The organism is Serratia sp. S4 (assembly GCF_000347995.1).
Lineage (GTDB): Bacteria > Pseudomonadota > Gammaproteobacteria > Enterobacterales > Enterobacteriaceae > Serratia > Serratia quinivorans.
In genome coordinates this window covers 1,842,550-1,900,220 of record NZ_KB661120.1, presented here as the reverse complement: position 1 = coordinate 1,900,220, position 57,671 = coordinate 1,842,550, and the positions used below count along the sequence as shown (strand labels likewise).

50 protein-coding genes (1 of these 50 running past the window's edge) are annotated in these 57,671 nt (G+C 53.3%); 20 read left to right on the top strand and 30 right to left on the bottom strand.

Annotation, left to right across the window (positions count from 1 at the left end; all coding sequences use genetic code 11):
• Positions 1–621, top strand: partial view of a YccS family putative transporter gene (yccS, locus tag SERS4_RS0109575; protein WP_017892312.1) — the end only. Its footprint begins 1,515 nt before the window's first position; 621 of the gene's 2,136 nt are visible here — the last part of the coding sequence; its start codon lies beyond the left edge, outside the window; its stop codon occupies positions 619–621.
• Here yccS and SERS4_RS0109570 read toward each other — a convergent pair whose 3' ends face one another.
• Entirely contained in the window at positions 622–1,281 is a 660-nt protein-coding gene (locus tag SERS4_RS0109570) for a TfoX/Sxy family DNA transformation protein (RefSeq protein WP_012006183.1), read from the bottom strand.
• A gap of 232 nt (positions 1,282–1,513) precedes the next feature.
• Between SERS4_RS0109570 and sulA the strand changes: the two genes are divergently transcribed.
• Together sulA and ompA are read left to right on the top strand one after the other, a co-directional pair.
• The gene (gene sulA / locus SERS4_RS0109565; protein ID WP_017892311.1) at positions 1,514–2,020 is read left to right on the top strand and encodes an SOS-induced cell division inhibitor SulA; all 507 of its coding nucleotides are present in this window, start codon (positions 1,514–1,516) and stop codon (positions 2,018–2,020) included.
• A gap of 358 nt (positions 2,021–2,378) precedes the next feature.
• The gene (ompA, locus tag SERS4_RS0109560) at positions 2,379–3,455 is read left to right on the top strand and encodes a porin OmpA (protein WP_012006181.1); all 1,077 of its coding nucleotides are present in this window, start codon (positions 2,379–2,381) and stop codon (positions 3,453–3,455) included.
• Positions 3,456–3,567: 112 nt separating this feature from the next.
• Here the strand turns inward: ompA and matP are convergent, their stop codons facing one another.
• Entirely contained in the window at positions 3,568–4,026 is a 459-nt protein-coding gene (gene matP / locus SERS4_RS0109555) for a macrodomain Ter protein MatP (protein ID WP_012006180.1), read from the bottom strand.
• A gap of 209 nt (positions 4,027–4,235) precedes the next feature.
• Here matP and SERS4_RS0109550 point away from each other — a divergent pair, with 209 nt between their 5' ends.
• Positions 4,236–5,987 carry a Lon protease family protein gene (locus SERS4_RS0109550; protein ID WP_026142298.1) on the top strand — a complete coding sequence of 584 codons (1,752 nt, stop codon included), beginning with the start codon at positions 4,236–4,238 and terminating at the stop codon, positions 5,985–5,987.
• Positions 5,988–6,383: 396 nt separating this feature from the next.
• Here the strand turns inward: SERS4_RS0109550 and SERS4_RS0109545 are convergent, their stop codons facing one another.
• From SERS4_RS0109545 to SERS4_RS25950, 6 genes are all read right to left on the bottom strand, one after another.
• Positions 6,384–7,550, bottom strand: coding sequence for a hypothetical protein (locus tag SERS4_RS0109545; RefSeq protein ID WP_017892309.1), 1,167 nt, complete (start codon positions 7,548–7,550; stop codon positions 6,384–6,386).
• Between the two features lie 101 nt (positions 7,551–7,651).
• Positions 7,652–8,062, bottom strand: a complete 411-nt coding sequence (locus SERS4_RS0109540) for a hypothetical protein (protein ID WP_017892308.1) — start codon at positions 8,060–8,062, stop codon at positions 7,652–7,654.
• A gap of 133 nt (positions 8,063–8,195) precedes the next feature.
• On the bottom strand, positions 8,196–8,438 hold the full coding sequence (locus SERS4_RS0109535) for a hypothetical protein (protein WP_017892307.1): 243 nt from the start codon (positions 8,436–8,438) through the stop codon (positions 8,196–8,198).
• A complete protein-coding gene (locus SERS4_RS0109530; RefSeq protein ID WP_017892306.1) occupies positions 8,426–9,013 on the bottom strand; it encodes a hypothetical protein in 588 nt (195 codons plus the stop codon). Before SERS4_RS0109530 ends, SERS4_RS0109535 begins: the two co-directional genes overlap by 13 nt.
• A gap of 1,332 nt (positions 9,014–10,345) precedes the next feature.
• On the bottom strand, positions 10,346–10,984 hold the full coding sequence (locus tag SERS4_RS0109525; RefSeq protein ID WP_017892305.1) for a DUF4145 domain-containing protein: 639 nt from the start codon (positions 10,982–10,984) through the stop codon (positions 10,346–10,348).
• A gap of 41 nt (positions 10,985–11,025) precedes the next feature.
• A complete protein-coding gene (locus SERS4_RS25950; protein WP_017892304.1) occupies positions 11,026–12,327 on the bottom strand; it encodes a tyrosine-type recombinase/integrase in 1,302 nt (433 codons plus the stop codon).
• A gap of 343 nt (positions 12,328–12,670) precedes the next feature.
• Here SERS4_RS25950 and fabA point away from each other — a divergent pair, with 343 nt between their 5' ends.
• The 3 genes from fabA to fabF all read left to right on the top strand — a co-directional run bounded on the left by fabA (position 12,671) and on the right by fabF (position 15,104).
• Positions 12,671–13,189 carry a bifunctional 3-hydroxydecanoyl-ACP dehydratase/trans-2-decenoyl-ACP isomerase gene (gene fabA, locus SERS4_RS0109515; protein ID WP_012006178.1) on the top strand — a complete coding sequence of 173 codons (519 nt, stop codon included), beginning with the start codon at positions 12,671–12,673 and terminating at the stop codon, positions 13,187–13,189.
• Between the two features lie 116 nt (positions 13,190–13,305).
• Complete coding sequence (locus SERS4_RS0109510; protein WP_017892303.1) at positions 13,306–13,833, top strand: helix-turn-helix domain-containing protein; 528 nt, start codon at positions 13,306–13,308, stop codon at positions 13,831–13,833.
• Positions 13,830–15,104, top strand: a complete 1,275-nt coding sequence (fabF, locus tag SERS4_RS0109505; protein WP_012006176.1) for a beta-ketoacyl-ACP synthase II — start codon at positions 13,830–13,832, stop codon at positions 15,102–15,104. The genes SERS4_RS0109510 and fabF overlap by 4 nt, the downstream gene beginning before the upstream one ends.
• A gap of 64 nt (positions 15,105–15,168) precedes the next feature.
• Here fabF and rmf read toward each other — a convergent pair whose 3' ends face one another.
• From rmf to rlmKL, 6 genes are all read right to left on the bottom strand, one after another.
• Complete coding sequence (gene rmf / locus SERS4_RS26220) at positions 15,169–15,339, bottom strand: ribosome modulation factor (RefSeq protein ID WP_012006175.1); 171 nt, start codon at positions 15,337–15,339, stop codon at positions 15,169–15,171.
• Positions 15,340–15,610: 271 nt separating this feature from the next.
• Positions 15,611–16,168, bottom strand: a complete 558-nt coding sequence (gene pqiC, locus SERS4_RS0109500) for a membrane integrity-associated transporter subunit PqiC (protein ID WP_012006174.1) — start codon at positions 16,166–16,168, stop codon at positions 15,611–15,613.
• Positions 16,165–17,811: an intermembrane transport protein PqiB gene (pqiB, locus tag SERS4_RS0109495; protein WP_017892302.1), complete on the bottom strand. Its 1,647-nt coding sequence runs from the start codon at positions 17,809–17,811 to the stop codon at positions 16,165–16,167. Before pqiB ends, pqiC begins: the two co-directional genes overlap by 4 nt.
• Positions 17,798–19,111, bottom strand: coding sequence for a membrane integrity-associated transporter subunit PqiA (pqiA, locus tag SERS4_RS0109490; RefSeq protein ID WP_371257923.1), 1,314 nt, complete (start codon positions 19,109–19,111; stop codon positions 17,798–17,800). The genes pqiB and pqiA overlap by 14 nt, the downstream gene beginning before the upstream one ends.
• 77 nt (positions 19,112–19,188) lie before the next feature.
• Positions 19,189–21,093: an ABC transporter ATP-binding protein gene (locus SERS4_RS0109485; protein ID WP_012006171.1), complete on the bottom strand. Its 1,905-nt coding sequence runs from the start codon at positions 21,091–21,093 to the stop codon at positions 19,189–19,191.
• Positions 21,094–21,098: 5 nt separating this feature from the next.
• Positions 21,099–23,219 carry a bifunctional 23S rRNA (guanine(2069)-N(7))-methyltransferase RlmK/23S rRNA (guanine(2445)-N(2))-methyltransferase RlmL gene (rlmKL, locus tag SERS4_RS0109480; RefSeq protein WP_026142297.1) on the bottom strand — a complete coding sequence of 707 codons (2,121 nt, stop codon included), beginning with the start codon at positions 23,217–23,219 and terminating at the stop codon, positions 21,099–21,101.
• A gap of 103 nt (positions 23,220–23,322) precedes the next feature.
• On the opposite strand from rlmKL, the gene SERS4_RS0109475 reads away from it, so the two are divergent.
• Positions 23,323–24,426, top strand: a complete 1,104-nt coding sequence (locus tag SERS4_RS0109475) for a YcbX family protein (protein WP_012006169.1) — start codon at positions 23,323–23,325, stop codon at positions 24,424–24,426.
• Between the two features lie 6 nt (positions 24,427–24,432).
• Here the strand turns inward: SERS4_RS0109475 and SERS4_RS0109470 are convergent, their stop codons facing one another.
• Positions 24,433–24,981, bottom strand: coding sequence for a cell division protein ZapC (locus tag SERS4_RS0109470; protein WP_012006168.1), 549 nt, complete (start codon positions 24,979–24,981; stop codon positions 24,433–24,435).
• A gap of 175 nt (positions 24,982–25,156) precedes the next feature.
• Positions 25,157–26,167, bottom strand: a complete 1,011-nt coding sequence (gene pyrD, locus SERS4_RS0109465) for a quinone-dependent dihydroorotate dehydrogenase (RefSeq protein WP_012006167.1) — start codon at positions 26,165–26,167, stop codon at positions 25,157–25,159.
• Between the two features lie 260 nt (positions 26,168–26,427).
• On the opposite strand from pyrD, the gene ssuE reads away from it, so the two are divergent.
• From ssuE to ssuB, 5 genes are read left to right on the top strand one after another with little or no spacing between them, the layout of a single operon-like run.
• Entirely contained in the window at positions 26,428–27,006 is a 579-nt protein-coding gene (gene ssuE, locus SERS4_RS0109460; protein WP_017892298.1) for an NADPH-dependent FMN reductase, read from the top strand.
• Positions 27,007–27,031: 25 nt separating this feature from the next.
• Entirely contained in the window at positions 27,032–27,997 is a 966-nt protein-coding gene (locus SERS4_RS0109455) for a sulfonate ABC transporter substrate-binding protein (protein WP_017892297.1), read from the top strand.
• Positions 27,998–28,013: 16 nt separating this feature from the next.
• Positions 28,014–29,162: an FMNH2-dependent alkanesulfonate monooxygenase gene (gene ssuD / locus SERS4_RS0109450; protein ID WP_017892296.1), complete on the top strand. Its 1,149-nt coding sequence runs from the start codon at positions 28,014–28,016 to the stop codon at positions 29,160–29,162.
• Positions 29,163–29,173: 11 nt separating this feature from the next.
• Positions 29,174–29,968 carry an aliphatic sulfonate ABC transporter permease SsuC gene (gene ssuC, locus SERS4_RS0109445; protein WP_017892295.1) on the top strand — a complete coding sequence of 265 codons (795 nt, stop codon included), beginning with the start codon at positions 29,174–29,176 and terminating at the stop codon, positions 29,966–29,968.
• Complete coding sequence (ssuB, locus tag SERS4_RS0109440) at positions 29,965–30,738, top strand: aliphatic sulfonates ABC transporter ATP-binding protein (protein ID WP_017892294.1); 774 nt, start codon at positions 29,965–29,967, stop codon at positions 30,736–30,738. The genes ssuC and ssuB overlap by 4 nt, the downstream gene beginning before the upstream one ends.
• A gap of 31 nt (positions 30,739–30,769) precedes the next feature.
• Here ssuB and pepN read toward each other — a convergent pair whose 3' ends face one another.
• Complete coding sequence (gene pepN, locus SERS4_RS0109435; protein WP_017892293.1) at positions 30,770–33,385, bottom strand: aminopeptidase N; 2,616 nt, start codon at positions 33,383–33,385, stop codon at positions 30,770–30,772.
• 221 nt (positions 33,386–33,606) lie between these two features.
• On the opposite strand from pepN, the gene SERS4_RS0109430 reads away from it, so the two are divergent.
• From SERS4_RS0109430 to SERS4_RS0109400, 6 genes are all read left to right on the top strand, one after another.
• Entirely contained in the window at positions 33,607–33,795 is a 189-nt protein-coding gene (locus SERS4_RS0109430) for a hypothetical protein (RefSeq protein ID WP_017892292.1), read from the top strand.
• Between the two features lie 38 nt (positions 33,796–33,833).
• A complete protein-coding gene (locus SERS4_RS0109425; RefSeq protein WP_017892291.1) occupies positions 33,834–35,534 on the top strand; it encodes a GGDEF domain-containing protein in 1,701 nt (566 codons plus the stop codon).
• A 254-nt stretch (positions 35,535–35,788) separates the two neighbouring features.
• On the top strand, positions 35,789–36,994 hold the full coding sequence (gene pncB, locus SERS4_RS0109420; protein WP_017892290.1) for a nicotinate phosphoribosyltransferase: 1,206 nt from the start codon (positions 35,789–35,791) through the stop codon (positions 36,992–36,994).
• A 225-nt stretch (positions 36,995–37,219) separates the two neighbouring features.
• Entirely contained in the window at positions 37,220–38,620 is a 1,401-nt protein-coding gene (gene asnS / locus SERS4_RS0109410; RefSeq protein ID WP_012006158.1) for an asparagine--tRNA ligase, read from the top strand.
• Between the two features lie 303 nt (positions 38,621–38,923).
• Positions 38,924–40,033 (top strand): porin OmpC, encoded by a 1,110-nt coding sequence (gene ompC / locus SERS4_RS0109405; RefSeq protein ID WP_017892288.1) that lies wholly within the window; start codon positions 38,924–38,926, stop codon positions 40,031–40,033.
• A gap of 244 nt (positions 40,034–40,277) precedes the next feature.
• Positions 40,278–41,468 carry an amino acid aminotransferase gene (locus tag SERS4_RS0109400; protein WP_017892287.1) on the top strand — a complete coding sequence of 397 codons (1,191 nt, stop codon included), beginning with the start codon at positions 40,278–40,280 and terminating at the stop codon, positions 41,466–41,468.
• Between the two features lie 67 nt (positions 41,469–41,535).
• Here the strand turns inward: SERS4_RS0109400 and SERS4_RS0109395 are convergent, their stop codons facing one another.
• The 7 genes from SERS4_RS0109395 to cmoM all read right to left on the bottom strand — a co-directional run bounded on the left by SERS4_RS0109395 (position 41,536) and on the right by cmoM (position 52,304).
• Complete coding sequence (locus SERS4_RS0109395; protein ID WP_012006155.1) at positions 41,536–42,183, bottom strand: MBL fold metallo-hydrolase; 648 nt, start codon at positions 42,181–42,183, stop codon at positions 41,536–41,538.
• 66 nt (positions 42,184–42,249) lie between these two features.
• Positions 42,250–42,798, bottom strand: a complete 549-nt coding sequence (locus tag SERS4_RS0109390) for a YcbK family protein (protein ID WP_012006154.1) — start codon at positions 42,796–42,798, stop codon at positions 42,250–42,252.
• Between the two features lie 181 nt (positions 42,799–42,979).
• The gene (gene ldtD, locus SERS4_RS0109385) at positions 42,980–44,821 is read right to left on the bottom strand and encodes a L,D-transpeptidase (protein ID WP_012006153.1); all 1,842 of its coding nucleotides are present in this window, start codon (positions 44,819–44,821) and stop codon (positions 42,980–42,982) included.
• Between the two features lie 224 nt (positions 44,822–45,045).
• Positions 45,046–49,494, bottom strand: a complete 4,449-nt coding sequence (gene mukB / locus SERS4_RS0109380) for a chromosome partition protein MukB (RefSeq protein WP_017892285.1) — start codon at positions 49,492–49,494, stop codon at positions 45,046–45,048.
• The gene (mukE, locus tag SERS4_RS0109375; RefSeq protein ID WP_012006151.1) at positions 49,491–50,219 is read right to left on the bottom strand and encodes a chromosome partition protein MukE; all 729 of its coding nucleotides are present in this window, start codon (positions 50,217–50,219) and stop codon (positions 49,491–49,493) included. The genes mukB and mukE overlap by 4 nt, the downstream gene beginning before the upstream one ends.
• Complete coding sequence (mukF, locus tag SERS4_RS0109370) at positions 50,200–51,522, bottom strand: chromosome partition protein MukF (protein ID WP_012006150.1); 1,323 nt, start codon at positions 51,520–51,522, stop codon at positions 50,200–50,202. Before mukF ends, mukE begins: the two co-directional genes overlap by 20 nt.
• Positions 51,519–52,304 carry a tRNA uridine 5-oxyacetic acid(34) methyltransferase CmoM gene (gene cmoM / locus SERS4_RS0109365; protein ID WP_012006149.1) on the bottom strand — a complete coding sequence of 262 codons (786 nt, stop codon included), beginning with the start codon at positions 52,302–52,304 and terminating at the stop codon, positions 51,519–51,521. The genes mukF and cmoM overlap by 4 nt, the downstream gene beginning before the upstream one ends.
• Positions 52,305–52,455: 151 nt before the next feature.
• On the opposite strand from cmoM, the gene elyC reads away from it, so the two are divergent.
• Positions 52,456–53,229: an envelope biogenesis factor ElyC gene (gene elyC / locus SERS4_RS0109360; protein ID WP_017892283.1), complete on the top strand. Its 774-nt coding sequence runs from the start codon at positions 52,456–52,458 to the stop codon at positions 53,227–53,229.
• A 6-nt stretch (positions 53,230–53,235) separates the two neighbouring features.
• Here the strand turns inward: elyC and SERS4_RS0109355 are convergent, their stop codons facing one another.
• The 6 genes from SERS4_RS0109355 to SERS4_RS0109325 form a co-directional block, all read right to left on the bottom strand.
• Entirely contained in the window at positions 53,236–54,132 is an 897-nt protein-coding gene (locus SERS4_RS0109355) for a YcbJ family phosphotransferase (RefSeq protein ID WP_017892282.1), read from the bottom strand.
• 148 nt (positions 54,133–54,280) lie between these two features.
• Entirely contained in the window at positions 54,281–55,030 is a 750-nt protein-coding gene (kdsB, locus tag SERS4_RS0109350; protein WP_012006146.1) for a 3-deoxy-manno-octulosonate cytidylyltransferase, read from the bottom strand.
• Complete coding sequence (locus SERS4_RS0109345) at positions 55,027–55,209, bottom strand: Trm112 family protein (RefSeq protein WP_012006145.1); 183 nt, start codon at positions 55,207–55,209, stop codon at positions 55,027–55,029. Before SERS4_RS0109345 ends, kdsB begins: the two co-directional genes overlap by 4 nt.
• A gap of 289 nt (positions 55,210–55,498) precedes the next feature.
• Positions 55,499–56,725 carry a winged helix-turn-helix domain-containing protein gene (locus SERS4_RS0109335; RefSeq protein ID WP_026142296.1) on the bottom strand — a complete coding sequence of 409 codons (1,227 nt, stop codon included), beginning with the start codon at positions 56,723–56,725 and terminating at the stop codon, positions 55,499–55,501.
• A gap of 110 nt (positions 56,726–56,835) precedes the next feature.
• Complete coding sequence (locus SERS4_RS0109330) at positions 56,836–57,057, bottom strand: cold-shock protein (RefSeq protein WP_006320799.1); 222 nt, start codon at positions 57,055–57,057, stop codon at positions 56,836–56,838.
• Positions 57,058–57,278: 221 nt separating this feature from the next.
• Complete coding sequence (locus SERS4_RS0109325; protein ID WP_004717375.1) at positions 57,279–57,488, bottom strand: cold-shock protein; 210 nt, start codon at positions 57,486–57,488, stop codon at positions 57,279–57,281.
• Positions 57,489–57,671: the final 183 nt, after the last annotated feature.

Genomic DNA, 57,671 nt, shown 5'->3' with positions numbered 1-57,671 from the left:
GGTTTTGAAGTGGCCGCGCCTCGGGTTTATGACACGATTCTGGGATGTGCCATCGCCTGGGCGGCAGTCAGTTTTATCTGGCCAGACTGGAAATTCCGCCAATTACCGGCAGTTGTCAGTAAAACGCTGAACGCCAACTGCCGTTATCTGGATGCCATTCTGGTGCAATATCATCAGGGTAAAGACAACGGCCTCCCTTATCGTATCGCTCGCCGGGATGCACACAACAGTGATGCGGAGCTGGCTTCGGTGATATCAAATATGTCTGCCGATCCAAAAGCAAATAAAGAAGTTCAGGAAGCCGCCTTCCGCCTGTTGTGTTTAAACCACACCTTGTTGAGTTATATCTCTGCGTTGGGTGCACATCGTGAGCGTCTGAATAACCCCGCTACGCTGGACCTGTTAAATGATGCAGTTTGTTATGTCGATGGTGCCCTGCACCAGGAAGAACTCGACGACCGGCGCATCACTCAGGCGTTGGAAAGCCTGGCTGAACGAATTGTGCACGCTGCGCCGGAGCCGGAAAGCAAAGATCAATTGGTGTTGCAGCAAATTGGGTTGGTCATCGAGTTGCTGCCGGAGCTTACTATGCTGAATGCGCAAATCGGAAAATCGGTTTGATCACCCGGGGCCTTTTATCAGGCCCCGGACTCCCGGATTATGTCCGTGACTAAGTAACGACATGGTACGTTCAAACCAATTCGTCAGCTCACTGCGCATTTCCGAGGGTAAAGCGGCATGATGATAGCCGGCGATAGCCCCTCCCAGAGAAAGCAGTACCCGCAATCCTAAATTGCGTTGCTGTTGCAACATTCGAAGATAACTGCGTTTGGCACCGTTCAGGCGCAAATCATAAACATTATGAATGCCCGCCCGCCAAAGTAACCGTTCCATATTGATGTCGATGTTCGGCAAGGTTTTCAGCCGTCCCTGGTTATCCGTTTTAACCTTGAGTTCCCGGCGCGCTTCCCGAATAGCCTGCCAGGCTAACCCCACAAGTTCCCTCCTGTCGCGCCACAGCGTTTCATCAACCCAGTAATAACGCATGGTAATAGGTACCCCTCGTTTGGAGTACACCATATTAACCATTCCGCGAGACCGAAAAGTAGGCTCCAGGCTATCCGTCGCACGAAGATACAGCTCCCCTTCTGCAATCACAGCGAACATGACGCCATCGGCCAGCAGCCCATAACCGCCAAATTGCGAGCGTGTAGTAATGCCGCCTAATGCGTAAAAATACGCTTTGGCCTGCACGATCCTTCCACTTGATGTCCCTTTCATAGCGTTCTCCTTGTGTAGATTAGTGTTCTATCATTCCCCACATCAATGAAATAAAAGTAACGTGAACAAGTAATTAGAAAAATACGCACTATCTGCAGTCATGCCAATCACAAACGTCCGGTGTATGAAAAATGATCGCAATTATGCGAGGTACTACGAAGATTTGAGTTGATCTTAATCACAACTGGATGTACTGTATAAACATACAGTGACACTACGGGCGGGATACTTTATGCGTACTCAATCACTCTACAATACCCATTTCAGCCACACCTCTTTTGCGGTGAGTAATGCTGCAGAGAGCACGAATGCCGGCAAAGAGAATGGCCTTATCAGTGAACTTGTTTACAACGAGCATCAGCCCGCAGTGGTACAATTATTGTTGCCTCTGCTGCAGCAGTTGGGTATGCAGTCACGCTGGTTGTTATGGCTGACGCCTCAGCAAAAACTGAGTAAGTTATGGCTACAACAATCCGGCTTGCCGGTTGGAAAAGTGGTGCAGCTGAGCCAAATTAACTCGCTGGACACGGTTGAAGCGATGGAAAAAGCGCTGCTGACGGGTAACTACAGTGTAGTACTTGGATGGCTGCCCGATCTTACAGAAGAAGATCGTCTAAAATTAAGGCGTGCGGCAGAATTAGGTAACGCTTATGGGTTCATTATGCGTCCTCAACGTGACATAAACCCGGTTCACGGACACTGTTCCACCCTAAAAATTCACTCTTCTTTGTATCATTAAGTAAATTTAGGATTTTTCCCATCATTTTCATCTCCCTGCAAGGGAACCTTTATGGGATCAGGGACAAAGCTAGTGTGGCTGCGGTTCCGCGGCCCAAAATCAGGGTTAAAATGTTCGTTTTTTTCCCGGTTAATGTTAGTAAATATGTATATTTCTGCGTTTTTTTTTAGAGCTTTATCACATCACACTTGTAACTTTCGCGCCACGTTGTAGACTTTACATCGCCAAGGTTGCTCTATAACGCCAGATAAACTGGCAGAGTAACAAACGAGGGCTCAAACCTTGGCGAAGGAATTTAACCAAGGGCTTAAAACAGCTTTAAAGCTCATTGCCTATTTGGATGATAACGAGGCGCAAAATGAAAAAGACAGCTATCGCATTAGCAGTGGCACTGGCTGGTTTCGCTACCGTAGCGCAAGCCGCCCCAAAAGATAATACCTGGTACACTGGTGCTAAACTGGGCTGGTCCCAGTACCATGACACTGGTTTCTACGGCAACGGTTACCAGAATGGTATCGGCAATGGTCCGACCCATAAAGATCAACTGGGTGCTGGCGCGTTCCTGGGTTACCAGGCGAACCAATACCTGGGCTTCGAGCTGGGCTATGACTGGCTTGGCCGTATGCCTTACAAAGGCAGCGTGAACAACGGTGCTTTCAAAGCGCAGGGCGTTCAACTGGCCGCTAAACTGAGCTACCCAATCATGGACGATCTGGACATCTACACTCGTCTGGGCGGCATGGTATGGCGTGCAGATTCCAAAGCTAACTACGGTAACGGCACTCGTCTGAGCGATCACGACACTGGCGTTTCTCCGTTGGCAGCAGTTGGTGTTGAATACGCACTGACCAAAAACTGGGCTACCCGCCTGGACTACCAATTCGTTAGCAACATCGGTGATGCAGGTACTGTCGGCGCACGTCCAGACAACACCATGCTGAGCCTGGGTGTTTCTTACCGTTTCGGTCAGGATGATGTTGTTGCTCCAGCACCAGCTCCAGCTCCGGCTCCAGTTGTTGAAACCAAGCGTTTCACTCTGAAGTCTGACGTGCTGTTCAACTTCAACAAATCTACCCTGAAAGCAGAAGGCCAACAGGCTCTTGACCAGCTGTACACTCAGCTGAGCGCAATGGATCCTAAAGATGGTTCTGCTGTAGTTCTGGGTTACACCGACGCCGTTGGTTCTGACCAGTACAACCAGAAACTGTCTGAAAAACGCGCACAAAGCGTTGTTGATTACCTGGTATCTAAAGGTATCCCTTCAGAAAAAATCTCTGCACGTGGTATGGGCGAAGCTGATTCCGTCACTGGCAACACCTGTGGCTACAAAGCTGGTCGTGCTACTAAAGCACAGATCGCTTGCCTGGCACCAGATCGTCGCGTAGAGATCGAAGTTAAAGGTATCAAAGACGTTGTAACTCAGCCACAAGGCTAAGCTACCACTCTTAGTAAAAAACCCCGCAATGCGGGGTTTTTTTTCGACTAAATCAAATGGTGTAAGCAACAAAGAGCCACTTCCCTTACAGGTAACTGGCTGGCTAGCGGGTTTATTCTTTGTCTTTACCGAGAATAGCTTTTAAATCTTGCTTCAATGATGACATCTGGCTGGCATACTTCTCTTTACGTTCCGCATCTTCGATCAACTGCACCACTGTTTCTGATAGAGTCACCCCACGGCGACGGGCCAGCGCGGCCAAACGCTGCCAAACCAGAAACTCCAGATCGATAGATTTTTTACGCGTATGTTGGTGTTCTGCGTTAAAATGACGTTTACGCCGTGCGCGGATAGTTTGCTTCATCCGGTTATCCAGTTCCGGATTCATATGGTGGCTAATCCACGTCAGCACTTTTACCGGCTCATTTTCCAGCTTCAGCAGCTCGTCAATGGCTTCCTGAGCAACGCTGTTTTCAATGTGGCGGGTAATAGCTTCCCCTTCCCGGTGCTTTTTCACCAGGTACTTCCATTTCCAACCGCTCTCCAGATTTTCCAGTTGCTGATATTTCATCGTGAGCTCTTCAGTGACCGCGTAACTTTATTAAGCATAACAGCTTTACGCCGAATTTCCCCGGCAATTACACCCCGTTTTAGACTGTTTTTTGCACAGTCATCGCTCGATGTCAAACTCCCTGACATCAACTGTAACTCTGCATCTATCAAGCTGCCGTTATTCTTGTATAATCGCCCTTTCCCTTTTTGACGATTGCATCTAACACTTTGACCAATAACCGACTTGAATGGCAATCACTGTTGCCGGACGTTACGCCTTATCAAGCGATATTTGATACCGCCGCGCAGTTGGCCCCCGTGTCCTTTGCCTCTATTCAGCCTCGGCTGGAAAACGCACTGACGCTGTTTTGCCATCCACAGTCACCACCGCGTTTCATGTTGTTGAAAGCGCAAGAAACGCGTGAGTATCTGGCGCTGATCGCCCAGGCAGTTGAACAACTGCAGCCGCAGAACACCGCGTTCAAGGGCAGTCACTATGTGATCCAGGGCAGCAAGGTCAGCGTAGAACCCGCCAGCCAGGGTGATGAACCCTTTGCCGCCGGGGGTGCCTGCGTGTATCAAGAGTGGGTTGAACCTGAACAGCTGTTTGGCTGCGTTCGGATCCACAATGGTGAAATCAACCTGCAGCCCGGCCTGGTGCATCAGGCCAACGGTGGTGTACTGATCCTGTCTGCGCGTTCTCTGCTGGCTCAGCCGCTGCTGTGGCTGCGTTTGAAGCAGATGATCACCCAACGTCAGTTCCACTGGGTTTCCCCGGATGAGACACGCCCATTGCCAATTACCATTCCAGCCATGCCGCTGGAATTGCGGTTGATTGTGGTAGGCGATCGTCACGGCCTTGCCGATTTCCATGATATTGAACCGGAGCTGAGTGAGCAGTCAGTCTACGGTGAATACGAGGAAGATCTGCAACTCACCGAAATCGATGACATGGTGCAATGGTGTGGCTACGTCAATAGCCTCATCGAAGAGCAACAACTGCCACCGCTGGCAGCCGATGCCTGGTACCCGCTGATGATACAGGCAGTACGTCACAGCGGCGATCAGGGCAACCTGCCGCTGTCCCCACTGTGGCTCGGCCAACAACTTTCCGAAGCCGCACTGTACGTCGAAGAAGAAAGCATCACTGCCAAAGCATTTGAAGCCGCGCTGAATGCGCGCGAGTGGCGTGAAAGCTATCTTGCCGAACGGATGCAGGATGAAATTGAGCTGGGCCAAATCCTGATTGAAACCGAAGGCGAAGTCGTCGGTCAGATCAATGGCCTGTCGGTGCTGGAATACCCTGGCCATCCGCGCAGTTTCGGTGAACCCTCCCGTATCAGCTGTGTCGTACATCTTGGCGATGGTGAATTCACCGACGTTGAGCGCAAGGCCGAGCTTGGCGGCAATCTGCATGCCAAGGGCATGATGATTATGCAGGCGTTCCTGATTTCCGAACTGGAACTGGACCAACCGCTGCCCTTCTCTGCTTCGATCGTGTTTGAACAATCTTATGGCGAAGTGGACGGTGACAGCGCCTCATTGGCTGAGCTGTGCGCGCTCATCAGCGCACTGTCGCTACAGCCAATTACCCAGCAGATTGCAGTAACCGGTTCTGTCGACCAATTCGGTAATGTGCAGCCGATTGGCGGCGTTAACGAAAAAATCGAAGGCTTTTTTGAAGTTTGCCAACGTCGGGGTTTGACCGGCAAACAGGGCATTATTCTGCCCGCCACCAATGTGCGCCATCTGTGTCTGCATCAGGACGTGGTCGATGCGGTGCGCGAGGGACAGTTCCATCTGTGGGCCGTCAATAGCGCTGCGGAAGCCTTGCCATTACTCACCGGTTACCCCTACTCTGATGAACAGCAACCGAACCTGTTAGCTGCCATTCAGGAACGGATAGCACAGGTGAATCCGCAGGAACGCCGGCGCTGGCCATGGCCGCTTCGTTGGCTCAACTGGTTCAACCACAACTGAGAATAGCGGTGAGAGCCGCATCATGACTGGGTTCTGAGGGAATCGTCAAGGGCTTTGTGACTCCTTTTGTGACCCAGTTGTGACCTTCCTTATCGCCTCTTTGGGACCAACTCTTAGGGCCATATGGGGGGAAATGCTCGGAAAAGATATATAGGATAGGCACTCAGATTTTTCTGTAGGATTCTTAAAGGGATACCCACGGTTCACAATCTGTCCAGCATCCATAGGAAGACTGACAGAATCAACAAGGCTTCCCTGAGGTCAATGTAAGTGGTGACCATATGGGCCTCCTTGTGGTTAAGTCTATCGGCATGGTGACATTGATCGCCAAAACCTATCAATTGCAGAAATAACCCCTCAGTATCATTAAGACACTTGAGGGGTTATCTATGGCTATTACTTGGCGGTGGGCTTGGTGTCAGACTTAGCGAAGGTCAGACGGTGCACCACAGGAAATTCAGCGGTTGCTACCTTATCGAACTCACCTTGTTTCACTTTGACAGTACCTGTTGCCATGACGTCCAGAACAGCAATCATTTCTACACTGTATCCAGCGCTGTTAGGCTCACGTGTAATGTTAATCTTCACGGTGTCGCCTTCCTTGGTCGAACGGAAAGACAACATAGCGAAGCCTTTAGGCAGCAGATAAACACCAGTATCCTCACCTAAGTAACCCATGATTGTGCAGCCGAACAGTTCCGAGGCGTCCTCATGACCAGCTCGTTGAGCAGCACGTTCTAATACGGCTTCCAGTTTCTCAGGCACCAGCAAGGCATAGGCGTCCAGAGTTGCACCCAGATGTACAGGCAGGTTGATTGCCAATGCGTCCAGCAAGTCTTCGGCGGCATCTTTAGGTTTAACACTCAGGTCACCCGCGGGAATGGTCACAAGGTCGGGAGTCTTCGCCAGCACCTTAGCGACATTGCCAGCCAGTACACGGCAGAATTGATGCTGCATGTTACCCACAGTTTGACGTAGGGAACCTTCAGTCCAACCGCCCATCATGTCAAAGTCTGACACCTGAGTAGCCACGGAGCACAGAATACCCGTCTCAGTCTTGTCGTCACCATGCAGTACCGGGGAGACCATCACTGGGGAGCCTGCAATAGCTTTGCCAGTTGGCAGCTTGGAGCGGTCTAATTTACCAGCAGGGTTAAAGGTAACGGTGCGGTCTTCCAGCAATTGCACATTAAGCGGGGTCGGTTGTGTACCAAAAGGGCGGAACTCGGATGGGAAGATATGCTCTTGCATTACCGCAGCAAACTCACCATCGTTGAAGGTGGCGTCGAGTGACTCTTCAAGAGCCTGCACATAGTCGTGTACGTCATTGCCGAAAGCCATTGGACGACCGGAGCGGTCAGTATATCCAACGTTCATGGTCTGACCGGTGCCGTCTGCCATATTGATAAACTCAACACGGGACACATCGGTGCCGAACACAGAGTTAGGAATCGCAGTGCCATCAGGCGACATCAGGTGACGGCGCAGAGCGGTCAGCCCCACTACCTTTTCAGAGGTGATAGCGTTGGTGGTGTTGTTAGTTTTGACAATTGAGTTGCTCATAATGTGGTACTCCTTTTGAAATGAATGTGGTGAATGGTGCCTACGTAACGCCAAGGAGTTCCCTCAGCGTTCTCGCATTGATGCACTTAAAGTGAGAGGCCTCACAGCCCGAATTCGTGTCCCTTGCGGCCATACAGTTTGACCATGCGCTCCTCGCGTTCCCGCTTGCGGTTAGCCTCGGCTCTGATTTCTTCAGGTGTTGCGTTCATGGCCTTAATGCGCTCAAGATTCTTCTGCACTTCTCGGCGGTCATGCTCGGCTTTTTCACGTGCAGCTTGATTACTGCGTGCCCACCACTGGCTGTATTTGCCGTAGTCACCAGCGTTCAGACCTGCTGCATGAATGGCGTTAAGAATCTTGTTGCTCTTGGCTTCGTCGCTGCCAGTGCTATTCAGCATGGTAGTAGCCACAATTTCAGTGAAATACTTGGTGCTCATCTCTTGATCGAACAGCATCACAGTAGTGCCGTCAGCAGACACGGACAAATCCAGCTTGCGGAATGAAATAGACATAGTTTGTTCTCCTTCTTTGGGTGTATTAGAAAGTGAACGTATCGGTCGACCACAGGCGCACAAAGGCATCCTGCGGCGTCTCTCCGCATCAGTCGGTTCAATTCAAAGGGGGGGTAGTTAGTTAAAGATGGTCTTACTTGGTGTTGGTGGCTTTACGTTCCTGTATGACAAACGCTGCGGCTACCCGGAGAGTCCACTTGGTGTAAAACACCTCAGGGTCAAGCAGATCAAACAGTTGCTCTTTGAGTTCGCCCACGGTCAGCTCGAGGGCTTGCATGTAGTAACGGCCGAACGTCGTCTTTGGGTCGAACTTCCAGCCGCTCGGCTTCTCAGCATTGCTCTTGATGACCTGCGTGATTTCAGTTAGCTGACACATATGTCACCTCCTTGAGCGCTCAGCGCTTCCACACAGCGACGCAGCCAGACGCCTGATAGTCCTTGATTCTTAGCTTGTGTTAACGTCAGGTGCCCGGCCATTACTGCCTTAGCGCGTGCCTGATTGGTTGTCTTGTCGCGCCATTGCTTCATCTGCTCATGTGCATAGTCACGGTCAGCGTTGGTTAGGCGCTCAAGCTGTTCTGCCTCAGCGATGTGACCAAGCTCAACCATTTTGTTAGCCACCACAGCGGCAACTTCTGGTATTGCTAAGACAGCTTCGAATGCTGCATAGACCATATCTTCAAAATCATCTGAGACCCAACCGGCATACTTGAGGGTGGCCTGTTTGTCGGCATAGGTTATGCTTTCAATACCAATCTTCTCGACGTGCATTTTTTGCATGTCGGCGAGTCTCTTTGTTACCTTGCCACGCCACTGAGAAGGCAGCTTATTGTTAGGCAAGCCGAGTGTCTTCCAGATGTCAGTAAGGTTCCACATTCCGGACTCGTTGGCCTTGAAGTGACGACCGTCGATGATGATTACTGCATTAGCGTTAATAGTTTGAATGCTCATTTGGTTGTTTCCTTTTTGTTTGCACCCTGAAGCCGCACCCTACCGGCCTACGAAAGTCCCCAACCAAAGGGAGACCAGCAGGACAACAGGATGCAAACAGAATGACTTTCGATTAATAGAATGTGTCTTTGCGGAGACACGCTCACCTCTTTGTATTTTTTCAAATTGAAAAGATACCGCTCAGAGGACAGCTCGTTTATAGCTCTCCTAATGGATTCTTCACTGAGCTTAGATTTCAGCCCAGTAAGTTCGTCACAGCGTGAATAAACGGTTTTCCATTTTGGAGGACAGGGTGACGCTAATATAAAGGGGAGAGTTCCACAGCGTGACGTCTCTATATCGTTTCAGAGGCTACTGGAATTTACCCTACTATTCTTCACATATTCCTGTGAGGAGATCACTTGGCACGGTTGCCGCTCAGTACATGCCTGTGCTCATGAATGAATTGATACCTACTTTGAGATGGACAGAAAGTAGTAATGAGACTGAGCGTTCGCACAGGTTAGGCTCTATGACAAATGGTCTCCTCACAGGATTGTGTGTGTACTCCCATTAGTGAGTCCTATTAAATTCTGACAGCAGGCACTGCACGTTTCCCATCCTACAGCGTTAGCAGTGAGACCATATATCCTCTCGGTGATGCATGGAGTATTTACTCATAGAGGGATGGAATGAAATATGATTACCATCCATAAGCTAAGTTGTACATAAAGTTTCCACTAAGAGTATTAATCTTTTTATTAAATCAATACTTTTAAACTTTAAGTTATCTTTAAGTTTCTTAGGGTCTTTAAGTATCTTTAAGTTAGCCCCTGTAGGGATGATAGACCAGATTAAAATAATAACGGTCTTCATATCTTTGCTATTCACTTATCGACTGACCATAGAGCACACAGGAAGCAAACATTACGAATTCGCTTGGTGTCTATATATTGGTCATCCCGCCCCGAAAGGATGCGATAAGTTACGGTTAGTGTTAAGCCTGAAAGTAGGCAGTGAATGGTTCAGCAGCGCTAACTGCGTCATCGATAGGTGGGTACAGTAAGAAATAATTTTCGTCCCTCCCAATAGTGAGTCGCATTAATTTCCCCTTGACAATAGGCGAAAACCTCCAGTGAACTTACAGCGACTGAAGGTTTTTTGATCAATGGTCAACCGGTAGCCAGCGAATAGTTAACCTTGTGATGAGGACTCCCGTCTCCGCTTTGGCGCTTCTGGAACCCTCAAAGTTAAAGCAAGGAGAAGTGTGTCCTCCTCAATAGCGAGTCGTATTAATTTTACTATGTTAATCAGTAAGTTGAATTTTTTCACTCCTCCCTATACATAAGGTCATTACTTTCCTGACTGCTTGTCTCGCTGCTCAATGCCTTTACGCTGCCCTTCCGGTAACGCTTTGAACATCTCTTCGATTTCTCTCGGTCTCGTTATGCGGTCATCAACGATAATGTTGACCAGCTTAAAGAGGCTGTGTGTAAGGTTGGGGTCTTCATCAAGATTTATCTCTCCCGGGTGAACTGCTTGATTCCCCACAATGCGACATATATCAGCAGCTTGTTGGATTCTCTCAGGTAACCCCTTCGCCACCAAGTTCTTAATGTCTTCATTTATGTTCTTGCCGGGTTCCTTGAGATGCTTCATGAGCCGTTGTAGGCATAAGCGTAATAACGCCGCGGCACCCTTGGGGGACAAGTTGACAATGCTCCTGGCCTCCATGTAGTCAGCTTTACAATCATCCGGCATATCATGATTTGGCATTTCAATGTTTGTTGTAACAGGCAGAATCAACTTCTCATTATTCCAGTATGACCTACCCTCACAGCAGCTACATACTGTCATCTCCATATCAGAATCTTCATACCCCCCCCATCGATTAAACTTCAAGTCATGCCAATCTTGTTTTGCATATGCATTACAAATCGGACAATTGAAAGCATCCTTTCTGTATTCAGCAGGTTCATAAGGTGTAGTCATCAGATTATCCTTTTATAGTTTTAACCATCAATATTTACAGCTCAAAGAAAGACTGCCTGCAAAACCTCAGCAGACCTAACGACACTCACAGTCGCACCATAAAGCCCAAAGGTTATCTCTCCGGACGCATGACCAAGAACCCCACCAATATCGGCCTCAGTGAGTCCCTTAGCCCTCGCTCTGGTCGCCATGTAGTGCCGCAACGAGTGGAAAGAAACCTCACCAGAATCTGTTGTGTGCCGCTTAACGAATGCATTGAGATCGATATGGGTCAAGGCATCCTCTTTAAATAATGACTCTCCATCGCGTTGACGCTCCAGCCACACCTTGAATTTCTCAAGAGAGAATCCCTGAGCACCATCGGTCAACGGGACACAGCGGACACTGGCAGCGTTCTTTAGGGTCTTACCGCTTTTCAAGTTGATTTCAGCGTAAGTAATTCCCTCCGGTGTCTCTTTAATATCCGCTTTGGTCAACTGCAAGATTTCACCGATACGCGCACCGGTAATCATACCGACACGAATAGCCCACTGTTGAGCCAAGGTAAGCTCTTTATCGGTTGGTAAGGCATCAATCAGCTGATTCATTTCATCATCAGTAAATGCCCTGCGTTTGCTTTTAGCGCCTTTGAGTTTCAAACCTTTGGTGTAGTCATATTGGACAAGACCATTATTTAACCCCCAATTGACCACCGCAGACAGCTTCTGGAGAATCTTATTGATGGACGCATCGGCATAATTACCGGACTCCATCAGGCAAGTTCTAAGCTCTGTAATGTCGTCGCGTGTGTAAGTCAGCATGTTCAGATAGCCGATATATTCACTCAGGCGTCTGCGGATTGTGTTGTGGTCTGAAATAGTAGCCTTAGCCATGTTGATTGAAGTCTCGTCGAGGAACTTCTGGTACAACTCGTCGAACGTCAGCACTTTGATATGCTGCTGTGTCGATTCTACCGGGCTAACACCTTGGGCAACTCTCAGATTTGCTGGATTAACATCAGGGGCAATAGCGGCGGTATCACTTTTCAAGGAATCTAAAGCCGCCAATAAAGGCCGCCCATCACCCAGAAGGCGCTCTTGTGCAGCAGACAGAATCTCTTGAGCCTGAATGACGGCCTTATGTTGAGTAACAGACAACGCAGAATTAGACACGAGGTCGATTAACGCCTCACGGCTTTCATCTATGACGGATACTTCTACACCATCCCAAAAGTTTTCCGGCTTGTCAGTCAGCAAGGAATCAGCCAGCTCTCTGAGATATTCCCTCATTTCCTCCCACTCAGCATCGGGATGATTAACGATGAACGTCTTAATAGCGCTGTTGTAGATTCCCTGTTGTTTCATCGCTGTATTCCGGTTGGAGGTTCTCATAGAAACTGTAATGGTATCATGCGTTGAACCTACCCGGCGATAACGCACCTGATAGATACCTGAGCGCTTCCGATACAGGTAAGGGACCGAAAGTGCCACTTGTGACCCTGTTGTGATACCTTGTGACGGACTTACAGATAGTGACAGACAAGAACTGGTCGCACCACACGAGTAACTCATTGTGTTCATTATGTTTTCCTTATGAACAAATGGAGCTATCCTCAAGTATCTGGTTCAACCACGGCTGATCGGACTTGTTCAGCGTACACGTGTAAGCTAATCTGCGCCCTTCAATAAAATAAGGTTTACTGAGAACATGGTAGAAAAACGCGACTCCTATACGAAAGAAGACCTCGAAGCATCCGGCCGTGGCGAACTGTTTGGCGCTGGTGGCCCGCCGTTGCCGGCAGGTAACATGTTGATGATGGACCGCGTGGTCAAAATGACCGAAGACGGTGGTACCCACAACAAGGGTTATGTGGAAGCGGAACTGGATATTAATCCAGACCTATGGTTCTTTGGTTGCCACTTTATCGGCGATCCGGTGATGCCAGGCTGCCTGGGTCTGGATGCCATGTGGCAGTTGGTAGGTTTCTACCTCGGCTGGCTGGGCGGCGAAGGTAAAGGTCGTGCGCTGGGCGTGGGTGAAGTTAAATTCACCGGCCAGGTTCTACCTACCGCGAAGAAAGTCACCTACCGCATTAACTTCAAGCGTGTGATCATCCGTAAACTGATTATGGGTGTGGCTGATGGTGAAGTCCTGGTCGATGGTCAGGTCATTTACACCGCCAGCGATCTGAAAGTGGGCCTGTTCAAGGACACTGCGGCGTTCTAACCGCAATCACGGCGGCCTTCCGGGTCGCCGTTTATTTCCCTTAGTTATCTTTTAATCGTTGCGTCCATAGCGGCTAAACAGTAACTACAATAATTGTAGTAACCAGGAGGTATGCCATGCAAAAAACTCGTTTTGATAACATGCCATGCCCGGTAGCTCGCTCACTGGACCGCGTCGGGGAATGGTGGAGCATCCTGATACTTCGCGATGCGTTTCATGGTTTGTCCCGGTTTGATGAGTTCCAGCAGAGCCTTGGACTTTCGCCCACCATATTGACCCGTCGCCTGAAGTATCTGGTAGAAAGCGGCATACTGCATAAACAACGCTATCAAACACGACCGGTACGCTACCAGTACTTGCTCACTGAACGCGGCAAAGATTTTTTCCCGGTGCTTGCAGCCCTGTTTCACTGGGGGAATACCCACCTGGCCGAAGACGGCATCAGTGCTGAACTGGTCGATCGTCGTACCGGGCAACCCATACGCGTGCAACTGATCGACAGCATTACCCAGCAGCCCATTGCGCTGCATAATATTACTTTAGCCCCAGGGCCGGCAGCGACCGACGGCATGCGCCAGCGCGCGGCCCTGATGCTGCAGAACCTTTCTGCATTCCCCACTGAATCATCCAAGGAGTCACTATGAACACTCGTCGTATAGTCATTACCGGCATGGGCGCCGTTTCGCCACTGGGATGCGGCGTAGAGGCTATCTGGCAGCGTCTGCTGAACGGCCAGTCCGGCATTCGTCCGCTGCCAGAAGAGATCGTCGCAGACCTGCAGGTGAAAATCGGTGGTCAGGTGCCCACTTTGGAACAGGATCCCGAGGCGGGTTTCGATCCCGACCTTTCGGTGGCACCAAAAGACCAGAAGAAAATGGACCGCTTTATCCTGCTCGCCATGGCAGCGGCCGATGAGGCTATCCGCCAGGCAGGTTGGGTAGCAGACACTGAAGACAAGCAGGAACGCACCGCAACCGTGATCGCTTCCGGCATTGGCGGCTTCCCGGCTATCGCCCATGCGGTACGCACCACCGACAGCCGTGGTGCCAAACGCCTGTCGCCTTTCACCATCCCTTCGTTCCTGGTTAATCTGGCTGCCGGTCACGTATCGATTAAACATCAGTTCAAGGGCCCTATTGGCGCCCCCGTGACGGCCTGTGCCGCAGGCGTACAGGCCATTGGCGATGCCGTACGTATGATTCGTAACGATGAAGCGGATATCGCGCTGTGTGGCGGTACGGAAGCGGCTATCGACACCGTCAGCCTTGGGGGTTTTGCAGCGGCGCGTGCCATGTCCACAACGCCTGCAGACGCCGCCGCAACAGCCTCACGGCCTTTTGACAGTGCACGCAACGGGTTTGTTATGGGTGAAGGTGCCGGCATGCTGGTGATTGAGACACTGGAGCATGCGCTGGCCCGTGGGGCAACACCGCTGGCTGAAATTGTCGGTTATGGCACCAGCGCAGATGCCTACCACATGACTTCGGGGGCCGAGGATGGTGACGGTGCCTACCGTGCCATGAAGATTGCCCTCAAACAGGCTGGCGTAGCACCGGAGCAAGTTCAACACCTGAACGCGCATGCGACATCCACACCGGTAGGGGATTTGGGCGAAATTAACGCCATTAAGCATCTGTTCGGCACGAACGGCAGCGTAGCGGTTACCTCAACCAAATCAGCAACCGGTCATTTACTCGGTGCCGCCGGCGGGCTGGAAACCATCTTTACCGCACTGGCGCTGCGTGACCAGATTGCACCCGCCACGCTGAATTTGGAAAGTCCGGATCCGGCTGCAGAGGGGCTGCACCTGGTCGCGAATAAAGCGGAACCCATGGCCATAAGCTACGCACTGTCGAACGGCTTTGGTTTTGGTGGTGTGAATGCGAGTATCTTGTTGAAACGCTGGCAGGGGTAATACCCATTAAACACAAACCTCCGCGCTGGGCGGAGGTTGTTCCTTTTATTTGACAGGGAGCCGCTTAAGCGGTCACAGCCCTGTCTTCCATGGCTTCTCGCCAACCTCCCAGCCATTGAGACCGGCTTTCCACAGTCGTTTTATAGGGACAATAATCCTTCGGATGTCCTAAAATACCTGCCTGATAACCTTTCGAATGCGCCCTTTCCAGACGATCGCGTTTCTGTCTCTTCATGCCTCGTTTCCCTCACTTTTTGGTCAGTTGGAAAGAAAACAATGGCTGCTTTTTGTGCAGCCACGTTTAAGCAATAGCGCTAAATGGAGCGAAGATCAATGCGCAAAATTCACGCCAATGTCATATTTGTGAGCTACGCACGCAGAATTTGCTAAGTGGCTGATAGATAGGAAAGAAGCTAACTTATTGAAATAAAATAAAAACCCCTTGCGACGAGAAATCCCAATATTTCTCGCCGCAAGGGGTTAGACCGATTTAATACAAATTATTTCTAAAAACGACCGGCTTGCGCAGCAATATCCTGGGCTTCTTGTTGCCAGCCCTGAGCCAACGTCCGCACCAAGGCATCGTAGCCGTCTTCACCCTGTTTAAGCTCCAGGCTGAATGGGCGTTTGGTCAAATTGCCCTGATGGTTCAGCACCCACTCGCCGCGAATGATCGCCTTGCCGTCAAAGCGGCCGTGGAAACCACTGATGGTGACGTTGAGCACATCCTGTTCGCTGCTCATCGGCTGCGAGGACACCACCCAACCCGGCAGCGCGCTGCTCAGGTTAGTGACCAGCGTCTGCTGCAACTGTTGATCCAGCGGGCTGGCCCACAGGTTGTTCTGGGCAATCACATACTGCACGTCATTGGTCTGGTAAACCACACCGCTCTGCGCCAGATAATCCGCCACGCTAACGTGCTCCAGCCAAAGCTGGCGCGACGTCGTGCTACCGCTGACCTGTGCCGGCGAGCCCAATGCCGGCAATTGATAGTAGGTCTTCTGTGGAGTACTGCTACAGGCGCTGAGTAACAGCGCCAGGGCTACCGGGATCCATTTCATCATTTATTGGCCTTCTTCGGCTGAGGATCGTTACTGCCCGCGGCTTCAAATACCAGCGCGTTGCTCTTTTCGTTCAGGGTGCGCAGCACCGGCTGCAGTTCACGCAAGACCTGATCAAGACGTTGCATATCGCCGACCATCTTGTTGTAGGCCGGAGAACCAGGCTGGAACCCTTTCATGCTGCGGTTCAGTTCCTGCAAGGTTTTTTGCATATCCTGCGGCAACGCCTTCATCTCTTTGCTGGCGATGATGTCATTCAACGATTGCATGGTCTGCTGTGTCGACTTCATCGTTTTCTGACTTTCAGCCAACGTTTTGGTCGCTTCGTTGATCATCGGATTCAGCGGCATCGAGTTGATTTTATCCAGCGTCTGCATCAGTTTCTGCTGGATCTGCGCCAGGCCGCCGCTGGTGGTTGGCATCAGTCGGTAACCAAACAGCTCACGTGGCCCTTTATAAGGTTTCTCTTGCGGATAGAAATCCAGATCGATATACAGCGACCCCGTTAGCAGGTTAGCGGATTTCAAAGAGGCACGCATGCCACGCGACTCAGCGTCTTTCAAATGACTCTCAAAGTCGAAGTTGCCACCCAACTGTTTCTGGAAGCGATCCGGTTCGATGCGGATCAGCACCGGGATCCGGTAGTCGTTGTCCAGACGCTGTATCATGCCTTTTTTGTAGAACGGTACCTGGCCAACGGTACCCAGACGGATGCCGCGGAATTCCACCGGCGCACCAGGCTGCAGCCCGCGAACCGAATCGGCGAAGAACAGCAGGTAGTCTTTATGCACGGTATACAGCGAATCCTGAATGCTGCGCTGGTTGTCGAACAGGTGGTACTCTGCTTTCGGTTGCGCCAGTTCACCGCGATCCCAGCCGTCCGGCACGTCGAAGCTGACGCCGCCGCTGAACAAGGTCGCCAACGAGCCCATTTCCACCCTCATCCCCTGCGCCGACATATCGAACGCCACACCGCTGTCTTTCCAGAAACGTACGTTACTGGTCACCAACTGATCGTAAGGTGCGGAGATAAATAATTGGTAACGCATGGCACGCATCTTGGGATCAAAATAACTGGTCTCCACCGAGCCAACGCGATAGCCGCGGAACAACACAGGATCGCCGGCATTTAACTGTCCGGATCTTTCACTGTCCAGCACAATGCGTAACCCTTTAGCGTCCGGAGAGGCTAACGGCGGTGCGTCCAGCAGTTGGTAGTCGCCCTTGCCTGCCTTGCCTTTGTTGCCCGGCTGCAGTTCGATATAGGCACCGGAAAGCAGCGTCCCCAATCCGGAAACGCCGCCGCGGCCAATCTGCGGCTTCACTACCCAGAAGGCTGAGTCCTGACGCAACAGCTTCTCCATGCCGGTGTTAAGGCGCGCCTCGACCAGCACCTTGCTCAAGTCTTCGCTCAGGGTCACCGTTTCCACGACCCCGACGTCAACGCTACGGCTTTTGATTTTGGTTTTACCCGCCTCCAGCCCTTCTGCGGTGGTGGTAACCAGAGTGACCACCGGCCCCTGATGGCTGAAATGGTAAAACAGGATCCAGGCGCCGATCAGTGCGGTGACAATCGGGATGATCCACACTGGTGACCAGCGTTTGATCTTCTCGACGTCCGCGACGCTATGATTATTTTCCGTCACCTTGCGGCTCCTTTTTTATTGTTTCGTTTACGCGATCCCAGGTTAACCGGGGATCAAACGTCATGGCTGCAAACATAGTGAGGATCACCACCATAGCGAACAGCAGTGCGCCAATGTCAGGATAAATGCTCATCAATTGTCCCATCCGTACCAATGCCGAAAGCACGGCAATCACAAACACGTCAATCATTGACCAGCGGCCAACAAATTCAACCACTTCATAAATCAGATGCATTCGCTCGCTGTCGGCCCGTGCCTTGCCGGTACCGTTAGCGTCCCAACACAGCCAGCCAATCGCCAACATTTTTAGCGAAGGCACCATAATACTGGCGATGAAGATCACCATCGCCACCGGGTAAGATCCTTCTCCCCACAGCAGGATCACCCCGGCCATGATAGTAGAAGTGAGCTTGTTGCCCAATGCTTCGGTAACCATAATCGGCATCAGGTTTGCCGGAATATACAGCAGGATAGAAGTGAGCAGCAGCGCCAACGTCCATTGCAGACTGTGCCGACGGCGCACGTAGCCACGGGAATGGCAGCGCGGGCACTGGGTCAGTTCCGCCGGTAAAATGGCCGTGCAACACTGGCAGGAACGCAGCCCCTGACGCAGCCCGGTACGCCCGACTTCCATCGGACGATCAAGGCGCGGTGCGGGTTCAATGTCATTCCACAGCCAGCGACGATCGACACACTGGAAAGCGCGCACCTGCAGCAGGCAAAACAGGCAGTACGGCACAAAGCTGCTGCCGACGCCAATATCACCATAAGCCATCAGCTTAACGAAGCTGACCAGCACCCCGGCCAGGAAAATCTCCACCATGCACCAGGTTTTAAACTGGAACAGCATTTTGGCCATCCACTCTTTCAAACCGGTGGTGATAGGGACTTTGGCGCACAGCAAAATGATCGCCACCATGCAAAATGCCGGGATCAGTTGAACAAACACCATAAACAGCGTGGCCATGCTGGCATAGTCTTCTGCCACCATCACCTGCGGGATTTGGATCAGTTTGATTTCGTTACCAAGGCCGGCAACGCGCATGTTGATAAACGGGAAAATATTCGCCAGCACCAGCATAAACAAGGCGCTGAGGGCGTAGCCGATCGGCCGCTTGCGCGGTTCCTCCCAGCGGGAGCTGAGGGTAGTCTTACAACGCGGGCATACCGCTTTTGAACCATATGCCAGCGGCGGCAATGCCACCAGCATGTCGCACTGCGGGCACAGCATCAGATTGTCCTGTTGCTGCTTCGCGTGCGTTGCATGGCTGTGCTGCTCGTGATTCTCGTGGGAACACACCATATTCCTCCTTAACAACGTTGCTCACCGGTACGGCAATACCGCCCGCAGCAGCGCGCGGGCGGTATTCTCAACGGTTAGCCGTTTTTCATCGCTTCCAACTCTTCCCAACGGGCGAAGGCTTCTTCCAGTGCCCCTTCGGCCGTAGCCAGCGCCGTCAGCACCTGTTGCGTTTCACTGTGAGGACGCGTGAAGAAATCAGCATCGCTCATTTGTGCCTGCAGCGCCGTAATTTCCGCTTCCAGTTGTTCAAGGCGTTGCGGCAACTGCTCCAGCTCACGTAGCAGGTTATAGCTCAGTTTAGCCGCTGTTTTCTTTGGCTGTTCAGCCTTTTTTTCTGCTACGGGCTTGTTCTGTTCAGCCGTTACCTGGCGGATCGGTTTAGCCGTCGCGCGTTGATGATGCGCGTCGTAATAACCGCCAACGAAGGTGCTGATCTCACCGTTGCCTTCAAAGATCCAGCATTCGGTCACCGAGTTATCAACGAACTGACGATCGTGGCTGACCAACATCACGGTGCCCTGGTAGCCGTCGATCAGCTCTTCCAGCAACTCCAGCGTTTCAACATCCAGGTCGTTGGTAGGTTCATCGAGGATCAATAAGTTACTAGGCTTCAGGAACAGTTTGGCCAGCAACAGACGATTACGCTCACCGCCCGACAAGGCTTTCACCGGCGTCATCGCCCGTTTAGGGTGGAACAGGAAGTCCTGCAGATAACCCAATACGTGGCGTGAACGGCCGTTGACCAATACTTCCTGCTTACCTTCCGCCAGGTTGTCCATGACCGTGCGCTCCGGATCCAGATCCGCACGGTGCTGGTCGAAGTAGGCCACTTCCAGCTTGGTCCCGCAGTGCACACGGCCGCTGTCGGCTTTCAACTGGCTGAGCATCAGTTTCAGCAGCGTAGTCTTGCCGCAACCGTTCGGACCAACCAACGCAATTTTGTCGCCACGCTGCACCTGGGCGGAGAAATTACGTACCAACACTTTGCCGCCAACCTGATAGTTAACGTCTTCCATCTCAAACACGATCTTGCCCGAGCGTACCGCTTCTTCCACCTGCATTTTGGCGGTGCCCATCACTTCACGGCGTTCGGATCGCTCGTTACGCAACGCCTTCAGCGCACGAACGCGGCCTTCGTTACGGGTACGGCGCGCCTTGATGCCCTGACGGATCCACACTTCTTCCTGCGCCAGCTTGCGGTCAAATTCAGCATTTTGCAGCTCTTCCACCCGCAGCGCTTCTTCTTTGCTCAGCAGGTATAAATCGTAGTTGCCCGGCCAGGACACCAGCTTGCCGCGATCGAGATCGACAATGCGCGTCGCCATATTGCGGATAAAGGAACGGTCGTGGGAAATGAACACAATGCTGCCCTGAAACTCTTTCAGGAAGCCTTCCAGCCAGTCGATGGTTGAAATATCCAGGTGGTTGGTCGGTTCGTCGAGCAACAGTACGCGCGGAGAACTGACCAGCGCTCGGCCCAGTGCCGCTTTACGCAGCCAGCCGCCGGAGAGCGAGGAAAGTTCCGCATCCCCATTCAGGCCCAACTGCAACAGCACTTCGCTGATGCGGCTATCGAGCTGCCACAGGCCCTGATGATCGAGGATCTCCATAATCTGCGCCATGCGCGTCAGGTTTCTTTCGCTTGGGTCGGTTTCCACCAGGTGCGAAATCGCGTGGTAGGCTTTCAGGTGTTCCGCCTGCTCGGCGACGCCTTCGGCCACGAAATCAAACACCGTACCGCCGATATTGCGCGGGGGATCCTGTTGCAGGCGCGCCACAATCAGATCCTGCTCGTAAATCACCCGGCCATCATCCAATGGAATTTCTTTGCCGAGGATCTTCAACAGCGTGGATTTACCGGCGCCATTGCGCCCAACCAGACAAACGCGTTCGTTGTCTTCAATATGAATTTCGGTGTTGTCTAAAAGTGGTGCATCGCTGAAGGACAGCCAGGCACCGGACATGCTAATTAACGACATAGTAATTATTTTCCTTCGCCGGCATGGGTAAGCAGCCAGCAGTTATGAATTTGACGGTTACGGGCAAAGTCCTGCGACTGTGTCTGGGCGGTAATTTCTTTCGCCACCAGACCCAATGCGCTCAGGCCAGCCATATCCATCTGGAAACCGCGCTTGTTGTTCGAGAACATGATGGTCCCGTTACGACGCAGTAACCGTTTCAAATCTTGCATCAGCGCCAGGTGATCGCGCTGAACGTCAAAAGTGTTCTCCATCCGCTTGGAGTTGGAGAAGGTCGGCGGATCGATAAAGATCACATCGAATTGTTCGTCGGCATTTTGCATCCACGACAGGCAATCCGCATGGATCAATCTGTGCTGTTTGCCGGTCAGGCCGTTAACCCGCAGGTTTTTCTCTGCCCATTCCAGATAGGTGCGCGACATATCCACCGTCGTGGTGCTGCGCGCCCCACCCAGCCCGGCATGCACGCTGGCGGTGCCGGTATAGGCAAACAGGTTGAGGAAGTCTTTACCTTTGCTCATCTCCCCCAACATGCGGCGGGCAATACGGTGGTCGAGGAACAGACCGGTATCGAGATAGTCAGTCAGGTTAACCCACAGCTTGGCGTTAAACTCTTCCACCAGCAGGAATTCGCCCTTCTGCGCCAGTTTTTCGTACTGGTTTTTACCTTTCTGGCGTTCGCGGGTTTTCAGGATCAACTGGTTGGACGGCAATTCCAGCACCGCCAACGTGGCGTTGATCACGTCGAACAGGCGTTGACGAGCCTTCTGAGCATCAATGGTTTTCGGCGGCGCATATTCCTGCACCACGACTTTGCTGCCGTAGCGATCCACCGCCACGTTATATTCCGGCAGGTCAGCATCGTACAGGCGGTAGCACTCAATGCCCTGCTGTTTGGCCCACTTGTCGAGCTTCTTCAGGTTTTTGCGCAGACGGTTGGCAAAATCTTCCGCCACCTGTACGCCACCGGCACCCAGCGGGTTTTCTGCCAGTTGGTAATTTTTCTGCACACAGTCCAACGGGCCATTTTTTGCCTTGAACTGGCGCTCGGCACGCAGTTGCAGGCAGCTCAACAGCTCCGGTGAGGCGCTGAACAGTGACAACTGCCAGCCACCAAAAGCGCTTTTCATGATACGACCCAGCATATTATGCAAGGCAATCAACGCCGGTTCGCTTTCCAGACGCTCGCCGTATGGCGGGTTGCAGACTACAGTTCCCGTCGGGCCTTCCGGCAGCGGGTTGGTCAGTTTGGCTACGTCGTTGACGTTAAAGGTAATCAGTTCAGCGACGCCGGCACGACGGGCGTTGCCGCGCGCCATTTCAATCACCCGGCGATCGATATCAGAGCCGAAGAAACGCGAGGTGGTTTCCTGCAGGCCGCGACGGGCGCGTACCTGCGCTTCGGTGATCACTTCACGCCACAGATCGACGTTGTGACCATTCCAGGCGGTAAAGCCCCAGTGTTGACGATGCAGGCCAGGTGCGCGATCGGAAGCAATCATCGCCGCTTCGATCAGCAGGGTACCCGAACCACACATTGGATCCAGCATTGGCGTGCCCGGCTGCCAGCCAGAACGCTGTACAATCGCCGCTGCCAGGCTTTCTTTCAGCGGTGCCTGTCCGGTCAGATCACGATAACCACGCTGGTGCAGGCCTTCACCGCTCAGATCCAGCGCTACGCTGGCCATATCGCGCTGCAGGAATACATTGACGCGAATGTCCGGCTGCTGCTTCGCTACCGTCGGGCGTTGTTCAATCTTGCGGGTAAAACTGTCGACAATGGCGTCCTTGACCTTCAGTGCGCCATACTGGCTGTTGCGGATCTCTTCGTTAACGCCACTGAAGTGAACGGCGAAAGTTTTATCCACACCAAAAATGCTCGTCCAGTCGATCGCCTGTACGCCCAGGTACAAATCCAGATCGCTGTGTACGCGGAATTCATTCAACGGCAGCAAAATACGTGAGGCCAAACGGCTCCACAGCAAGCTTTGGTACAGAAGACGATCGTCACCCTGAAAATGTACCCCACCCTGTACGACTTTACAGGCGTGAGCGCCCAGCGCTTCGAGTTCGCTTTTTAACAGTTCTTCCAGTCCACGCGCCGTGCTGGCAAACAGAGAGTTCATATCGTACTTATCACCAAAAAGAAAATTGTTGCGCATTATAGCTAATCCAGACCGCTTGTCATAAAGTTGCTCCCTTCTATTTACTAATCGCGCGGAGACAAGGGTGATTACGCTAGCCAAACTTTACGTTCATCCGGTTAAATCGCTTCGGGGTTTGCAGCTTTCTCACGCCCAGGTTTCCAGTAGTGGCCTGGCTTTCGATCGCACTTTTATGATCACCGAGCCGGATGGCACCTTTATTACTGCGCGGCAATATCCGCAGATGGTGTTATTCACTCCGGCACTGCTGGCAGACGGCCTGTTCCTGACCGCGCCCGACGGAGAAAGTGCCGCCATCCGCTTTAGCGATTTCGCCGCCGAAGCGCAACCGACCGAAGTCTGGGGTAACCATTTCACCGCCCTGATTGCACCGCAGGCAATTAATAGCTGGCTGAGCGGTTATTTCCAGCGTGACGTACAATTGCGTTGGCTCGGCCCGGAGCTGACCCGTCGCGTTAAAAAACACCCGGAAATCCCCCTGTCCTTCGCCGACGGTTATCCCTACCTGCTAATTAACGAAGCCTCGTTCAACGACCTGCAACAGCGTTGCCCCGGCAGCATCAAGCTGGAACAGTTTCGCCCGAATCTGGTGGTGACCGGCGCCAGCGCCTGGGCAGAAGATGGCTGGCAGGTGATCCGCGTCGGTGACGTGATGTTTGACCTGGTGAAACCTTGCAGCCGCTGCGTACTGACCACCGTCAGTATCGAACGTGGGCGCAAACACCCGAGCGGCGAACCGCTGAGTACCCTGCAGAAATTCCGCACCGCCGATAATGGCGATGTCGATTTTGGCCAGAATATGGTGGCGCGCAATAGCGGCATTATCCGCGTTGGCGATGCCGTTGAAGTGTTATCCACCAAGCCGCCACGCCCTTATGGCGCAGGTAAAGTGGTGGAAAGCGTGCAGGCACCGCAGGACAGTGCGCAGAACGTCACTATTGATTACGCGGGAACGGTGTTTACCGGCAACAATCAGCAGATCTTGCTGGAGCAGTTGGAACAGCAAGGGCTCCGGGTGCCTTATTCATGCCGTGCGGGAATTTGCGGGAGTTGTCGCATAACCTTGGTCAATGGCGAAGTGGCACCGCTGAAGAAAAGTGCGGTGGCCAACAATGGCACCATTCTTTGCTGCAGCTGTATTCCCAAAAGCGATTTGACGCTGGCGTAATCGGCCTTACATCGCCCTGTCGTAAGCCGGGGCTGAGGCTTCATCCTGCGCGCAGGGTTTCAGGCGATCGTGCATCACTTTGATGGCATCGCCCAGCACCATGGTACGGCCGGCCAGTGAAAGCTGGTTCTGCGCCAGCAGGCACAGGCTGGCGTTATCGCCGGCTTCCACCACCAGCAGGCGGGCTTCAATACCGCTTTCCATCACCTTAACCGCGGCCAGTTCGCCGTTCTTCGGCTGCAACGGGTAATGCTGCTGCGAGAAATGCCAGCTCTTCGGCATCAGCGGTTTCAGAAAGCGATAAGCCACCAAGGCATTTAATACCAGTTCAGCACGCTGCTCGTGGCTGAGCTTTATCTGTTTGCACTGCTCTTCATAATTAAAATAAAGCGCGGCGTCATCGACACAGAAAGAGCATTCATCGAAGGCATCCGGGGTTAACATTTTGGCCGGGAAACGCGAGCGAAAGATCATCCCATTGGCTAAATCCAGCATTAGCCGATCGTGTTCAGCGTCAAAATACCAACGCCAATTATCGTCAGGTTTTATCTTCATCTCTTATCCTTCTCGCTGCCCATGCCACGCAATATTTACCCCAAAAGGTGATTTTATCACCACTAAAGTCGCTTAAACATCGGATAATTCCGCGAACGATATTTATGCTAGTGGACAAAATATAGACGAGCCGGGGGAATAAATAAACCCCCGGCGGAAAATGAAAGGAAAAATATTAGATGTAGTTAACGATATCTTTAATCAGGCGTGGACCCTTGAAGATAAATCCGGAATAAATTTGCACCAGTGAAGCCCCTGCCGCCATTTTTTCCCGCGCCGCCATCAGGGAATCAATTCCGCCAACGCCGATAATCGGCAAGCGCCCTTGCAGCTCAAGTGACAAACGACGGATCACTTCGGTGCTGCTCGCCTGCAGCGGACGACCACTCAGGCCCCCCATTTGCTCACAATAATTCAGCCCCTGGATCAATTTACGATCCAGCGTGGTATTGGTCGCGATCACGCCATCTATATTATGACGCACCAGGCTGTCGGCTATTTGGATCAATTCTTCTTCAGAAAGATCCGGTGCGATCTTTACTGCTACCGGTACATATTTGTGATGACGCTCATGTAATTCCTGCTGCTTATTTTTAATCGCGGCCAGCAGATCGTCCAACGCTTCGCCATACTGTAAGGATCGTAATCCTGGGGTATTAGGTGACGAAATGTTAATCGCGATATAACCGGCATACGGATAAACTTTATCCATGCAGATTAGATAATCGTCTTTTCCTTGCTCAACCGGGGTGTCTTTATTCTTGCCGATATTAATCCCCAGAATACCGCCGAAATGGGATTTCTTAACGTTTTCAACCAGATTATCCACACCCTGGTTATTAAAGCCCATGCGGTTGATCAGGCCTTCGGCTTCCACAATACGGAACAGGCGCGGTTTGTCATTGCCCGACTGCGGCCGCGGCGTCACGGTGCCGACTTCGACAAAACCAAAACCCATAGCGCCAAACGCATCGATACACTCGCCGTCTTTATCCAGACCGGCGGCCAAGCCCAAAGGGTTTTTAAAAGAGAGCCCCATGCAGCTTACCGGTTTGGTCGGCACAGACTGACGAATAAGGAATTCTAACGGGGTACCGGTGACACGGCGAAGCTGTTGAAAAGTCAATTCATGCGCACGCTCGGGATCGAGCTGGAACAACGCTTTTCTGATGAGGGGGTAGTACATGTACTCTCCTGATTTCCCGGTTGCAAACCGGGGGCGTATTATCCGGTATCCCCTGACCAATTGGAATTGATTAAAAGCAAAAAAAAGCGTTTTTTACGCAATCGTTTTCCCCCTTCTGAGCCAAAACCGCCGCCAATCCGCATTTGCGCATAACAAAATCGAAAAATGAGATTTAAGTAACTCCCCTTATTACTGATAGGTTTAAAACACTTCTCGACAATTTCATGATTAAACCTAACTTTTAGTTATAAGGAGTGGTAATGCGCGTTATATCACTGGCCGGCAGCCCTCGCATCCCATCACGCTCGGCGGCACTGCTTTCTGTGAGTAAAAACTGGTTGCAGCAGCAAGGCGTAGAGGTGATCTCCTATACCCTGCATGATTTTGATGCCGAAGATTTACTGTATGCCAATTTTAACAGCCCGGCGATCAAAGCCTTTACCGAGCAACTGGCACAGGCAGATGGCCTGCTGGTCTCGACACCGGTGTATAAGGCTTCGTTTTCCGGCGCGCTGAAGACCCTGCTGGATCTGCTGCCAGAGCGTGCGCTGGATCATAAGGTGGTATTGCCGCTGGCCACCGGCGGTTCCATTGGCCATATGTTGGCAGTGGACTACGCCCTCAAGCCGGTTCTGGCGGCGCTGAAAGCGCAGGAAGTGCTGCACGGGGTATTTGCCGATGACAGTCAGGTGGTGCTGGACGGGGAAGAGGTCACCCTGGCCGAAAATCTGGCTGGCCGACTGGAAGAAGCCCTGGAAAGCTTTTATCTGGCGTTGGGCCGCCGCAAGCCGCCGAGAGCCAAGCTCTCCCCTTCCCTGTTGGCCCGCCAAACCGCCTGACGGCACAGCATATAAGGAAATAAACATGAAACGACTTTCTTCACTGGGCCGTTGGCTGGGCACCAGCGCATTGGCAGGCATCCTCTCATTGGCCTGGACCAATGCCGCCAGCGCACAGGATCCGGCGCAGTTTCGCATTGGTTACCAAAAGGGATCGGTCAGTCTGGTACTGGCAAAAACCCATCGGCTGTTGGAACAGCGTTTTCCCAACACCAAAATCAGTTGGATCGAATTCCCCGCCGGCCCGCAAATGCTTGAAGCGCTGAACGTCGGCAGTATCGATCTGGGCAGTACCGGCGATATTCCGCCGATCTTCGCCCAGGCCGCCGGAGCGGACCTGCTGTATGTCGGCGTAGAGCCACCAAAACCCAAGGCAGAAGTGATCCTGGTGCCAGAAAACAGCCCGATCAAAACCGTCGCGGAGCTAAAGGGCCACAAGGTGGCCTTCCAGAAAGGCTCCAGCTCCCACAATCTGCTGCTGCGCTCATTGCAAAAAGCCGGGCTGAAATTCACCGATATTCAGCCCGTCTATCTGACCCCGGCCGATGCCCGCGCCGCCTTCCAGCAGGGCAATGTCGATGCCTGGACAATTTGGGATCCCTACTATTCCGCGGCCTTGTTGCAGGGCGGCGTGCGGGTACTGGGTGACGGTACCGATTTGAATCAAACCGGCTCCTTCTATCTGGCGGTGCGAACTTATACCGAGGCCAATGGACCCTTTATTCAACAGGTGCTCGATACGCTGACCCAGGCTGATGCGCTGACCCTAAGCGACCGTGCGCAAAGCGTCACGCTGCTGGCCAATGCCATGGGCCTGCCGGAGAAAGTGATTTCGACCTATTTGGATCACCGCCCGCCCACCGCAATCAAACCTCTGGATGCGCACACCATAGCCGCTCAGCAGCAAACGGCCGATCTGTTTTATGCCAACCGCCTGGTGCCGGTAAAAGTCGATATTTCGCAACGCATCTGGCACCCAAGCGCACAATAATTTAGGAGAACTGACGATGAGCCTGAACGTATTTTGGTTTTTACCCACCCACGGTGACGGTCACTATCTTGGCAGTACTGAAGGGGCCCGCAGCGTCGATTACGGTTATTTGCAGCAAATCGCCCAGGCGGCCGATCGATTGGGTTTTGGTGGCGTGCTGATCCCTACCGGCCGCTCCTGTGAAGACTCCTGGCTGGTGGCCGCTTCGCTGATCCCGGTCACCCAACGACTGAAATTCCTGGTAGCCCTGCGCCCCGGCATTATTTCGCCCACTCTGGCGGCACGCCAGGCAGCGACGCTGGATCGTCTTTCCAATGGCCGGGCACTGTTTAATCTGGTTACCGGCGGCGATCCTGATGAATTGGCGGCGGAAGGTCTGCACCTGAATCACGAAGAACGCTACGAGGCCTCGGCGGAGTTCACCCATATCTGGCGCAAGGTGCTGGAAGGAGAAACCGTCGACTTTAACGGTAAACATATTCAGGTAAAGGGCGCAAAACTGCTGTACCCACCGGTGCAACAGCCACGTCCACCGCTCTACTTTGGCGGATCCTCCGCCGCTGCGCAGGATCTGGCTGCCGATCAGGTTGAAATGTACCTCACCTGGGGCGAGCCGCCGGCGCAGGTAAAAGAAAAAATTGCCGAGGTACGCGCCAAGGCCGCAGCCAAAGGTCGCCAGGTGCGTTTCGGTATCCGCCTGCACGTCATCGTGCGCGAAACCACCGAAGAAGCCTGGCGAGCTGCCGACCGGCTGATTGCCAATCTGGATGAAAAGACCATCGCCGATGCCCAGCAGGCCTTCGCCCGGTTTGACTCCGTAGGGCAACAACGAATGGCGGCATTGCACGGCGGCAAGAAAGACAATCTGGAGATCAGCCCCAATCTGTGGGCCGGGGTGGGTTTGGTGCGTGGCGGTGCCGGAACCGCGCTGGTGGGCGATGGCCCGACGGTGGCAGCGCGTATGCAGGAATACGCCGATCTGGGCATCGACACCTTTATTTTGTCCGGTTACCCGCATCTGGAAGAGGCCTATCGCGTTGGCGAACTGCTGTTCCCACATCTTGATCTGGTGGAAAACCAAGCGCCCGCGCCACGCCGACCCACCAAAGCACAGGGCGAAGTGGTGGCCAATATTTATATTCCACAAAAAGCATCGCAAAGCTGAGGAGCCGCACTATGGCAAACGGCACACAACGAATCTTGTACCGGTTGGCCCCCTGGGCATTGCCGGTAGCGCTGGTGGCAGTCTGGCAAATATCCGTGGAAGCGGGCTGGCTGTCGAACCGCATTCTGCCGGCGCCGAGCGCCGTAGTGACCGCTTTCTGGTCCCTGACCAAGAGCGGCGAGCTGTGGCAACACCTGACCATCAGCAGTTGGCGCGCGTTGATCGGTTTTAGCATTGGCGGCAGCATCGGGCTGGCGCTGGGCTTTATCACCGGCCTGTCACGCTGGGGCGAACGCCTGCTGGACAGTTCCGTACAGATGATCCGTAACGTACCGCATCTGGCATTAATCCCGCTGGTGATCCTGTGGTTTGGTATCGATGAGTCCGCCAAGATTTTTCTGGTGGCATTGGGCACCCTGTTCCCTATCTATCTCAATACCTATCACGGTATCAAGAATATCGATCGGGGCCTGCTTGAAATGGCACGCAGCTACGGCCTGAGCGGTTTCCAGTTATTCGCCCAGGTGGTTTTACCCGGCGCCCTGCCCTCTATCATGGTCGGCGTGCGTTTTGCATTGGGCTTTATGTGGCTGACACTGATCGTGGCCGAAACCATTTCCGCCAATTCGGGGATTGGCTACCTGGCGATGAACGCCCGTGAATTCCTGCAGACCGACGTAGTGGTGGTGGCGATTGTGTTGTACGCCCTGCTCGGCAAGCTGGCGGACGTCAGCGCCCAATTGCTGGAGCGCGTCTGGCTGCGCTGGCATCCGGCCTATCAACTCAAGCAAGGAGAAGCGCTATGACAACTCCCGCGCGTATTCCCCAAGGGACTCCAGTCACGCTGGAATCCATTGCCAAGCAATACGGTAACCGCAGGGTACTCGACAATATCCAGTTACGCATCAGCGCCGGCCAGTTCGTCGCCGTGGTTGGTCGCAGCGGTTGCGGCAAAAGCACGCTGCTGCGTCTGATGGCCGGGCTGGAGAATGCCAGCAGCGGCGCGTTATTAAGCGGCAATGCGCCACTCGCCAATGCCAGGAACGAGACTCGCCTGATGTTTCAGGACGCCCGCCTGCTGCCGTGGAAAAAGGTGATCGACAATGTCGGCCTCGGCCTGCGGGGTAATTGGCGAGCCGATGCATTGCAAGCGCTGAAAACCGTTGGGTTGGCCGATCGTGCCAATGAGTGGCCGGCAGCCTTGTCCGGCGGGCAAAAGCAGCGGGTAGCACTGGCTCGCGCACTGATCCACCGTCCACGCCTGTTGCTGCTGGATGAGCCCTTGGGCGCGCTGGACGCGTTAACGCGGATTGAAATGCAGGGCCTTATCGAAGGGCTATGGCAACAGCATGGTTTTACCGTACTGCTGGTGACGCACGACGTCAGTGAAGCCATTGCGCTGGCGGATCGGGTGATTTTGATTGAGGAAGGGCGTATCGGGTTGGATTTGACCATTGACCTGCCGCGTCCACGCCGTAAGGGATCTGCCAGGCTGGCAGAGCTGGAAGCCGAAGTGCTGGACCGGGTACTGTCACCGCCGCCGTTGGCTGAAACTTCGCGCCGGGTCGCGAATTAAAAAAGGGACGGCATGCCGTCCCTTGTTCGGTTTACGCGTCGAGCGCTTTGGTGATCTTTTCGAACAGGTCGCCGGACAGGTTCTCCAGCCCCTTCAACTGCTCAAGTGCTTTGCGCATCAACGCCTGACGTGAAGCATCATAGCGTTTCAAACGAATCAGCGGCTCAATCAGGCGTGCGGCAATTTGCGGGTTGCGCTGGTTCAGATCGCTGAGGATCTCCGCCAGGAACTGATAACCACTGCCGTCTGCCGCGTGGAACGCCGCCGGGTTGGCAGAAGCGAAACCACCGATCAACGAACGCGTACGGTTGGGATTGCTCAGGCTGAATGAACGGTGTTTCAGCAAGCTACGCACCTTGGTCAACACGTCCGCCGCCGGGCTGGTCGCCTGCAACACGAACCACTTGTCCATCACCAAACCATCCTGATGCCAGCGCTCATCGAATGCCGTTAACAGCGCATCGCGGCAAGGCAACTGTGCCGCTACCGCCGCCGCCAGAGCCGCCAGTGAGTCGGTCATATTGTCTGCCTGGCGATACTGCTCGGACACCAATCGGTCGGCCAGTGCTTCATCGCCAAAGGCCAGATAGCCCAGGCACACATTGCGCAGCGAACGTTTGGCGATGTCAGCGTGTTCCACCCGGTAACCGTCGGTTTTATTGGCGTTATAAACCGCCAGCCACTCGTCGGCCATTTCCTTGGCCAGGCAACGGACGATCGCTTCGTGCACCGCAGCGATCGCTTCGGGATCGATGGTCGCGAACAGTTCGGCAATTTCACCTTCCGATGGCAACGTCAGGATTTGCGCGGCTAATGCCGGATCCAGCGTTTCGTCCAACAGCACGGCGCGGAACGCATCAGCAACGTGTAATGGCAGCGACAACGGTTGTTTCTGCTGATGTTTGGCAACGTTCAGTTTGATATAGGTGGCCAGCAGGCTCTGTGCCGCATCCCAGCGGGCAAATTCATTGCGCGCATGCTTCATCAGGAAGGTCAATTGCTGATCGCTGTACGGATAATCCAGCTTCACCGGCGCAGAGAACTCGCGCAGCAGGGACGGTACCGGCTTGTGCGCCACGCCGTCGAACACGAAGGTCTGCTCCGCTTCGGTAATGTTCAAGACGTTATTGACCGCTGAGCCGTCTTTCTGCAGAGCAATCACATTGCCTTGTGCGTCGTACAGTTCGATATCCAGCGGAATATGCAGTGGCAATTTCTGCGGCTGATCGGCGGTCGGTTCGGTCTTCTGGCTAACGTGCAGGCGATACTGCTGCTGCTCGGCATCGTATTCATCGCGCACGGTGAGCAATGGCGTGCCGGACTGGCTGTACCAGCGACGGAACAACGACAAATCAACGTTGGATGCATCCTCCATCGCCTGAACGAAATCATCGCAGGTGGCCGCGCTACCGTCATGACGCTCGAAATACAGCTGGATGCCTTTCTGGAACTGCTCTTCACCCAGCAGCGTGTGCAGCATGCGGATCACTTCGGATCCTTTCTCATACACCGTCAGGGTGTAGAAGTTGTTCATTTCGATCACTTTGTCCGGACGAATGGCGTGCGCCATCGGGCTGGCGTCTTCGGCGAACTGCGCACCGCGCATCACGCGCACGTTATCGATGCGGTTAACCGGACGTGAACCCAGATCAGAACTGAACTCCTGATCGCGGAACACCGTCAGCCCTTCTTTCAGGCTGAGCTGGAACCAGTCGCGGCAGGTCACACGGTTGCCGGTCCAGTTGTGGAAGTATTCGTGGCCAATCACCGCTTCAATATTCAGATAATCTTTGTCGGTGGCGGTTTCGGCTTTTGCCAGCACGTATTTGGAGTTAAAAATATTTAACCCTTTATTCTCCATCGCCCCCATGTTGAAGAAGTCGACCGCGACGATCATATAAATGTCGAGATCGTACTCAAGTCCGAAACGGGTTTCGTCCCATTTCATCGAATTCTTCAGCGAGGTCATCGCCCAATCGGCGCGATCCAGGTTGCCACGGTCAACGAACAGCTCCAGCGCCACTTCACGCCCGGAGCGGGTGGTGAAACTGTCGCGCAACACGTCAAAATCACCGGCCACCAGCGCAAACAGGTAACAAGGTTTTGGGAACGGATCTTGCCACTGCACCCAGTGACGTCCGTCTTCCAGCTCTCCCTGGCCTACGCGGTTACCGTTTGACAACAGGAACGGGTAACGAGCCTTGTCAGCCACAATGCGGGTGCTAAAGCGGGCCAGTACGTCCGGGCGATCCAGATAATAGGTAATATGGCGGAATCCTTCGGCCTCACATTGAGTACACAGCGCCTCACCGGACAGGTACAAGCCTTCCAGCGCGGTGTTTTTCGCCGGGTGAATATCATTGACGATGGTCATGGTAAATTGTGCTGGCAATTTCTCGATAACCAGCTTGTTATCCTGCAACTGATAGGCAGTCCATGGCTGGCCGTCGATCTCAATACTCACCAGCGTAAGGTCTTCACCGTTCAGTACCAGTGCCGCGTCGGCTGCGCCCTGGCGTTTAATCTTGCTGACGGCAGTGACGCGAGTGGTCTCTGAGTCCAGCTCAAAATCCAGGTCAATGTCAGTGATGGTGTAATCTGGTGCACGATAATCGTGGCGATATTTCGCCTGTGGCTGTTGTATCATAAAAACCCTTTGACGTCTCAGTGAGTTACAGGTGCCAGGCTTTCATCTTGAGGTTATTTCGCCGTGGGGAAAGAGCAGAAATTTCGATGAGCCTGATTGTAAATAAACTGTATCACAGCTACAAAAAAAACCCAGAGATGCCGGGCCACCAGTGCGGAGAAATCGGAGGTGGATCCTAATATTGTCGACGAATTGCCCACCCAGTCAGGTGCCTTGACCTGATGCAGCATAAAAATCAGCATTTAATGCTAAAAAACCCTCTTCAGTTTACACGCCTGCTCAAGCTTCAGAAAGCGGGTGAAAAGTACGGTTTTTTCAGCGCTCATGGGCAAACAGCGGCGGCGCAGCAGCACTTTTCTGCCCGCAGCCGCTCGCTGGGTATAGTTAAGACAGCCTGGGAGACTCAATGATATAATTAGCAAATCTGGCTCAAGGACGCGCGGTGCGTATGAAAGTAAAATATCTGATCTATTTTTTTACCTTTGCCCTGATGTCCTCTTTCGCCCTGTTCATTTCCGACGAGTTGGTCGAGGCCGAAACCGGCTATCGCGACAACCAGCTTAACCTGTACAAAATTACCCGCGCCAAACAGATTTCAGAGGCTTTTCAGGCCACCTTATTGGCGCACCGTCTGAAACGCCTGAGCCTGGTCGATCCTCATATTACTTCGCAGCAATGGCAGGAAGCGGATCGAATAGCTCGGGAGAAAATTGCCCGCTTTCGCCCCCATATTGACAGTGATATCTCGCAACAGCTTGGCATTCGGCAAAAAATCGCTGCACTCTCCATGCTCAACCTGATGGAACAATTGCTCAATAGTGACAATCTGCAGCTTTCGCTCGTTACCGATGCCAATGCCAACCTGTTTAATATCAACAGTGCCTACTACATTTCTCAGGCCAGCAAAAGCTATTACCGCTATAGCTACGACAACCGCATGGTCGATGCCGATTCATTTCTGTTTCTGGAAGCCGTACGGCTGAATAACCGGCTGAACCTGTCCGTCACCGAACTTATCGATCAGGTTATCGATGTCAATATCAACCCGTTGGAGCGTAAAGTCGCTTATTTGAAAGCCGTTCAGCTCACCGGAGTATTAAGTTCTTTAAGCGCCCGGCTGATATTTATGAAGCTGAGCTATAACGATGTGCAAACCACGTTCCTGGTGAATGATATTCTTGAGCAAATATCGACCAAAAAGATCGGCCAGATTACCAACGGACTCTATACTGCCGTCGATACTCACAGCCTCTATCCCGCCAGTTCGATTTATCAGTACGTTAAAAACCTGACAGAGCTTTCACAACGGCTTTTCCAGCGTAGTTTTGAAATGGAGATCGCCGCCTCTCAGCATAAGATCTATAACAGCCAGACCGCCATTTACGGCATGATTTCCCTGGGTGGCCTGATCGCCCTGTTTATTTTTCTGCCAACGCTGGTTTACTGTTCAAATATCAGCCGCTGGTTAACGAAAACGCATAATAATATTTTTCGGCTGTCGCGCGGGAATATGAACATAGTGCCTAATGAGGTGTTTTACGGCCAGGAGTTAATGGCCATCAGCGATGCCATTAAACAACTCAAACAGTATCAGTTGGAAAAGGTAACGCTGGAAAACGAAAAACACTTGCTGATCAAAGAGCTGGAAGCCTCTTCATTCCTTGACCCCTTGACCAACATCTATAACCGGCGCAAATTTTTCCGCGAGTGCGAATCGCTGGCCGCCAGCAGCTACCCGCTGGCCTTCTGCCTGATTGATATTGATAACTTCAAAAATCTCAATGATAGCTACGGCCACCATGTCGGCGATCTGGTGTTGGTCGCCTTCGGTAAACTGCTGCAGAGCACCTTCCGCTCCAGTGATATTTTCTGTCGCTATGGCGGTGAGGAATTCGCCGTGATCCTCGGGAACTGTACGCTGGAGAATGCACGCGAAGTGATGTCCAAGCTACGCGAGCGAACCCACCAATTAACCCTGACAATAGCCGATGGGCAAAAGGTTTGCTTCACCACCAGCTGTGGCATTGCCCAGGTGAGCGACATCCGGCTGTTGCCAACGGCGATCAAACAGGCGGATGAAGCGCTCTATTTCAGTAAAAATAACGGTAAGGACCGGATCGGCATTTACACCCCGACCGGTTTTATCTGAATTGTTGTTTAAAATAATTAACATTATAATTTTTATGACTAATTAGCCTAAGTCATTCACCTTACAGGCTTATCTGGCTTTTCTGCCGCCATCCTGATGGCAAGCCAGCATAAAGGCACGTTTAATCCTCGACCCGCTCCGATGAATTGTGGTGTGATGCAGCTTCAATAACAGGATAATCCGGGTATACTCCCCCCACTTTTTTTGATTATCCGGATTTGGACACGCGCCTGACGAGGATGCAGTAACGCGCTATGACTCAATACGCCTCCCCGATTTTGACATCACTGCTTGATACTGATGCCTACAAGCTTCATATGCAGCAAGCAGTGTTTCATCGCTATCCCGCTATCAGCGTGGCGGCGGAATTCCGCTGCCGTGGTGACGAGCTGCTTGGCGAATATGCCGACGAAATTGGTGCGCAAATCGCACTGATGAGCCAGTTGGCGCTGACAGACGCTGAGTTCGACTATCTCTCAGGGCTACCCTTCTTCCGTGAGGATTACCTGAACTGGCTGCGCGATTTCCGCTACGATCCGCAACAGGTCCAGATCGAGAACCACGCGGGCAAGCTGCATATTCGCATTGCCGGCCCGTGGCGCGAAGTGATCATGTGGGAAGTCCCACTGCTGGCGGTAATCAGCGAAGTGGTGCACCGTCACCGCTCACCGGATGTCACGCCAGAGATGGCGGTAGCCCATTTGCGCAACAAGCTCGCACAGTTTAAAGCCATGAGTAGCGATGTGGATATTTCTCGCTTCAAGCTGATGGACTTCGGCACCCGCCGCCGTTTTTCACAGGCTGTGCAGCAGGCAATCGTCAGCACGCTGAAAAACGAATTCCCGTATCTGGTGGGGACCAGCAACTACGATCTGGCGCACCAGTTGGATCTTGCACCGGTTGGTACCCAGGCTCATGAATGGTTCCAGGCTCATCAGCAGATAAGCCCGGTGTTGGCCAACAGCCAGCGGGCGGCACTGCAGGCCTGGCTGGATGAATACCCGGATCAGCTTGGTATTGCACTGACCGACTGCATCACCATGGATGCCTTCCTGCGTGATTTCGGCCCGCAGTTTGCCCAACGCTATCAGGGCCTGCGCCATGACTCAGGCGATCCGTTCGAATGGGGCGAAAAAGCCATCGCGCATTTCCAGAAGCTGGGGATTGATCCGATGAGCAAAACTCTGGTGTTCTCCGATAACCTGGATCTGGACAAAGCACTGGCGCTTTACCGCCACTTCTACCAACGCGTCAACCTGGTGTTCGGTATAGGTACGCGTCTGACCTGCGATATTCCCGGGGTTAAACCGCTGAATATCGTTATCAAACTGGTCGAATGCAAAGGCAAACCGGTGGCTAAACTCTCCGACAGCCCGGGTAAAACCATCTGTCAGGATCAGGCCTTTGTAAAAGCGTTACGCAAAGCCTTCGATCTGCCGCTGGTAAAAAAAGCGAGCTAGTCCCCCTGCCCGATAAACGTTAAAAAGCCGGCTGAAGACCTCACGCCGGCTTTTCCTTCTTTATATAGTCCTTCTCGTTGTTCCCTTTTCGCCCAGCCCCAAGAAATGTTGCACCAATCCGGCGATTTCTACTTGTGCTCTGCACCGCGGCAAGTAACATAGCAACATCCCCATATTCTTGGGTTATAAGCTATTTCTAAACCAAATTATTAAAGAGAGAAATCTATGAGCGTAGTGCCTGTAGTCGACGTACTGCAAGGCCGTGCTGCGGTTGACAGTGAAGTCACCGTACGCGGTTGGGTGCGTACCCGGAGAGATTCTAAAGCTGGTATCTCCTTCCTGGCCGTCTATGACGGTTCCTGCTTTGATCCGTTACAGGCCGTCGTTAATAATTCTCTGCCGAATTATCAGGATGAAGTGCTGCATCTGACCACGGGCTGTTCCATTGAAGTCACCGGCGTTGTGGTGGCATCTCCGGGCGAAGGTCAGAGTTTCGAACTGCAGGCAACCGCGATTAAAGTGGTTGGCTGGGTTGACGATCCGGACACCTACCCGATGGCGGCCAAACGTCACAGCATCGAATACCTGCGCGAAGTGGCTCACCTGCGCCCACGCACCAATCTGATCGGTGCCGTTGCCCGCGTACGTCATACGCTGGCACAGGCCATTCACCGCTTCTATCACGAGAACGGCTTCTTCTGGGTTTCCACCCCGCTGATCACCGCCTCCGATACCGAAGGTGCCGGTGAAATGTTCCGCGTTTCAACTCTGGATCTGGAAAATCTGCCGCGTACCGATAAAGGTGCAGTCGATTTCAGCCAGGACTTTTTCGGCAAAGAAGCCTTCCTGACCGTTTCCGGCCAGTTGAACGGCGAGACCTATGCCTGTGCGCTGTCGAAAATTTACACTTTCGGCCCCACTTTCCGCGCCGAGAACTCCAACACCAGCCGCCACCTGGCGGAGTTTTGGATGATCGAACCGGAAGTGGCGTTTGCCGATCTCGAAGACATCGCCGAGTTGGCGGAAAAAATGCTGAAGTATGTATTCCAAGCCGTATTGAACGAGCGTATGGATGACATGCAGTTCTTCGCCGAGCGCGTAGACAAAGATGCTATCGATCGCCTGCAGCGTTTTGTTACTTCTGACTTTGCTCAGGTTGATTACACCGAAGCGGTGGAAATCCTGATCGCCTCAGGTCAGACTTTCGAAAACCCGGTTTCCTGGGGTATCGACCTGTCTTCCGAACATGAGCGTTATTTGGCCGAGAAACACTTCAAAGCGCCGGTAGTAGTGAAAAACTACCCGAAAGACATCAAAGCTTTCTATATGCGTATGAACGATGACGGTAAAACCGTTGCCGCAATGGACGTTCTGGCTCCGGGCATTGGTGAAATCATCGGCGGTGCTCAGCGTGAAGAACGTCTGGACGTACTGGATCAGCGTCTGGAAGCCATGGGGCTGAATAAAGAAGACTACTGGTGGTATCGCGACCTGCGTCGTTACGGCACCGTTCCTCACGCCGGTTTCGGTTTGGGCTTTGAGCGTTTAATCGCCTATGTCACCGGCGTGCAAAACGTGCGTGATGTCATTCCGTTCCCGCGGACTCCACGTAATGCAACCTTTTAATTAATCAGATAATACATTTTCTAATTAATTTAGTTACAAAACCAAGGCCAGCTTTGCTGGCCTTTCGCATTTTTTAATATTGACGCGCGTCACAAAGTTCCCTGAATATTACTTTTTGTTACAAATGCTTTCATTCTGATACCTCATTACGACATTGGTAGCATTTTCGTTCTAGATTAACCCGCCCGTGAATGGAACACTGCGTGCAGACACAGGACGACACCAATCTATCAACAATAGTTCCAAAAGAATTATTGGCGGCAGTGGCAAAGGTGTCCGAATAACACCAATGAGGGTAATATAATGATGAAGCGCAACATTCTTGCAGTGGTAATCCCGGCTCTGTTAGCAGCTGGTGCAGCAAACGCTGCTGAAATCTACAACAAAGACGGCAACAAACTGGATCTGTACGGTAAAGTTGACGGTCTGCACTACTTCTCAGACGACAAAGGTAATGATGGCGATCAGACCTATGTTCGTTTCGGCTTCAAAGGTGAAACCCAGATTACTGACCAACTGACCGGTTACGGCCAGTGGGAATACAACGTTCAGGCTAACCACGCTGAGTCTCAAGGCACCGAAGGCACCAAGACTCGTCTGGGCTTCGCGGGTCTGAAATTTGCTGACTACGGTTCATTCGACTACGGCCGTAACTACGGCGTACTGTACGACGTGGAAGGCTGGACAGATATGCTGCCAGAGTTCGGTGGCGATACTTACACCTACACCGACAACTTCATGACTGGCCGTACCAACGGCGTTGCTACTTACCGTAACAACAACTTCTTCGGTCTGGTTGACGGTCTGAACTTCGCTGTTCAGTACCAGGGTAAGAACGAAAACGACGGCCGTGCTCTGAAGAAACAAAACGGCGACGGTTGGGGCCTGTCTTCTACTTATGACATCGGCGAAGGCATCAGCTTCGGTGCTGCATACGCATCATCTGATCGTACTGATGCGCAGACCAACAACTCCACCGCTGGTGGCGACAAAGCTGATGCGTGGACCGTGGGTGCTAAATACGACGCGAACAACGTCTACCTGGCAACCATGTACTCAGAAACCCGCAACATGACACCATATGGTGATTTTGATGCCGGTATCGCTAACAAAACTCAGAACTTCGAAGTGACTGCACAGTACCAGTTCGATTTCGGTCTGCGTCCAGAAGTTTCTTACCTGCAGTCTAAAGGTAAAAACCTGGCTGGCCGTACCAATCACGGTTCTAGCTTCGGCGGCGGCGATGCCGACCTGGTTAAATATGTTTCTGTTGGTACCACTTACTACTTCAACAAAAACATGTCCACCTACGTTGATTACAAAATCAACCTGCTGGATGACAACGAATTCACCAAAGCCACTGGCACTGCTACCGACGACATCGTTGGTGTTGGCCTGGTTTACCAGTTCTAAGTTGTCTCACTTAACGGCGGTTCACCGTCGACTAAGTTAAAAAACAGGGCTTCGGCCCTGTTTTTGTTTTTGCGTCCCCCTAAATTTTTATCCTGCCAAATCCCCCTTCCCCCTCATTTTTTATGCTGAATATGCGTCCTTCACAAGATCGAGGTGTTTTTCTCGCAAACGGTTGGCAAAGGGCATAACTGGCGCTACCCTGATGCTTCTGTCTGCTTAACTCCAAGCCATGGAAGCACCTGACATGTTTGAAAAAATCACTGCTGCACCTGCCGATCCGATCCTGGGTCTGACCGACATTTTCCGCGCTGACGCCCGCCCTAACAAAATCAACCTGGGGATTGGCGTTTATAAAGATGAAACCGGTAAAACCCCGGTGCTGACCAGCGTTAAAAAAGCTGAGCAATATCTGCTGGAAAATGAGACCACCAAAAACTATCTCGGCATTGAAGGTATTCCGGCATTCGCCAACTGCACGCAAGAGCTGCTGTTCGGCAAACAAAGCCCAATTATTGCCGACAAGCGTGCGCGCACCGCACAAACTCCTGGTGGCACCGGCGGCCTGCGAGTAGCAGCTGACTTCATCGCCAATCAGACCAGCGCGAAACGCATCTGGATCAGCAACCCAAGTTGGCCAAACCACAACAACGTGTTTGGTGCGGTCGGTCTGGAAGTGCTGGAATACGCCTACTATGATGCAGCCAATCATGCGCTGGACTTCGACGGCCTGCTCCACAGCCTGAAACAGGCTCAGGCCGGCGATGTGGTGCTGTTCCACGGTTGCTGCCATAACCCAACCGGCATCGACCCAACGGCTGAGCAGTGGGCACAATTGGCCGAGCTGTCTGTGGCTAACGGTTGGTTGCCACTGTTCGACTTCGCGTACCAGGGCTTTGCGAATGGTCTGGAAGAAGATGCTCAGGGCCTGCGTATTTTTGCCGCCAAGCATCAGGAACTGATCGTCGCCAGTTCTTACTCGAAGAACTTCGGTCTTTACAACGAACGCGTGGGTGCCTGTACCGTCGTTGCTGCTGATGCAGAAACCGCCGACCGTGCCTTCAGCCAGGTGAAAGCGGCTATCCGCGCCAACTACTCCAACCCACCGTCACACGGTGCTGCCATTGTGGCAACCATCCTGGGTGACGATGCGTTGCGTGCGCTGTGGGAGCAGGAACTGACTGATATGCGTCAACGTATTCACCGCATGCGTCAGCTGTTTGTGAATACCCTGCAGGAGAAAGGTGCTGAGCAGGACTTCAGCTTTATCATCAATCAGAACGGCATGTTCTCATTCAGCGGGCTGACCAAAGAACAGGTTCTGCGTCTGCGTGAGGAATTTGGCGTCTACGCCGTTAACTCCGGCCGCGTTAACGTTGCCGGCATGACACCAGACAATATGGCGCCGCTGTGCGAAGCCATCGTCGCCGTGCTGTAAAACCGTCGCGCGACACATAGCAAAAGGGGCGCTCAAGCGCCCCTTAGTTATTTCTGCCGGAAATAACTTACCAGATGGCCGGCTCTTCACGCAGGAACGGGTTGGTTTCACGTTCTTGACCGAAGGTCGACATTGGCCCATGACCTGGGATAAACGCCATGTCATCACCCTGCGGCAATAACTTGGTGCGGATCGAGTTAATCAACGCCTGGTGATCGCCTTGTGGAAAATCACTGCGCCCGACACCGCCGTTAAACAGCACGTCGCCCACCAGCGCCAATCGCGCCTGATCATTAATAAACACGATATGGCCAGGAGTATGACCAGGGCAATGCAGCACCTTGAGCGTCATTTCGCCCACCTGCACGCTGTCCCCTTCTTCCAGCCACTGAGTTGGCGTCAGCGGTGCGCACTCTTCCAGCCCAAACATGCGGCTCTGCGCAGGTAGGCCATCGAGCCAGAAGGCATCTCTCTTATCCGGGCCGTAGATCGGTACCTGATAAAACTCTGCCAACTCAGCGGCCGCGCCAACGTGATCGAGATGACCATGCGTCAGCAGGATCTGCGTAACGGTTACGCCCTGCCTGGCTATTTCGGCCTTCAGTTTTTCAGGTTCACCGCCGGGATCGACCAACGCCGCCTGCTGGGTGCTCTCACACCAGATCAGACTGCAGTTCTGACTAAAAGCGGTAACGGGAATAATGTGGTATTTCATAAGGCTCCAACGACAACGGCGCCACACCCTGCCGGGCTGGCGCTACTCACTTGTGGTGCACAGCGATTACCAGGTCCGCACCGGGCCGGTATCGATGTGTACGAAGTTGCTACGTGGGTAATATCCTACACCACCGGCGCTCATTTTTAACGCCGCTTTACGGATATTACTCAGTTGGATGCCTTCGATATGGAAGTCCATCGCCTGGCCTTTGGTGTGGTAGCTGTGCTTGGCCACACCGCGACTGCGTGCACGCAGCTCATTGTTGGTATCCAGGGAACGATAACCAGAAACCAACTGCACCGGCTTGTTGGTGCCCAACAGACCTTGCAGACGGTAGAGATGATCGAACAGACGAGGATCGATCGACTTGACCTTATTGGCACGATAATCACGGAAGAGATGATTAAGACGGACTAATTCGTCTTTATTATATCCCTTACCGTCGAAGAATTCGGCTTTAAGCGATTCGCCCGTATGCATATTATTTACAACCAGAATACGCGGGCGCGAAGTAGAAAGACTGGCAAAGGCTTGCCCAGGGAGCAGCGCTATGCCCACAGCGGCGCTACCTAACGCCAGCCATTTACGGCGATGATGATCAATTTTGTCCATGTTTCTGTTAAACCCGGCAAGAATATCAAAATATATGCACAAAACAGCGCACTGCCCGAACCATAACCGCCCACACTGGCTGAGTCAACCCGTGATGTCCCGCGGTTTGCAGGCACTCACGCAATGAGTGCCTGCAACATGGCCCGATATTCTGACCGTTATTTATTTATAATTACTGCATTTATTGCATTAATTTTTCGGCCTGAGCCAAAATTTGTGCGCCCGATCTCACCGTGTCATCATAATTGTAAATATCTGTGCGGAATTGTGGTTTTCCATCATCAGAGACCCAGGCGGTTAAATAATACAATTTAACCGGAATATGCTGGCGGATATTGACGAAGGTGGTATTACCCTGTTTCAAGGTGGAAGAAACACGGGTGTTGTTCCAACCGGCATCCTGCAGCAACATATTCGCCAAATCCGATGCCTTGTTGACCCGAACACAGCCGGAACTTAAGGCGCGGATGTCTTTCTGGAACAGATTATGGTTGGGCGTGTCGTGCAGATAGATAGCGTCCGAACTCGGCATGTTGAATTTAAAACGGCCCAATGAGTTGGTCGCCCCCGGAGCCTGACGGATCCGATACGGGAAATTACGAGGCGAAATCATACTCCAGTCGATCATTGCCGGATTAATCACTTCGGCATCGTTGCTCCACCCCGAGAGCACGGTATAGCCATGCTTCTGGAAGTAGCTGCCGTCACGCATCGCCTTCGGCACGATATCTTCACGCACCAGCGTAGTAGGTACGTTCCACGGCGGGTTCACCACCACATTATTCAATGCGCTGCTCATCAACGGCGTCTTGCGGCTAGGCCGACCCACGATCACCCGAGAGGAAAGCACTTCATTGCCGTTTTGGTAGTAGGTCAACGAGTAGTTAGGAATGTTAACCATAATACCGGTATCGACATGGCCGGGTAGTATGCGTAACCGCTGGATATTCAGCGCCAACAACGAGGCTCGTATTTGCGGCGTTACGTTAAGCCACTCGCGAGTGCGCACGCCAATGACGCCGTCAGCACTCAGACCCTGCCATTTCTGGAAACGCTTAACGCCCTCCACCAGGTCGGGAGTATAGCGATTATCAGTAACGGTCACCGGGCTTTCTGACTGCTGCGAAAAAGGCGATTGCGGCGTTGGGACGAGATCTTTCACCGGGGCGGCGGCCGGGCTGACAACGGCACTCTGACTGTCACGACTTTTTTCTTCATCGACCGACAGGCCACCGTCGTCAGGCTCATTACGCGAACCGGTCAATACCGCAGGGGGATCCTGCACTTCCACCGGTGCCGTAGAAGGCGTCAGCATGCCGTTACGGGCCAGGATCTCACGCAAGGCTGGAATATCACTACTCAGTTGATCCGGACGCAGGCTTGGGCCATTGGCCATTTGCGGCCATGGACGGCCATCGGCCAGCATATCCCGCAGGGCCTGATGCATCTTGGCGTATTGCGGGTGCTGCGGCGCCAGCGTATTGACATAAGCCAGAGTCTTGCCCTGACGCAACGCCAATTGCCACTGGTTAATCACCGTATTGGGTGGCAGACCAAGCTTGTAGGGAATGTTGCTGTACAGCCAATTATTACCGTTGGCACCGATGGACGAAACAAACTGTAAATAGCCCAGCATCGCATCAGACAGCACCACATCGCGCGCCACGTCGGTAATCGCCGGGTTGGTCAACAGCTTCACCCATTGGGTAAACTGCGGCTGTACGCCGGACATCGCCAATTCGGCCAGTTGCTGCTGAAATTGCTGAACCGCTTCGCGATCCTGCCACATCAATTGCATCCGGTTCGCCGCGTACAAAGGAGCCAGCGTCGAAAGATAATAGGGTGTAATGCCCTTCGGCAATGCCGCAAGCAGTTCCGAACGGCTTTGCGCAACTGACATGCCGGATGACGCCACCGGAAACGCAGGAACGGTTGCCCATACGGGTAATGACGACGCAAGACCACATGCGATTGCGCAACTTAACGCCAGACGCCGCACAGTGTTTCCATTTCTAAGCAACATCCATTGCCCCCTGTATGCTCACAAAAAATATAACCAAGACAACTTATTAGTTTCAGTATACGAATAGAAAAGCCATTTTGCCCTTTGCTGCCTATGAATAACTGTTATTTCATCAGGCTACCCGGTTTTCGGCACAGAAAAAAGCAGGACTATCATCCTCCCGCACAAAAAAATAGCCACCCCAGGGCGGCTATTTTCAGATTATTAGCGGGCTTTTTTTGCGTTTACGGCGTTTCTGCCGCAGTAATACCCAGAACCGGCGGCTCATTGGCAAAACCGCGCAGCCCCACTACGTGTACATGTTCATGATTCTGGAACACTTTACGCACCAGCTTATAAGTCGTGCCTTTTTCCGGGCTGATATTTTCCGGTGCCGCAATGATCAACTGCATTTCCAGACGATCGCACAGCTCGAACAGCGTGGCGATGGATTTGGCATCCAGTCGCGCCGCTTCATCGAGGAACAGCAGGCGGCATGGGGAGATATCTTTACCGCGCAGGCGGCGAGACTCTTCTTCCCAGCTCTGTACCACCATAACCAGAATCGACATCCCGGTACCGATCGCTTCCCCGGTAGACAACGCGCCACTCTCGGCACGCAGCCAACCGTCCGAGCCGCGGAAGACTTCCACTTCCAGCTCCAGGTAGTTGCGGTAATCCAGCAGCTCTTCGCCGATGGTCTGTGGCGTGCGTTGCCCCATGTCAATCTGCGGGTTCAGACGCTGATACAGCTTGGCCAAGGCCTCCGAGAAGGTCAGTCGGTTGCTGTTGAACAGGTCCTGATGCTGTTCCTGTTGCTCGGAAAGCACATCCAGCAGCGTCGCATGCGCTTCACGCACGTTGACGTTCAATCGCACGCTCTTCACCTGCCCGAAGGAAACCGCCTGCAGGCCCTGGTTGAGCATGCGAATACGGTTCTGTTCGCGCTGGATGGTTTTGCGAATGATGTTCGCCACGCTCTTGGAACTGATTGCCAGTTTCTGCTCACGCGCGGTCAACTCTTCGGTCAGGCGGCCCAGTTCGATCTCCATCTGTTCGATGGCCTCAACCGGGTCGTCGGTACGAATGATATCCTGACGAATACGCTCGCGCAGATGCTGATAGACCGCAATATAGAACTGAATTTTGCGTTCCGGGCGCTTGGGATCTTCCGACAGGCGCAGCACATCGCGCAGATGTTCGTTATCCGACACCGCCAGACGCAGCGCACCGAGCGCCTTATCCGACATTGAGCGCAGCTCGTCACCGTCCATATAGGCCAGTTCGCGGCGGTGCAGACGACGTTCAACGCCATTGTCTTTCACCAGGCGCATCACGGCGCACCAACCTGCTTTGGCGGTGACCACCTGCTCACGCAGCTGATAATAGTCGCGCTCCAGCTTGCGCAGTTTCTTCTGCAGACTGTCCATTTCTGCTTCACAGAAGGTCAGCTGTTTTTCCAGTTGGTTACGACGTGCGCGGTTGGTACTCAGGCCCGCATGCAATTCATCACGACGGGTGCGCGCACGGGCTTCGGCATTGGCATCCGCCTGCACACCGATGTCTACCAGTTCCTGACTCAGCTCTTTGAGCATGTCGCGTTTGGCGTCATACGAGCTTTTCAGCGATGCCAGCACCTGGCTGTACTGGGTAAACTGGGTCTGATACTGGCGCAACTGCTCACGGGCACGGGTACGTTCCGCTTCCGCATGCTCCAGACGCTGGCGCAGCTTGTCGTTAAGATCGTTATTGGCATTTTGCATACCGGCAGAGTCGGTATAGCTGAAGTGTGCGCGACGCTGCACCACTTCAATCAGGGCAAACGCCTGCTGCTTGGCCTGACGCTGCACGCTCTGCGCCTGGGTGTAATCCTGTTGCAACTGCTCATGCTGCTGCGGATCGCTCTGCAGCACCGACAGCAGCGGCTCCAGCTTGGTCAGGGAAACGCCGTGCTGCTGAATATGACGCGCGGCATCCTGCGCCTCTTCCAGCTCCTCACGGATTTCTTCCACCCGATCCTGCAGGGTTTCATCGTTTAGCAATGAAACCAGCGGTGTCAGACGGTTAAGTGCAGAAATGCCCTCTTTCGCCTGATCGTATTGCTGGCGCTGCTGCTGGTTCTGCGCTTCATGGTTATTCAGCGCGCGCTCGATTTCACCACGGCGGGTATTGAGACCACGGATCTCCGCTTCCGGATCGGCGTCAAAGGCTACCGCCAGATGGTTACCGATAAAGCGGCTGAAGGCCTGGTGCGAACGCTGGGTTTTCTGCACGTCGAACGACAGGGTGGCATAACGCTCTGCCAACTTTTCCCGCTCGGCATGTAATATTTCCAGGCGATTCTCACGTGCGGCACGGCCAAACAACGGCACAGCCGGGTAACGCGAGTAACGCCACTGGCGTTCGGCAGTTTTAACCAACACCGCGCGGTCTTGTTCTTCGACGGCGAATACGCTGTCATCGAACGACTGCGGATCCCCCTCGATCAGATAGAGATCTTCCGGACAGTCTTCCAACCCTTCCAGCATCTCGCGTACCAGCGACAGATCCGGCACCACAATGGCGTGGCGCGACGGGCCGTACAAGGCGGAGAAGTACGGTGCATCGTCGATGGTGACGTCGTCGTAGATTTCAGACAGCAGCACGCCACCAAAACGTTCGGCCAGCGTGACCAGACGCTGATCTTCGGCGCCGCCAGGCTGGCTGAGACGTTCAATTTGCGCTTCAACGGCACGTTTACCGGCAGCCACTTCGTCACGCTCAACGGTAGTTTCACGTTCGCGCTCCAGCAGTTGCTGCATGTACTCCGTCACCTGCTGGCTGCTTTCAAGCGCTTCGCCACTCTGCTCACCAAGCTGGCTCAGAGCATCCTGCGCTGCCAACCAAATAGGGGCGCGGGTAGTCAGTTCGCGGATGCGTTGCTGAATTTGCTCCAGCTCCTGGCGCATTTCCATCCGACGTTCGCCGGCATCGCTGACACCCTGCGACAGCGATTCCAGACGCTCTTCCAGCTCTTGTTGCAGGGCATCAAGTTCGTCCGGCTGATACTGCTGGCCATGGCGCTTACAGAATTCCTGCAACAGACGCTCGGCATCCTGCTGGGAGCGCAGACGCTGTTCCAGCTCGCTCAGGCGCATACGCAAAGGTTGCACGCGTTCGGCAAGGTGTTGCTGTGATGGCCAGTCGCGCAGCAATTCGCGCGCGCACTGCCAGGCTTCACTGCGGCTGACCTGACCGGCGATTTTACCCACCAGCTGATATGCCTGTTCAAACTGGCCGTGCGCGGCGTCGGCCACGCTAAGTTTTTGCTCGAGCATCAGCAGTGCTTCTGTCGCTTCCTGCTCGCGCGCCTGGAAAGTATCCAGCCAGTGTTCGGCATTTTCGGCGGTCAGTTCTGGCAGTTGACACAACGTGCGTGCGCGATCCAGTGCCTGCAACGCCTGCTGATATTGAATGGCGCGGGTCTGCTGCACGTCGAGCGCCTGCTGGTAGTCGGCGAGTTGGCTTTTCAGCTCATCCACTTCCAGTTCGGCTGCCTCGGCACGCGCTTCGTTTTCGGCCTGCTGTTCGCTGGCCTCCGCAACCACTTCATTCTGTTCTTCCAGTCGGTAGGTCAGCTCTTCCAGATCGCCTTCATAACGCTCGATCTTTTCCTGCTGACGCATCGCCGTTTGAACCAGATTCAGGTGATCGCTGGCGGCCTGATAATCGGTTTCCAGATCGGATTCCGCACCGCTCTGCTCCGCCAGTTCACGCGCCATTTCCACATGACGGTATTGCTCGGCGGCCAACTGTTTGCGACTGCCCAGCAGATCGTTGCGCAGCGCCAGTGCCCCGTCCAGATGAATGCGCCGCTCATTGGCATGACGCATGTAGTCCGCCGCCACGTAAGAGGTGGCCTCGGAAATCAAATGTTTGAACAGGTCGCGGTCGGATTGAGTCACGCGGATCGCTTCGAGCGTCATGCGGTTTTCACGCAGCGCCGCTTCCATATCCTGGAATGCCTTGCGCACGCCGCTGTTTTCCGGCAACAGGTAGTCGCGCAGCGAGCGGGTGATGGCGCTGGAGATACCGCCGTACAGCGAGGCTTCAATCAGACGATAGAACTTGCTGCGATCGGACGATGAACGCAGGCGTTTAGGGATCACGCCCAGATCGAACATTAATGAGTGGTAATCGGTGATGGAGTTAAACTGCTTGAACTGCACCCCTTCCATCTCTTCAACGCGATCTTTCAGTTCCTGCAGCGACAGCACGCGTGCCTGGCGCTCGCCCACCGTTTGGGTCAGCAGTTCCGTCGGCTGCACCGCCGTCGGCAGGCCCTGGATAACGAACGGCTTGATGTCCACCTTGCGGTCACGGCCGGCAACCTGCTGCAGACGAACACCAACTACCACGCGTTGGTGGCGCGAGTTGAGCACGTCGAGGGTCGAATAACACACCCCGGCGCGCAGTTTACCGTGCAGGCCCTTGTCGCGAGAGCCACTGGTGGCACCGGCTTCGGTGGTGTTACGAAAGTGCAACAGCGTCAAATCGGGGATCAGCGCAGTGACGAAGGCCGCCATGGTGGTGGATTTCCCTGCCCCGTTACCGCCGGAGAGCGTAGTCACCAGCTCATCGAGATCAAAGGTGCGGGCAAAGAAGCCGTTCCAGTTAACCAGCGTCAGCGAGCGAAATTTACCGCGTTCAATCATTCCTGTTCATCCTCTGCACTGTCCGGTGTGGTATCAAGCGGCGAGTCTTCCGCATCGCTCTCATCATTCAGCAACAGGCTGTTTTCAACCGGCATTGCTTCGCCGTCGCGGATCATACGCAACTGCGCTTCACGCGGATCGTCGCCGCTGCGCACATCGGCGCCAAAGCGGAACACCGCCTCGGTAATACGGAACTTGCTGCTGTCGTTGCCCATGAAATAGACCATGCCCAAACGACGCAGACGGTTCAGTGAAGTACGTACTTTTTCATGCAGCTTCTGGCGATCGAGATCCGAGCCGGTAGAACGCTGATTAACGAACTTCAGCAATTTGCTCTCATCCGCCAGGCTCAGCAGCTCGTCGTACAGCTCCTGATGGCTGAAAATGCCCTCATGCGCCAGACGTTCCGGGCTGAGATACAGATAGCACAGGATTTTCCCCACCATCATATCCAGCTCGGACAGTACCGAACGCGGGATCAGCGTGGTAGAGCGTGGACGCAGATAGAAGAATCCTTCAGGCGCGCGGATCAGCTCTACGCTGTAGCGGGTGTAGAATTCTTCCAGTTCATCCTGGAAATCCATTAAGAAGGCGTGGTTGTCCAGTTCATCGATACCGATGTGACGACCCGCACGCAGTTGGCTGTCCAGCGCCGGGAACAGCGCGTTAGACAATGCCTTGGCCAGCTTGACTGGCATTATTTGTTCAATATTTGTCGATGACATGGGCCTGGACCTTGGCTCCGTAATCATTGATTGCCTGCCACTGTGCCGGCAACCCTGAAAAATCTGCTTCAGCCACACCAAGGCGCACTGCCTGGTCGACCACTAAACGTGCCACATCGAAATGACGAGCACGCGGATATTGCGCCAGATAATCGCGCATTACCGCCCCTAAATTGAGCGGCATCTGTTGTTCCTGATAAATCTTCAGTGCCTGTTCGATCATTGCCGCCAGTTGCTCACGGATTTCGCTGAACTCTTCGAACTCCAGATCCGGCGGCAGTTCCCCGGTCACTTCCTCGCTGCGCAGCGCCAGTTCTTCGTCTCGCATATCCAGCAGACGGTCGGCATTGGCATGGGTCAGTGTCCACGGGTTGTCGAAATAGTTTTGCACCGACTGACGCAAACGCTGGGCGAACACCCGGTTCTTGTCCATGTCGATCGCGGTACGGATAAATTTATGCACGTGGCGGTCGTAGCCAATCCACAGGTCAATCGCCTGCTGGCCCCAACTGATAATGCGGTCGAGCTTGCTTTGCAGATCGAACACCAGTTTGTCGATAAAGCCCAGTTCCGCGCCACCCAGCGTGGCATCCTGAATTCGCAACAGGTTGGCCTGCAGTTTATCGCCCGCCGCCTCCAGCGTATCCTGCAGTTCACGCAGAGTACCCGAGGTTTCGGACAGCAGCATCTCACAGCTGGAGATCGCCGCACGCCAGTCTTTGTTCAGCAGCGCTGCGATGTCATCCTTCACGCCCTGCTGTTGTTCATCCATAATTCGCTGGGTCAAATCGATACTGTCGAATATTTCCGCCACCGAATATTTCAGCGGTGCAAACACGTTGCGGTGCCAGTGGAAATCGTCACCGCCCTCATCGGCGGCGTCGGCGGCGCGTTTGAGTTCCTGCGCCACAATTGACAACTGCATCGACAAACGCAGCGTGGAGAATTCGCGCTGACGGATATAGTAATCGGTAATACCTATGCCCAGCGGCGTCAGACGGTAAATCGCGTTACCGTCCGCCAGTTCGCTGATAAAACGGTTTAACAGGCGCTGGCGCACCATGTCGTTAATCGCATTGTTGGCGCGCACGGCCACCGTTTCATGCGTCTGTTCGAAACCCTTGCTGACATGGCGAAATGCATCAACCAGCTCACCTTCGCTCATCTCGCCGTCCAGCCGCTCGCCGTTCAAAGTGGCGATAGCAAGCAAAAACGCGAGACGCTCCGTAGGGAGCGAAATAGAGAAATCATTTTTCCGTGCCCAGGCGACCAGTTCGGGTACTGTCTGGGAAAATTCACTCATAGTTCGTCCTTCAGGTTTGGTTTATGCGCCATGACGTGAATATAGCGCCCCAAACTCACGTACGGCTCCTGCCGGCAATAGTGCTGTTCAAGCGCCAGTAACTCTTCAAATTTTTGTGTCTGTAACTGCCTGCTCTGCAGATAATCGTGGAACACCCGCACGCCGGTTTTCCCGCTGATACGCATGCCCAACTGTTCCAGCCAGCCGTACACCTGCGGTGGACTATGCGGGTACTGCGGCGACAGCGAACGCTTTCTGCGTCTTCTGACCTCTGGGTTCACCAGTTGGAAATTACCCAACACCACGTTACGCATCAAGAGGCCATTGGCGTTAAAGAACATCAATGACAGTGCGCCACCCGGCAACAGGCAATTAAATAACGCCTGCAGCGCAGCCTCAGGTTCGGCGATCCATTCAAGCACCGCATGGAACAATATCAGATCAACCGGCTGTTCCAAGTGTTGACCAATATCCTGGGCTGAACTTTGTATGAATTGCATGTTCTGGCTCACACCTTTCTGCTCAGCCAGCAACGCGGCGCGTTGGATCATCTCACCAGAAAGATCGCACAACAACACCTGATGTCCTAATTCTGCCAATTGGCAGGCCATATGGCCTTCGCCACCGCCGGCATCCAGAATGCGCAGCGGCCGCTGCGGCAACTGGGCCAACAGCGTGGTCAGATCCTGCCAAACCACAGCCTGGCGGATTTTCCCTTTGGTGGTGCCGTAAATATTACGCGCAAACTTTTCAGCAATATCGTCAAAATTGCGATCCTGCATGGACAACGGCTCCGCTGATCTTATCCGGCTGGGGGCAAAGTACCAGCCCATTCAAACCTGCTATTTTGGCACAGACTGGCTTAGAATGAATCTTCTTGCGGCCTGATTGTGCCCGGATGTCGTTTTTTCGCCCAAAAGGACCTGATTTTTGATGCTGTTTAACCTGAAAAAGTTCATTGGTGCCATTTTAATGCCGTTGCCCGCGCTGTTGCTGCTGATGGGACTGGCGCTGTTACTGCTGTGGTTCACCCGTTGGCAAAAAAGCGGCAAGGTCATTTTCACGCTGAGCTGGCTGTTTTTACTGCTTTTCAGCCTGCAGCCGGTGGCCGACAGATTACTGCGCCCGATAGAATCTGAGTATGTCACCTATCGTGGCAATGACCCGGTGAATTATATCGTGGTGCTGGGCGGCGGCTATACCTTTAATCCGGATTGGGCGCCCAGTTCCAATCTGATCGGCAATAGCCTGCCGCGAGTCACGGAAGGTGTGCGCTTATATCTCGCCCATCCAGGGGCGAAAATGGTGTTTACCGGCGCCGGGAGTCCCAAAACCCTGAGTAACGCGGCAACCGCGGCGCAGGTGGCGGAAAGCCTGGGAGTCCCCCGCAGTGATATCGTGCTGTTGGATCGCCCGTTGGATACCGAGCAGGAGGCATTGCAGGTGTCGAAGCTGGTCGGCCAGCAGCCGTTTATTCTGGTGACTTCAGCCAACCATTTACCGCGCGCCATGCGCTTCTTTGAAGCCAAGGGGCTGCACCCGATCCCGGCGCCGGCCAATCAGTTGGCCATCAGTTCACGATTGAATATCTGGGATCGGGTGGTGCCTTCGGCGATGTTCCTCGGCCACAGCGAGCGGGCCTGGTATGAAACGCTGGGCAGCCTGTGGCAACGGCTGAAAGGCTCCGATGAAGTATCTGTCGACTGATCGGCGTTAACCGGTAATCCAGGGCAGCAGTTGTTTGGACGCATAATCAAACGGCTGCCGCTCCAGTTTGCCGGTATGAATCAACCGCCCTACCGCTTCCCATACCACATACAACCAACGCCGCATCAGGAAGGACTCCGCTACCGGCGCACGTTGCAAATAATAAAACAGCAACTGGCTCGGCATTCCCGCTTCACATAACCTGAATAACTCATATTCACGCGGTGCCCACAGCATCATTCCGGGGTTGAGCATCGCCAAGAGTTGATCGCTTTTCGGATCTTTCAACATACTGCGCAGCGACAAGTTACCGTGCACCAATACGCAAGGATCGTCGAAGCCGACAAAAAAGTGGGTCAATGCTTCACGGGTGCGATACAACAAGCGGCGATCATCCATCGTCAGCAGCGGCGAGTTGAGATTACCCAAGGTTGACCATAGCACTTCGACCCGTTGTTGATACCAACAGAACCAGTCGTTCTCCTGGGTGCTGTCTACCGTGCCCACGCAGCCATGACTGTCAATACGGTGCCAGGCCAATACGCCATCGACAATCTGCTCCATCAGCGTATTCCAACGGTTCGGCGTGCGCGTCGGCGCCTCTACGGATACGCCGCGCAAGCGCTCGATCAACAAGATTTCTTTATAGGGTGCCTGGTGGGTATAGACCACGCCATACACCGTCGGCAGGCGAATATCCCCTTCACGTGACAGCATCGACAGCTTGTAAGCTTCTTGTTGGGCGATGCCCTGGCAGACAAAGCTTTTCGCCATCAGCGGGATCGCGTGGCCCTGTTGGTCATACAGTGAATACATGTGGGCATAAGGTTGTTCGCTGACGCGTTCCAACCGGCTGATGGACTCACCCAGCACAATACTCAGTTCGGCGCGTAACTGCTCCATAAGGGAAAAGCCTCAAGAGAAATAGAGGAGACGCTGACATCATCGAACGCTGAACAGAAAAATTCTTCAACGCAGATCAACAAAATGTGGATATTAAGAAGGGAAATCATATTGCCGGCGCGTTGCGTGACGCGCCGGCATTCAATGCTCAGCCTTTGATACTGTCGCGCACGCGCTGCAAATCTTCTTGCGTATCGACACCCACGGTCGGCATTGCCTTGGCAACCGCCACGTGGATTTTTTCGCCGTACCACAGCACCCGCAACTGTTCCAGCAGCTCAATTTGCTCCAGCTGACTTGGCGCCCAGGTAACGTAACGGCGAACAAAACCGGCGCGATAGGCGTAAATACCTATGTGACGCAACAGGCTGTCGCCGATGCTTTCTTTCGATTGGGCAAAGCGTTCGCGATCCCATGGAATGGTGGCGCGTGAGAAATAGAGCGCATAACCCTGTGCATCCATCACCACTTTGACCGCATTGGGGTTAAAAGCTTCTTCTGCGCTTTCGATAGGCACCGCCAGGGTGGCCATTCCGGCCTGGCTGCCCGCCAGATTTTCAGCCACCTGACGCACAATCACCGGTGGGATCAGTGGCTCATCACCCTGAACGTTAACGATGATTTCGTCATCAGCGAAACCATAATGCTCGATCACCTCTGCCAAGCGCTCGGTGCCGGAATTGTGATCGGCCCGGGTCATGCAGACTTCACCGCCTGCCGCTTTGACCGCTTCGGCCACCGCCGGGTGATCGGTCGCGACAATAACGCGGCTGGCGCCTGACTCGCGTGCACGTTCCATAACATGCACCACCATCGGCTTGCCGTGGATATCGGCCAGCGGTTTACCCGGTAAACGGGTTGATGCATAACGGGCTGGAATAATTGCGATAAAACTCATGCGTGTTTCTCATCCAATGACAGCGCTCGCGCTTCATTTTCCAACAGCACGGGAATGCCGTCACGCAACGGATAGGCCAGGCCATCCACTTTGCAGACCAATTCCTGGTTTTCTTTATTGAAATAAAGCTTACCGGTGCAGACCGGGCAGGCAACGATTTCGAGTAAACGGTGATCCATGCTTCCTCCAGGGTGGAGATTTAACGTCAGGAAAGTGCGTGAGGATAGCATAACGCTATGCACCAGGTTAATCACCGGCTGTTTTGTCGCGGCATTTTTATCTGCCAGGGGGATTGAATTGCCCCCGGCGCAGGCGTAGAATTTTGTGATGCAAGTCACAAAAAAAGACATTCTCATGATCAAACGTCTTCATAAAATCATCGCCCTGTTTGCCAACTACAGCAACTGAGGCCCCCTTGTAACGAGCGGCGCTGAACATTCGTTTTACCCAAGCCGACAACGCCGTTCGTTATTCCACTTGCCAGCCAGTTCCCCACTCAAGGGCCAGCACCGCCGGAATATCCCCCAAAATAACCTGTGACGCACCGTGCCATTTTGCACTGCGGGTTATTGCCTGCCGAATATCCTGTACGCGTTGCTTACCAAAGCGAACCTTGGCCTGTGGGTGGAAACTGATGATTTCGAAAATACCCTGCCGACGATGCATTTTTGCATCGATGCGGCCAATCAACTCACCGCGTTGCAACACCGGCAGCGTAAAGTAACCATACTGCCGTTTTTCTTTCGGCGTGTAGCATTCCAACCGGTAATCAAAATTGAATAATTCCAACGCACGGCGGCGATCCCAAACCACCGGATCGAACGGAGAAAGCAAAGTGGTCACGCTGGATTTTAACGCTCCTTGTTCTGCCAGTTGCAACTCTGCCGCCAGCGAATGGTGCACGTAAAATTCCCCGTCCAGACCGTCGATCCGCACGGGCAGCACTTCGCCCTGCTGTTGTAACGACGTCAGTAGCGCTTTTGGCGCCACTCGCTTCAAACGGTAGTAATCCGCCAGCCATTCGGCTCTGAAGATCCCCAGGAAACAACAGCTGCGCCTTAGCATTTCCTGTCGTGCATCATCGACAGGTAATACATCCCGGCTATCATCCCAGTGAGGTAATAATCTTTCCGTCAAATCGTAAACGCGATGGAAATTGCGCCGTTCGGCTACCATCAATTTACCGGCGGTGAACAGGATTTCGAGATGGCGTTTTTCCGGCTTCCAATCCCACCAGCCACTGTTGCCCTTCTTCTCGGCGCTGAAATCCGCCGAGCGCACCGGCCCAGCAGTTTCAATATGTTGCAACAGGGCATTTATCGCCGCCTGATGTTCCTGCATCCACTCTTCGGAGTACTTCCAGCCCATACCCTGCGGCTGCAGCATTCGGTGACGCAGCAGGCCAAAATCCTCAATGGGTAAAAAGCAGGCCTCGTGCGCCCAGTACTCAAATAACTGGCGGCCAGCCAATGCCTGTTCCAGCCATTCCGGCTGGTAGTCACCCAGGCGACTGAACAGGACCAGGTAGGGGCTGCGTGCAACCACGCTGATGGTATCGATTTGCAGTAAACCCATACGCCCAATAGCGGCAACCACATCGTCGGGCCTGGCTTTGCGCTTCATTGGGGATAGCAGCCCCTGTGCGGCAAGGTGGATCGCACGGGCGGCAGTAAGAGAAATAACCGGGGTGTTCATCCTGATATCCGAAGTGATTGAGCAATCGCTTGATAATAGTGGATATCGGGGAATTTATCTTCGCCAGTGCTTGGGGTGGCGGCACCGGCACTGGCGAGGAAGGGGGTGGGTCAGAACGCGATAACGTCTGCCGCTGACAGCCCGTGGGAGCTGCGATAGATCGAGAACTCAACGTTCTGACCTTCGTTTAACGACTTATTTTTAGTATTGGCGATAGAACGACGGCTTACATAGATTTCGTCGCTACCATCTACCGGTGAAATAAAACCATAGCCTGCAGCCTGATCAAACCATTTCACACGGCCCATTTGTAACACAGTATTTTTAAACATAACTTATATCCTTTTACTTGAGCATCCTTAACAACGTCATTTTTATTATTGTTGGACGCTACCAGCCCATCCTAAAGTTTTTCGTAACAAACCTCTCGTGAGCAAAAAATAAAAAACCCGCACTATGGCGGGCTTGTTGAACTTAATATCTTCCGCAATGATTCAGCGCAAACGCTTCATCATGGTTGTATTAAGTTCTCTTTACGTTATTCCCTGTTTATTTACAGAGCAACAACGTTGGCGGCAGCCGGCCCGCGCGGGCTGTCTTCTACGGTGTACTCAACACGCTGGCCTTCAGCCAAAGTTTTGAAACCGTCGGTCGCGATTGCGGAGAAGTGTACGAATACATCTTTACCACCGTCGTTCTGTTCAATAAAACCAAAACCTTTGCTTTCATTGAACCACTTCACTTGACCCGTTTTCTTAGACATTACTTATTTACCTTTTAAATATATACAAAACCTGCCATAAGGCAATTTTGGCTGTTCTTGGAAACATTACTTATGGGAGGTACTTAGAAGGTTCGTCTTTGAAGCGGAATCAGATGATAACGTTTTTGGAGGAACTGCTTAATTCTAAACTCGAACATAAATAGGTCTGCATCACAGGCCGAC

Coding starts and splice junctions, on each gene's coding strand:
- SERS4_RS0109525 (WP_017892305.1), bottom strand. CDS start 10,984: ATGACTACACCTTATGAACCTGCTGAATACAGAAAGGATGCTTTCAAT.
- sulA (WP_017892311.1), top strand. CDS start 1,514: ATGCGTACTCAATCACTCTACAATACCCATTTCAGCCACACCTCTTTT.
- asnS (WP_012006158.1), top strand. CDS start 37,220: ATGAGCGTAGTGCCTGTAGTCGACGTACTGCAAGGCCGTGCTGCGGTT.
- ssuB (WP_017892294.1), top strand. CDS start 29,965: ATGACAACTCCCGCGCGTATTCCCCAAGGGACTCCAGTCACGCTGGAA.
- ompC (WP_017892288.1), top strand. CDS start 38,924: ATGATGAAGCGCAACATTCTTGCAGTGGTAATCCCGGCTCTGTTAGCA.
- SERS4_RS0109530 (WP_017892306.1), bottom strand. CDS start 9,013: ATGAGCATTCAAACTATTAACGCTAATGCAGTAATCATCATCGACGGT.
- SERS4_RS0109395 (WP_012006155.1), bottom strand. CDS start 42,183: ATGAAATACCACATTATTCCCGTTACCGCTTTTAGTCAGAACTGCAGT.
- SERS4_RS0109325 (WP_004717375.1), bottom strand. CDS start 57,488: ATGTCTAAGAAAACGGGTCAAGTGAAGTGGTTCAATGAAAGCAAAGGT.
- mukF (WP_012006150.1), bottom strand. CDS start 51,522: ATGAGTGAATTTTCCCAGACAGTACCCGAACTGGTCGCCTGGGCACGG.
- mukB (WP_017892285.1), bottom strand. CDS start 49,494: ATGATTGAACGCGGTAAATTTCGCTCGCTGACGCTGGTTAACTGGAAC.
- rlmKL (WP_026142297.1), bottom strand. CDS start 23,219: ATGAACTCTCTGTTTGCCAGCACGGCGCGTGGACTGGAAGAACTGTTA.
- SERS4_RS0109470 (WP_012006168.1), bottom strand. CDS start 24,981: ATGAAGATAAAACCTGACGATAATTGGCGTTGGTATTTTGACGCTGAA.
- pncB (WP_017892290.1), top strand. CDS start 35,789: ATGACTCAATACGCCTCCCCGATTTTGACATCACTGCTTGATACTGAT.
- SERS4_RS0109570 (WP_012006183.1), bottom strand. CDS start 1,281: ATGAAAGGGACATCAAGTGGAAGGATCGTGCAGGCCAAAGCGTATTTT.
- fabA (WP_012006178.1), top strand. CDS start 12,671: ATGGTAGAAAAACGCGACTCCTATACGAAAGAAGACCTCGAAGCATCC.
- SERS4_RS25950 (WP_017892304.1), bottom strand. CDS start 12,327: ATGAAACAACAGGGAATCTACAACAGCGCTATTAAGACGTTCATCGTT.
- SERS4_RS0109485 (WP_012006171.1), bottom strand. CDS start 21,093: ATGTCGTTAATTAGCATGTCCGGTGCCTGGCTGTCCTTCAGCGATGCA.
- SERS4_RS0109540 (WP_017892308.1), bottom strand. CDS start 8,062: ATGTCTATTTCATTCCGCAAGCTGGATTTGTCCGTGTCTGCTGACGGC.
- SERS4_RS0109335 (WP_026142296.1), bottom strand. CDS start 56,725: ATGAACACCCCGGTTATTTCTCTTACTGCCGCCCGTGCGATCCACCTT.
- SERS4_RS0109425 (WP_017892291.1), top strand. CDS start 33,834: ATGAAAGTAAAATATCTGATCTATTTTTTTACCTTTGCCCTGATGTCC.
- elyC (WP_017892283.1), top strand. CDS start 52,456: ATGCTGTTTAACCTGAAAAAGTTCATTGGTGCCATTTTAATGCCGTTG.
- matP (WP_012006180.1), bottom strand. CDS start 4,026: ATGAAATATCAGCAACTGGAAAATCTGGAGAGCGGTTGGAAATGGAAG.
- SERS4_RS0109455 (WP_017892297.1), top strand. CDS start 27,032: ATGAAACGACTTTCTTCACTGGGCCGTTGGCTGGGCACCAGCGCATTG.
- SERS4_RS0109345 (WP_012006145.1), bottom strand. CDS start 55,209: ATGGATCACCGTTTACTCGAAATCGTTGCCTGCCCGGTCTGCACCGGT.
- kdsB (WP_012006146.1), bottom strand. CDS start 55,030: ATGAGTTTTATCGCAATTATTCCAGCCCGTTATGCATCAACCCGTTTA.
- SERS4_RS0109430 (WP_017892292.1), top strand. CDS start 33,607: ATGCAGCATAAAAATCAGCATTTAATGCTAAAAAACCCTCTTCAGTTT.
- rmf (WP_012006175.1), bottom strand. CDS start 15,339: ATGAAGAGACAGAAACGCGATCGTCTGGAAAGGGCGCATTCGAAAGGT.
- pepN (WP_017892293.1), bottom strand. CDS start 33,385: ATGATACAACAGCCACAGGCGAAATATCGCCACGATTATCGTGCACCA.
- fabF (WP_012006176.1), top strand. CDS start 13,830: ATGAACACTCGTCGTATAGTCATTACCGGCATGGGCGCCGTTTCGCCA.
- cmoM (WP_012006149.1), bottom strand. CDS start 52,304: ATGCAGGATCGCAATTTTGACGATATTGCTGAAAAGTTTGCGCGTAAT.
- SERS4_RS0109545 (WP_017892309.1), bottom strand. CDS start 7,550: ATGAGCAACTCAATTGTCAAAACTAACAACACCACCAACGCTATCACC.
- ompA (WP_012006181.1), top strand. CDS start 2,379: ATGAAAAAGACAGCTATCGCATTAGCAGTGGCACTGGCTGGTTTCGCT.
- ssuD (WP_017892296.1), top strand. CDS start 28,014: ATGAGCCTGAACGTATTTTGGTTTTTACCCACCCACGGTGACGGTCAC.
- SERS4_RS0109510 (WP_017892303.1), top strand. CDS start 13,306: ATGCAAAAAACTCGTTTTGATAACATGCCATGCCCGGTAGCTCGCTCA.
- SERS4_RS0109400 (WP_017892287.1), top strand. CDS start 40,278: ATGTTTGAAAAAATCACTGCTGCACCTGCCGATCCGATCCTGGGTCTG.
- SERS4_RS0109535 (WP_017892307.1), bottom strand. CDS start 8,438: ATGTGTCAGCTAACTGAAATCACGCAGGTCATCAAGAGCAATGCTGAG.
- SERS4_RS0109330 (WP_006320799.1), bottom strand. CDS start 57,057: ATGTTTAAAAATACTGTGTTACAAATGGGCCGTGTGAAATGGTTTGAT.
- ssuE (WP_017892298.1), top strand. CDS start 26,428: ATGCGCGTTATATCACTGGCCGGCAGCCCTCGCATCCCATCACGCTCG.
- pyrD (WP_012006167.1), bottom strand. CDS start 26,167: ATGTACTACCCCCTCATCAGAAAAGCGTTGTTCCAGCTCGATCCCGAG.
- ldtD (WP_012006153.1), bottom strand. CDS start 44,821: ATGTTGCTTAGAAATGGAAACACTGTGCGGCGTCTGGCGTTAAGTTGC.
- ssuC (WP_017892295.1), top strand. CDS start 29,174: ATGGCAAACGGCACACAACGAATCTTGTACCGGTTGGCCCCCTGGGCA.
- SERS4_RS0109390 (WP_012006154.1), bottom strand. CDS start 42,798: ATGGACAAAATTGATCATCATCGCCGTAAATGGCTGGCGTTAGGTAGC.
- pqiC (WP_012006174.1), bottom strand. CDS start 16,168: ATGATGAAATGGATCCCGGTAGCCCTGGCGCTGTTACTCAGCGCCTGT.
- SERS4_RS0109355 (WP_017892282.1), bottom strand. CDS start 54,132: ATGGAGCAGTTACGCGCCGAACTGAGTATTGTGCTGGGTGAGTCCATC.
- mukE (WP_012006151.1), bottom strand. CDS start 50,219: ATGTCATCGACAAATATTGAACAAATAATGCCAGTCAAGCTGGCCAAG.